Here is a 55595-nt window from a genome sequence, read left to right on the forward strand (position 1 = left end):
GCGAGGAGCCGGTTGGCGAGCTGGACGACGGCCTGCGGGACACGGAAGCCGATGGTCAGCGGCACGACGGCCGCGTCCGGTTTGCCGAGATGACGCAGGACGGTGTGCCACGAGCGGGCCGCCCAGGGCGTGGTCCCCTGCGCCAGGTCACCGAGCACGGTGATCGACCCGAAACGGGCCCGGCGGGCGATCGCCCGGCACTCCATGGGAGACAGGTCCTGTGCCTCGTCCACGACGAGATGGCCGTACCCCTCAGGATGCTCCACGAGCCCGGCGACCTCGTCGAGCAGCACCAGATCGGCCGCCGACCAGCGCGCCGACTTCCACGACCGCGGCGGCTTGGTCCACAGCAGGTTCTTCTGCTCCTCGGAGTCGAGAATCCCATCGGCTGCGGCCGCCAACTCCTCACGGTCAGAGAGAAGTTCGGCCACGACCTCCTCGGGCCGCACCTTGGGCCACACGGCGTCGAGGAACGCCCCGAGCACTCGGGACCGCGAGACCCGCTGCACCCACGCACCGCTCTGCGGCCCGGCCCGCCGCTCGGCCTGCAGCTGCACACTCCGCACCACCCGGCTGCGCACCCGCTCCCGTCCGATGGCGTACGGCGGCTCTTCCTGTCGTACGTCCGCCACGATCCGCGCGAGTTCACCGGCCCCGACCCGCCACTGGTACGAACCGTCCTTGATCTCCAGGGAGTCGACCTGTGCTGTCGACACCCGCGCGTACAGCGCCCGGCGCAGCACCTCCGCCATCCGGGGGTCGTGCTTGAGGACGGCGGTGGGGTGGGCGTCGGTGGCGGTGACCGGGTGGCGGGCGATCTCGTCATGGAGCGTGGACTGCCGTACGCCGGCCTCGCCGAGCGCGGGCAGCACCTGCGCGATGTAGGAGAGGAAAGTCCGGTTGGGCCCGAGGACGAGGAGCCCGCCGCGCCGCATCCGCTGCGGGTGGGTGTAGAGGAGATAGGCGGCCCGGTGCAGCCCGACGGCGGTCTTGCCGGTGCCCGGAGCTCCCTGCACACACACGGAAACGGCGAGGTCTCCCCGTACGAGATCGTCCTGCTCGGGCTGGATGGTGGCCGCGATGTCCCGCATGGGCCCGACCCGGGGTCGTTCGATCTCCCGGGCGACGATGTCGCTGACCTGCGGCGGCCCGCCGTCCCTGAGGTGCTCGTCCTCCAGCCCGGTGAGATCGGCGGACGCCCCCTTGCTCCCCGGCGCCCATCCGAACCGCCGCCGCACGGCGACACCCTGCGGATCGCGGGCGCTCGCCTGGTAGAAGGCGCGGGAGACGGGGGCGCGCCAGTCGACGACCAGGGGCGGAGCGGCGGGATGCTCGGTGATCCGCAGCCGGCCCAGGTGATACGCCTGCCCGGCATGGTCGCCGTGGTCGAACTCCAGCTTCCCGAAGAACAACGGCCCTTCGGGAAGCTCCCGCATCTCCTTGGCCTGACTGCGCAGCTGATATCCGAGCACCTCGGCGTCCGCCCCGGAGGCGGAGACGTCCTCACCGACGACGACCTGCTCCTGGGCTCCGTCGATCATGGCGGCGAGGGCGGTACGGCAACGGTCGTGGTGGATGCGCTCGCGGTGGAGGGCCTCTTTCAGGGCGGGATGCGGAGCGGGGCCGGCTGACGTCATGGGGACGAGCGTACGCGAGGAAATGAAACCGGGTTAAATCTTTTACTCGATCTTACTCAGCTGAGCCACGGAAGCCCGTCCGCCAGCACCCCGAAGGCCCGCTCGGCCGCGGCCACGGCATCCACGCGCACGTCCTCGACGGTCTCCCCCTTGGCGATCCGCCGCCAGTTCTCCATGGCGAGAATCCGCCGCACGGCGATGATCTGCCCGGCGGCCAGGCGGGCGTCGAGATCGCCCCCGAGCACCTCGGCCAGCGCGGCCTCCTGCCGCTCCAGGTGCCCGTGGGCGCGCGCGACAAGGGCGGGGGTGCCGTAGAGCAGCGAGTGAAAGGCGAGAACCTGGGGGTGATCATTGAGCCCGGTGACGGGGTCGTCCCGCTCCAGCCCTTCGAGGAAGTGCCGCCGGAGGGCGGCAAGGGGCGGCTCGTCGGATGCGGCCACGACCCGCGCCGCCTCGTCCTCATGATCGGCGATCCGGTGGAGGACGAGGTCCTCCTTGGCCGGAAAGTACCGGAAGAGGGTGGGCTTGGAGATCTCGGCGGCGGCGGCGATCTCGGCCACGGAGACGGCGTCGAAGCCCTTCTCCAGGAAGAGACGGATGGCGATCTCCGAGAGGGTCTCGTACATCCGCTGCTTCTTGCGCTGGCGCAGGCCGGGGGCGGTCATGGGGGTGAGCCTAGCGGGACGCCCAGGGCATGATCACGGCGTTGTGCCTTGATGCCAGCGGGGTACCTCGGCCAGATCCCACAGGTCGTCGAAGTGCTTGTTCCATGCCGCCAGGGCGGTCTTGGCCTCGTCAGTGCCGTCCGAAGACCAGAAGGTCAGATCGGTCTGGTAGCCCTTCGGGTCGTAGTACTCGGGCCCTGAACTGGACTCTATGGTCCGGGCTGCCAGGTCGTAGAGACCATGCAGCACCAGCTCACGGTTGAAGATGCAGATCTTGTCCCGCGGTATACCGGGGTAGAAACGGTACTCGCACTCGGCCGTCATCCGGCCTGCGCCGGTCAGCAGGTGAGCCAGCGCGGACAGCCTTCTTGCGTACCCCATGCATTGAATCTCCAGTCCTCTGCGGAACTCCTCGTCATCGACGGGATTTCCCTGAGGACCCACCCGGGAAGGGACCGACATGGGGAGGCGGAAGTCCGGCACCAGGAACCTGATCCGCACATGCCTGATGGGTCCGGGACTCCCGAGCATGGCTTCGAGACGGTGGTAGAGCTCGTTGTGCAGCGTCTCGCCGGTATAGCCGAGAAAACTGATCTCCACTGCCTGAGCTGCGAATGCCTCCGTCACGAATCTGCCCAGTTCTTGGGACTTGACCTGCGCTCGTGGGGCCAGGCGGAGGGATGCTGCGAGATCCTTCAGGGTGTCGTACAGGACGTAACCGACCAGGCTGAGCAGCGCACCGCCCAGAAAGGTCTTGCCCGCCATCGCGTCTCCCACGGGCTTCACGAACTGAGCCAGTAACCCTGTTCCGAAGATGCCCAGCAGCAGCGCTCGCGTGATCATCGGCTCGTAGCGTGCCTGGAACCTCTTCAACCGTTCGCCCATGGTGGCGCTGGGCACGCTGCTGCCGGACATCTGGAGCCCCTTCCCCCGTACCGGAGCGGCCGCTCCGCCTCGCGACGCACCAGTTGGGCCAACTGTGCGGCGACGATCCTCAATGGTCTCCGTGCGGCAGTGCGAGGACAAGATAGGGATTCGTGGTCAGATTGGCCCGCAGGCCGAGTGTCGCGGTCGCCGCGGTCAGGGTCATGGCATAGGTCCCCACCGCACGGCTCACATTGGGGGCATCGAGACTGTCGCGGGTCATCAGCCGGTCCAGGTCTACATAGGCGGAACGCACGGTCTCGATCCAGCGGTACACGCGCCAGTCGAGACGCCATCCCCTCGTGCACTCCTCTGGCAAGAGCTGCGACCACCTGTCGAACATGCGCGAGCGGATCTCGGGGAGAGTCGGCGTCAGATGCATGTGGCGGACGAGGTCGTAGAGGGGGTCGCCCACCATCGCCATCTCCCAGTCGATCAGGGTCAGGCCGGTGCCGTCCTCACGACGGATCATGTTCCACGGATTGAGGTCTCCGTGCAGAAGCACGGCACGTCGAGGGGCCACCGTATGCCGACGGAGGATCTGTTCGAGACGGAAGCCGCTGGCGGGAAGGCCGAGTTGGCCCGCGAGCTGAAGCGTCTCCTTCGGCAGTTCCGACACCATCCGGATCAGCTCATCGCACAGTTGTTCGTGAAACCCCGCGGCCGGCGCGTACGAGTCCTCCGTCAGCTTCGCGCAGTCGACCTGTGTGAGGGCGTGCAGCTGGTTCACGAGGTCGTCCGCCTCGTGCGGCAGGAGGCCACTTTCAGGGTGATCGGGAGCCCGGATCTCCCCTTCCGGCCCTTCAAAGGAATGGATGGTGAACTGGTCTCCGAGTTCACTGGTCCCCAGGGCCAGCACCCGCGGCGCCCGCACCGCCACGCCCGAGTCCTCGATCGCCCGCAGCACGACGTGCTCGTTCAGGAACCGACGTTCCCGGGAGTTGCCGGCTCCCACCTTGCGCCGCACCATCACCGGGTACGGCACGCCTTCCACCCGCACCGCCGTGCTGAGGTGTGCCGTCCCCTTGAACACCCGGTCGGCCAGCGCCGCCCCCTCCTCGAAGAGAGCCTCCTGCACCGCCGACTCGGAGAACGCCGGATGCTCGGGGAACCGCGGATCGCGCACCCAGGAGATGGACGACACCGCCCGGTCACGGCTGTGACGCTTGCCGTGCGAGACGTTCCAGCGGAAGAGAATGCGTTCGATGGCCTTCTCGTCCGGAACGTTCTTCAGACGCAACGGCTCTTCGGCGGCCTGCAAGGCCCAGTACACCGCCTCGGTTGCGGCGTCCAGATCCTTCTGGTCGAACGATTCGCCCAGAGAGGTCGCGGCGCGCATCACGTCCGGATAGACCGACTGGGCGCGCTCGAAGGCGACATAGTGCCGCAGGTCGCGCTCCAGGCCGTTGACCGCCTTGGGACGCCGCAACACCATCGCCGAGCGCCACGCCTCGACGGCCTCGTCCCACTGACCGTCCAGGTAGCCCATGCGCACCAGATGGGTGGCGAGATCGTGCAGCGGGTCGCCGTAGCTGGACAGTTCCCAGTCCACGCAGATCAAAGGGGGGCCGGCCTCGTACGAAACGATGACGTTGTCGCGGTGCAGATCCGTGTGGAGGAGGCTGAAAGGGCGGCTGATCATCGCGGGCACGCGCTCAGCGAACCGCACCATGGCGTCCTCGGGGATGCCAAGCATCGCGAACAGACCGCCGAACCTGTGCCAGTTGCGCTGACGGACCTGCGTCTCCGTGGCCAGGGCCAGCGTGCGCAGAAAGGCCCGGCTGTCCCGGCTGGACCGGGGCCAGAACTGCGGCAGGGGGGGCAGCTCCTTGCGGCCGACCTGTGTCATGTCCGCCAGCAGTTCGGCGAGGGCCCGGACCAGATGCTGGTCCACGGGCTTGCCGTTGGGGCAGACGCTCGACAGGGGGACACCGTCCACATAGCTCATGACCGCGATGTCGCCGTACTTCAACAGGCACCGCGGCACATGGGGGAGAACGCAGCCGATTGCCTCGAGGATCTCCGCTTCGTCCTGCCAGGTCCGGATCACCACCGGCAACGCGGAGCGCTGGCGCTCACGCACCATGATGAACTTGTGATCCGTCAGCTGATCAAGCCAGGGCGGTGGCGGAACAATGTAGTTCAGGTTGTGGTGACCGCGGGTCAGTCTCCCCGCGGACCTGGCGTGGGAGACCAGCTCACCGAGCGCCTCGCGGGCCGCCCGCCCCGCGAACGCGGCGGCGGGCCCGGATGGACCACCCACGGGCACTCCTGAGCAACTATGCAGCGCCTCCGATTTTCATGCGCAGCACGAGAGGACCACACTGTAGTGCTCAAGCATCCCTGACACGGGCGTTATTCAGAACTGGCTACCCAGTTGCAACACAGTTCACTCGTTGGCTTCACACCGCTCGACGGGATGGACGAACAGGGAACACAATCAAGGCTGGTCATAGCGGTGCCAACAGGAGTCGAACCACTCTTGCCAGCTCTGCATGAATACGGAACCGGTGGCGTTGGGATCGCCCTCGTCGTTGACGAGCCGTATCAACGTCGACCCCAGTCCCAGGACATCCCAGGCGTCGATCTCGGTGTCGTCGTCCATCAGAATCGTGCGCTCCACGATCTTGTACGGACCCAGCAGACCCTCCGCGCCGCGCCGCAGGTACAGCTTGTGGGTCGGAACGAGCGGCACCTCCCGGACCGGCACCACCACGTCGGGCACCAGTCCGTCCGTCTTGAGGTTGCGCAGGGCATTACGCAGCGAGGACGTGTGCCGTCGGATGATCTCGCGAGTCCGGAGTTGAAGAATCCGGTCCAGTTCCTTCACTTCGAGGGCGGGGTAGTCCTTCGACACCCTGGCCCGTGGATACGGGAGCTCGATCGTGTCGGACGGCAGCAGTATGCGGAGCGCGATGCGCTCGGGGGCGGGGATCTGGCCATTGCGGATCGCCTCGGCCTGCACCCGTATGTGGGTGTCGAGGCTCTCCGAGGTGAACGTGAAGACGTCGAGTTCCACGACGGGCTGAGCGAAGGCTCGGGCGATGAAAGGCCCGAGCGCAATCCGGCCGGGGGACACCTTCGACTGGGTCGTCACATGGACGGGGAGCGTCACTCGGACCTTCGAGCCGCTGCCCTGACGTGACTCGATCCAGCCTTCGGTCCTCAGCTCCTCCAGGACGCGCTGAATCGTGTCCCGTGAGACCGCGAACTCGTCGGCGAGAGCGCGCTGCGGGGGCAGGTTGGAACCCGGCCGGTACTCGCCGTCGGAGATACGGGACCGCAGCGTCGCCAGAATGGTGGCTCTCTTGCCGCGTTCTACGCTCACATCGCGACCGTACCTCCCTCACCGGCCATCCAAACCGCTTTCAGTCCACAAACAGTCAATCCCGTCCGGCCAACAGACCAATATTTGCAGGCCGGTTAGTCGATCAACCGGTCAGGGCACAACCACACTCGAGGCAACCAGTCCAATTGGACGGCTAGTTGATCAGCCTCATCAAAGTGGTAGGGGGCGGGCAGCACAGTGGACCGGTTACATGCACATCGTGGTACCGACAACTCAGGGAACAGGGCGCAGCACGTCCAGCACCTGCGCCAGCGAGCCCACGACCGCCTCGGCTCCCGCCTCCCTCAAGATCTGCTCCTTGTCCGCATTACGCGCGTAGCCAAGGAACTGCACCCCGGCTCGTTGCGCGGCCTGGAGGTCCGTTGCAGCGTCGCCGATCATCAGCGTGGCGGACGGAACGGCGCCCATGGCCTTGATGGCCTCTTCCAGGCAATGCGGGTTCGGTTTCATCAGATCGAGGTTCGCCGTGCGGCCGTAGACATAGGGGAAGCAGTCCGACAGTCCTCGGCTCGCGACGTACGCCGCTGCCGCGAGAGCGGCGTTGTTGGTGGTGATCGCGAATCTCACGCCGAGCGCCGACCACGTCCGGATCAGTGGGTCGGCGTGCGGGGTCGGCATCGCCTTGGGAACGGCCTGCAGTTCACGCCGGGTGAGCCACTCCTCCAGTTCGAGGACCAGATCGCTCCCGGGGCGTCGTTCGTGGACACCGCGCAAGGCATCGTGCGGGTCGTTGCCGGATCGTTCCTGCTCGGTAAGCAGTCCGCCCATCCCCAACTGATCGATCTTGTCGACCAGTTCACCCGCTATCTGGTGCGCCGGATACCCCGCGAACAACCGGCACATCGGCCCGTCCATGTCCCAGAGCACATACCGAGCGGAGGAGACCAGTGATGCGAGTCGTGCTGTCTCTGCTGTCACCGGTTCAGTGTGCGTCGTCTCAGGAGTCACTAGGAGAGTGTCAGGTCCGTGGTGATGGTTTCCCAGAGGGCGTCGAACCACTTCTGCGATTGAACGACGAACGCGGCGTCACGCTCGCCGGCGTTCTTCGCGAAGGAGAAGAGGAGCGATTCCGTGCCGAGGACGTCGTACATGTCGAGAATTCCCGTATCCGTGGCCTCCTCCCGGCGCGCGACCATGTAGTACGCGATCAGCGCCTCCGCCTGGTTGAGCAGGTACAGCTTCACGGGCGGGGTGAACGGCAGGGCGCGGAACCTGACCTTGACGTCGATCCCGTGGGAGGAGCGCAGGGAACGGAGATTGTGTCGCAGGACGTGACCCTGGGCGTTGCGCATCTCCAGCCAGCGCTGGTGGACCGGGTTGTCGTCGTCGGGGGCCTCCACCGGCACCGGGAAGGCCAGGTTGATGTCGCGGGAGGGCAACAGGATACGGACGTCGATGGACTCGGGGTGGATCCGGCCCTCGTGAATGAGGCGGACCGGCTCGCTCAGGGCCACCATGAGGGTCTCCGAGGTCAGGCAGGCCGCGTCGATGCGGACGTGCGGGCTGGAGAAGGCCTCCGTGAGGCGGGGGGCCAGGCCGACCATCGTCGGCTGCGGCTCTCCCGACAGCCCGGGCACCCGCTCCGCGATCCGCGGCGGACTCCCCTTGCTCACATTGCTGAGCAACCCGTCCTCCTGCAGCGCGCGCAGCGCCTGGCGGACAGCACCCCGCTCCACGCCGAACTCCTCCGCGAGTTCGGCCTGGGTGGGGAGGCGGTCGCCGGCCTTGAGGTCGCCCGTGCGGATGCGTTCCCGCAGGGTGTCGGCGATTTCCTGGGGCGAGAGCCTTCTGCTGCCGTTCACTGCCACGTTCTCCTGGGTCACGACCAAACGTTACAACTCCAATCCATCTATGGGGAGTTGTCTGGAAGTTGTTTATCAACCCCCACCAAGTGGGGACAACGTAGGCAGAGTTGGTTGCCAACTTGGATGAGTTGGCGGAAGTTTTACCTCCTCGCCCGCCTCGCCCGCCCGTAAGCCCGAAGGGGGAACCAACATGCCGGCCCTCGCTCTCCTCTCCGCCGTCTTCGTCGTCGGCGTCGAGCAGACCCTGCAGTGGAAGTACGGCGCCAGCGGCATCATCGGGATGCTCCTGCTCACCATCGGCATCAAAGCCAAGAACCCCGCGATCAGTTCAACCGGGGCCGTGGTTCTCGCTCTGCTGGTCGCGGGGCCCGCCCTATGACCCGAACGCGCCCGGATCCGCCACTGTGGGAGACGTCAGCCCGTGAGCGCCAGCTCCGAACTGATCGTCTCCCACAGTGCGTTGAACCACAGGTGGGACTGCTCCACGAAGGTCGTGTCCCGCAGGCCGGCACCCTGTTCGAAGGCGAACAGCATCGACTGGGTGCCCTCGGAGTCGTACAGCTCCAGGTGCTCGTGGTCGATCTCCTCCTTGCGGCGCGTCAGCGTGTAGTACGCGAACAGCGCCTCCGTGCCGTTGAGGAGGTAGAGCTTCACCGGTGGTGTGAAGGGCAGGGCGCGGAAGGAGACGTGGACGTCGATGCCGTGTGTGGCACGCAGGGCCAGGAGGTTGTGCCGGAGGACCTGCCCCTGCGCGTTGCGCTGGGCCAGCCAGCGCTCGTGGACCGGGTCGTCGTCGCGGTCCTCGACGGATACCGGGAAGGCGAGGTCGATGTCCCGGCCCGGCAGCAGGACGCGGACGTCGATCTTGGCCGGATTCAGTCGTCCGGCGTGGATCTGGCGCAATCCCTCGCCGATGGCGAGGTTGAGGGACACCGACGTCAGGCACAGGGCGTCTATCTCGACGTGCGGGGCCGCGAAGGCGGTGGCGATCCGGGGACCGAGGGCGACCATCGTGGGCTGCGGGGCGGCTCCGGGGCCGGTGAGCGCCCCGCTGAGCCCCAGGTCGGGGGCGACGGTCGCCGGGCTTCCCTTGGAGACGTTGGTGAGCAGGTGTTCCGTCTGCAGCAGGTGCAGCGCCTGCCGTACGACCCCGCGCTCGACGCCGAACTCGTCGGCCAACCGCGCCTGTGTGGGCATGCGCTGACCTGCCCGCAGCGTGCCGGACCGGATCCGGGCGCGGAGCTCGTCGGCCACCTCGCGAGGTGACGTGTGTGGCCGCTGTGACCTCTTCCGTCCATTGACGGAGGCGTGTTTCGGGTCCACGACCAAACACTACAACTTCCCGCCATCTTTGGGCAGTTCACTGGAAGGTGGTTATGAGCCGCATCCAAGCGGAGATAAGTACAGTGAAGTTGGTCGCCAACTTGAGCAACCTTGAGGAACATGGTCAAAACTTCACAAGGTTGGCCAACTCGGCGGCCGACAGGGGCCACCGTCCCGAAGGGGGGACCGTCATGCCGTTCATCGCAGTCGCCATCGCCGCCCTCGCCGTCGGCTTCGAGGCACTCGTGCAGTGGAAGTGGGGTGCGATGGGCATCGTCGCGTTCGTCGCGCTGACCATCGGCGTCAAGTCCAAGAACGTCGCGATCGGCGGCATCGGAGCGGTCATCCTCGTGATGCTGCTCGCCCAGTCCGGCTGACGCCCGCCCGCCGGGCCCAGGATCCGGCTGATCGGGCTCCCTTCCGGAGGGGAGCCGGGAGCCCGGTCGGTCTGCACAGTCACAACTGAACACCGACAACTGAACAGCAGCGGCAGCTGCACACACCGCACAGCCACAACTGAACAGGCACAACTGAACAGCCACAACTGAACAGCTCGCTACGGATGCGAGGCAACAGCCCAACCGTCCACACCAGAAGGGAGCGTCAGAACATGTCCGGGCACCAAGGACGCCTGGATGTATGCAGCAGGGCGTCGGCCCCCCGGCCGGCGCCCGCTTGTTCTTCCCGCACTCGCCCGAGCGCCACGAGCCGCTCCACCGACTCGTCACCGAGCCACAGCGTCGCCAACTCCCGTACGTCCAGCGTGAGATCGGCGCTCCGAGTCGTCGCCGTACAGGTGGCCCCGGCGGGCGAGGCCTCCAGCCGGTACCGGCCGCCCGCCATCCCGGACCCGTCCACGACCTCCAGCACCAGCGCGCCCTCACCCTCGTACGTCCGCGCCTCCAGGGCCCGTACGACATCCAGGATCCGCACCCACAGCCAGTCCGACTGCATGGTGATCCCGGCCGCCCGGGAGTTGGGCAGGAGGTGCGGGAGCAGGTCGTCTGGGGCCCGCCAGCCGCTCTTGACCCGCATGACCCAGTCGATCGAGCACAGGTAGTGCCACAGAGCACGCTCGGCGGCCGGGGTCGAGGCGATCAGGCTGCGCACGCTCGCCGTGTTCAACGGCTGCATGGTGTCGGCCCACTTGTCGTCCACCTCGTACGCCATCAACCCCTCGACCGTGCCGTCCGCCGCCCGGTACACGGCGAAGAACGGCTCGGTCCACTTCGGATCGGGGCGTACGGCCCCCGTATTGAGCTGCCAGAACCAGTCGTCCCGGCTGATCGCCCCCGGCAGGGCACGGCGCATCCGGTCGTGCAGTTCCGGACCGAGCTTGCGTACGTCGCCGGCCTCCACCAGCTCGATACGGCCGCCGGCCAGATCCGGGCCACGGGGGTCGAGGCCGGCGCGCGTGACGTCGATCGTCCACTCGGCGGCCGCGGTGGCGGGGCCGAAGCCGTAGCGGCCGTAGATCCCGTACTCGGCGGCGATCAGCGTCGCCAGGACGTCTCCGCGCTCCTTCGCGGCGGCGAGGTCCTGGTTCATCATGCGGGTCAGGAGCCCGCGCCGGCGGTGGGTGGCGGTCACGGTGACGGCGGTGATCGCGTCGGCGGCCACGAACTCACCACCGACGGCCGTCACCTCCTGCGCGAAGGACCGGAAGGTCGCCACGCAACGGTCCCCGTCGAAGGCCCCGAGCAGCCGACCCGGCTCGAACTGCCTTCTGCGGGCCTCCAGTTCCGCCTCCGACACGACCGGCTCCCGCAGAAACCCGGCATGCACGGCACGCAGCCATTCGGGATACTCGGCCTCGGTGACGGGACGGACGTCTAGGTCGGCTGGGGCGCTCATGGGGCCACGGTAGGCGGGCGGGGATGACGTGTCGCGTCGATTTTCCTGCCCGGGCCCGCCGAGAAGTTCCCTAGGTCAGCAGGTCCGCCACCTGCGCCTCGCCCTCCCGGTACCGCCGCGCGATCTCCCCGCTGCACTCGTCCGCCGTCCGCTGCAGCCGCTGCCGTCGCCCGGAGACCTGCTGCTCGTACCGCACGAGCCGGCCCATCGCGGTGCTCAGTTCCAGGTCGGTCCGCGCGGAGAGGTCCGACAGCTCGACCTCGGCGAGCGTCTCGGCGGCCAGCAGCCGGTACTCCTCGCTGTGCGGGGTGCCCAGCGTGACGTGGCGGGCAGAGGAGCGGTGGCGGGCCGGGGCGTCGGTGAGGATCTCCGGGAGCCGGTCGACCACCGAGGCCTCGGGGAGGTGCTCGAGCACCGAGCCCGCGCCCGTCGGTGACCGGCGCAGCAGTTCCGCGCGGAGGATGTCGATACGGCCCTGCAGCAGCCGTCGGACGTAGCTGAGGTCGGCCTCGTCCTGCTGGGCGTCCCGGCGCAGAGTGCGCAGTTCGGGCAGGCTCAGCCTGGCGAGATCGTGTTCGATCGGATCTGGGGGCAGCAGGTGGCTGTCCGTACGCTGCGCGGGCGGCCGGGGTGTCTCCGGCTCCGCCCTGTGGGCAACGCGGACGGGCCCCTGCTGCCCGGTACTCGGTGTGCTCATGCGCCTCTACCGTCCCCTCGACCGGCGTGTGGAAGCATCGTGCCACCCCAAGTGGCCGCTATGTGACCGAGTGCCCCCGAACGGCCCCGAACAGCCCCAGATGGGGGGTTAAGGATCAAAAATAAACCCGAACACGGGTACTTCCTGCGCGACCGGCATCATGGGCACATGCGTGCAGTGGTGCAGAGGGTGGACGGCGCGAGCGTCGTCGTCGACGGCGAGACGGTCGGGGAGATCAGCGGCGAGGGACTGTGCGTCCTCGTCGGGGTCACCCACGAGGACACCAAGGAAAAGGCGGCCCAACTCGCCCGCAAACTCTGGTCGGTGCGCATGCTGCACGACGAGAAGTCGTGCAGCGACATCGACGCCCCGCTGCTCGTGATCAGCCAGTTCACCCTGTACGGCGACGCCCGCAAGGGCCGCCGCCCCACCTGGAACGCCGCCGCCCCCGGGGACGTCGCCGAGCCTCTCGTCGACGAGGTCGTCGCCCAGCTCCGCGCCCTGGGAGCGACGGTGGCCACCGGCCGCTTCGGTGCGCGGATGCGGGTGTCCCTGACGAACGACGGCCCGTTCACGGTCCTGCTGGAGATCTGAAGCCCGCTCAGGACAGGTCCTACGGCTCCACGACGACTTCCTGGGCCGCGGCCGTCGTGTCGGCGACGAGGCGTGCGTCCAGGGGGACGTTCCGCTTGACCAGGGCGAGCGCCACCGGGCCGAGCTCGTGGTGGCGTACGGACGTGGTCACGAAACCGATCTTGCGGCCGTCGGGCCCCTCGTCCGCGAGCCGGATGTCGGTCCCGGCGGGCGGCAGGTGCACCTCGCTGCCGTCCAGGTGCAGGAAGACCAGGCGGCGCGGGGGCTTGCCCAGGTTCTGCACGCGGGCGACGGTCTCCTGGCCCCGGTAGCAGCCCTTCTGGAGGTGCACCGCGGTGCCGATCCAGCCGAGCTCGTGCGGGATGGTGCGGTGGTCGGTCTCGAAACCGAGGCGCGGACGGTGGTGCTCGACCCGCAGCGCCTCGTAGGCGAGCAGGCCGACCGCGGGGCCGGACTTCTCGGCGTACGACTCCAGGTCGGCGCGCGGCAGGAAGAGATCGCGGCCGTACGGCGTCTCGCGTACGACGACCCCCTCCGGCACCTCGGCGATGGAACCGGCGGGAAGGTGGACGACGGCGAACTCGTCCGTGCGGTCGGCGACCTCGACCCGGTTGAAGAACTTCATCGACTCCAGGTAGGCGACCAGCGCCTCCTGGGTTCCGGGTTCGACGTGCGCCCAGACGGTCGTGCCGTCGTCGACGAGGTACAGCGCGTGCTCGATGTGGCCGTGCGCGGAGAGGATGAGCGCCTCGGTGGCCTGGCCCGTCGGGAGGTCGCTGACGTGCTGGGTGAGCAGCAGGTGCAGCCAGCTGAGGCGGTCGTCGCCGGTGACGGACACGACCCCGCGGTGCGAGAGGTCGACGAATCCGGTTCCTTCGGCGAGGGCGCGCTGCTCGCGGAACAGGTCTCCGTAGTGCGCGGCGACGCCTTCGTCCACACCCTCGGCGGGGACGGCACCGGGCAGGGACAGCAGAGGGCTCTTCATATGACTAAGCCTACGACTCGGTAGTTGAAGCCTTGAGAGAACAGTCCTTGCAGCGGCCGAAGATCGCGAAGTGCTTCATGTCGGTCTCGAAGCCGAACTCCTGCCGGAGCTTCGCGGTGAAGTCGGCGGCCACCTTGATGTCCGCCTCGATGACGTTCTGGCAGTCGCGGCAGACCAGGTGGATGTGGTGGTGGCGGTCGGCGAGGTGATACGTCGGCGCCCCGTGCCCGAGATGGGCATGGCTGACCAGACCGAGCTCCTCCAGGAGCTCCAGGGTCCGGTAGACCGTGGAAATGTTGACCCCCGACGCCGTCTTCTTCACTTCCGTGAGGATGTCGTCGGGGGTCGCGTGCTCCAGGGTGTCCACAGCTTCGAGGACAAGCTGGCGCTGCGGGGTCAGCCGGTAGCCGCGCTGCCTGAGGTCGCTCTTCCAATCGGTGCTCACCACACCGGAAAGTCTAGGTCCCACTCGGCGGAAGGCTTACTTGAAGAAGGCGATCCCGTCGTCCGGAAGGTCATCGGGCAGGGCCTTGGCCCAGCGCTCGACCTCTTCCGGGGTGACGACCTTCTTCAGGTGGGCCGACATGTAGGGGCGCAGCTCGACCTCGGGGGTCTGCTTCTCACCGACCCACATGAGGTCGCTCTTGACGTAGCCGTACAGGCGCTTGCCGCCGGTGTACGGCCCCGAGGCGGCCGTACGCGCGACGGCGTCGGTCACCAGGTCGATCTGCGGCTTCTGGGCGGCCATCTCGCCGTACCAGATCTCGACGACGCCGTCGTCGCGGACCATCGTCACCTCGACCTTGCGGTCGGCGTCGATGCGCCAGAAGCCGTGCTCGGACTCCAGCGGGCGGACCTTGTTGCCGTCGTTGTCCAGCACCCAGGTGTGGGACGCGTACTCCAGGAAGTCCCGGCCGTCATGGCCGAAGGTCACCTCCTGGCCGAAGTTGCACTTCTCCGAACCGGGGAAGTCGTGCACGCCCGCGCCGGCCCAGTTGCCGAGCAGGAAGGCGAGCGGGACGAGGTCCTTGTGGAGGTCGGACGGGATCTCGATCATGAGTGGCGGTTCCTAGAGGGGGGTCAGCGCTGGCCCTGGTACAGCTTCTTCACGGTCAGCCCGGCGAAGGCGAGAACGCCGACGCAGACCAGGACCAGCAGGGCTTCGAAGAAGATCTCCACGGGGTGCTCCTCGGATGAGCGTGGTGCGGTGCATGTACACGGGCCGGGCCCCAGCTTACGCGGCCGGGGCCCGGGGAGCCGTAGGGGTCTCCTCAGCCGAGGAGCTGGGACTGGAGGGTCACGGTCTGCTGGAAGGGGACGGGGTTCGCGGCGCCCTTGCGGGACTGGACGACCAGGGCGAACACGTCGCCCACGGCCAGGTAGGCGTGCCGGGTCTGTTCGGTGCCGTACGGCTTGGACTCGGTGTAGACGACTTGCGTGACGTCCTCGATCCGGGCCTTGGCCGGGAAGCCGTCGTCGGAGACGGAGTCGACGGCACCACGCAGCTGGTAGCCGGGGCCGCCGTACGGGGCGATCTGGCCGGTGAGCTCGTCCACGACGGCCGCGGTGTCGAACTGGAGCAGATAGACGCGGGTGTGCGTCCCGTCGGGGGTGGTCCAGCCGCGGGCCGCGATGTGGCGCAGTCCGTGGTCGGTGAACTTCTGGGCCAGCTCCTCGCGGTCCGTCTTCTCCCCGTACTCGGCGAGGAGGTCCTTCGTCGGGAGCCACCCGTCGGTGCCGCGCAGCGCCGCGTCCGCCGTGGCTCCCTTTGGCGCGGGCAGCACCAGGTCGCGCAGATCGGCGTAGTGGGTCCCTGCCTTGTTCTCCGCGGCGAGGGGCCCGGAACTGCCGGAGGGCAGCGGCGGCTTCGCGAGCGTGGGGTACACCCACCGGCCGTCCGACGCGGTCTCGAGACCGGGCACGTCGGTCCGCTGCATGCCCGCGATCCCGTACGCCGTCCCGGCCCCGACCGTCGCGAAGACGAGGAGGGCGGCGGTCCAGCGGAGGGTGGCGCCCAGGATGCGACGGTTCCTCGGGGACGGGGTGAGGGAGCCGGCTTCGGGCACTGGAGCGGGCTCCGACACGGAACCGGCCGTAGCGGGGACCGTGGCCGTGGCCGCAGGCTCCGGCTGGGAAGCGGACACGGTCCCCCCGGCTCCGGCAGCGCGTGCGGGCGCGAGCGCAGGCACGCCCTCCACACCGCCGGGAGCGGGCGCGGACTCGGACGCAGGGACAGGGTCCGGCACAGGCGCAGGCGCGAGCTCGGAGGCACCCACGCCCTCCACACCACCAGCGAGCGCGGACCCGGCCACAGGAGCAGGCTCCACGCCGGGAGCCGGCGCGGACTCGGACGCAGGGACAAGGTCCGGCACAGGCGCAGGCGCGAGCTCGGAGGCACCCACGCCCTCCACACCACCAGCGAGCGCTGACCCGGCCACAGGCGCAGGCCCCACGGCCGGAGTAAGCGCGAGCTCGGACGCAGGGGCGGGATCCGGCGCGGGGAGTGGCAGGTCGACGCCATGCGGCTCGCCCTGACCGGGCCGGGCCGCCGATTCGGTCGCCTCGGCCTGGGCACCCCGCTCGGTCCCGTCGGGCGGTTCGGGCGCGGCGGTGCGTTCGGCTTCTTCCGTCCGGTCGGTCATACCGCTTCCCCCGGCTCCTCGATGCGGTCGAGCTGTTCGCGCAGAAGCATGGCTATTCCTGTTTTCTGGAGGGGCTTCGCGCTGCTCGCCCTGAGCGTGACCAGGACGTTGCCCTGCGGGGCGACGCAGTACATGGACTCGAGGTCCTCGTTCCCGGCCTTCTCGTCGGCCTTTGGCAGGTAGCACGCGGCGTCCTTGTGGCCCTCGATCTTCGGGCCCTCGTCGAAGAAGACGTCGAGAGCGTCGAGGAAACCCTGCTGGGAGCGGGCGAGGCTGCGGACGGCCGCCGAGCTCGCCATCTGGGCCAGTTGGACGGTCACGACGGAGGCCTGGTCCGTGTAGACCGAGGACAGTTCCTCGGTGCTGACATAACTGCGCATGGCGATCCCCGAGATGCGCTGCTTGTCGATCCGCCTCTCCAGCTCCTTGCGCTGGCTGCGCGGCAGCCCGGAGAGCGATTCCTTCGCCAGCGCCGTCGCCCGGTCCCCGCTGAGCTGCGCGTCGTACCCGTACTCCCCGATGTCCGGCCCCCGGCTCCACCCGTCGGCCCCGTAGGGCACGAGCATCCCGGCCAGCCCCTTCGCGGCCGCGGCCTTCGCCTTCTCGGCCCCGGTTCCCTTCGGGAACTTCCACACCGGCGCACCCGCGTCGCGGTCGGCGCCGTCCACGGTGACCACCGTGTAGCCGACCCCGGCCACGACGGCCCCGGCCAGCACGACCGACAGGGTGATCGCGGCGATACGGCCGCCACGGCGGGCCGGCTTCGCCACGGCCCTCTCGCTCACCGCGGCCTCGGCGTTCTCAGCGTTCTCGCTCACAGCCGCTCCATCTGCCGCTCGACCAGATCCATGATCGTCTTCTTGGGGACCGGCTTGGTGTCGTAGACCCAGATCATCACCGCGATGTCGCCGCGCCACGCGTACGCCTCCGCGTAGTACTGCGGCAGATAGCCGGCCCTGGTCTTCGGCTTGTCGTGGACGTACGCCATGCCGTCCCCCGTGCCGGGAACGGGCCAGCTCCGCGTGGAGCTCTCGTCGGCCGCCCAGGACTGGTTGCCCGACGTGACGGCGGCGGCCCCGAGGGCCTCTTCCTGCCGGAACTGGGTCAGCCGCACCTCGAAGTCCGCCTGGCCCCTGGTCCACCCCGTGGACACGGCCCTGCGGAACTCGTCGCTGATGGCGCTGCCGAAGGCCTGGCCGGGCTTGGCGTAGGTGTCCGCGTAGGCGGGCAGGTCCAGCCAGCCGTCGACGGAGGACAGCCACTTCGCCGTCTTCACCCCGGACGGCTTCGGCAGCAGCAGCTTGCGCAGGTCGCCGTCGGTCTTCACCCGGCGGTCCTGGGCGGCGGACAGCGGTTCGGGCGCCGGGCCCTTGGTCTGCGCCGGCGTCGGCTGGGAGAGCGAGGCCAGCTTCGTCGGCTCGCGCTCGGCCTGGATCAGGTACCCCGTGCACGTCCCGGCGACGACACCGAGTACGGCCGCGCCGGCGATCAGGAGTGTCGTACGGCCCCGGCGCCGCGCGCGGGGTCTCTCTTCGGGTATCTCGGGTGCTTCGGGCACCCCGGCCGTCCCGGCCATATCGGGTACTTCCACTGCGTCCCCCACAAGACGTGAAAGCGCGCATTCCATATGCGCGCTTCACAGGAGACGGCTGGTCAACACCCAGGGTTGCGCTCCGACTTGATCACGATCCGGACACGTGTGCAACGAACACGGACCAGGCCTCGTCGGAGAAGACCAGCGCCCGCCGACCGGGGTCCTTGCCGTCCCGGACGGGGACGCGGGAGGGAAGGGCGTCGGAGACTTCCAGGCACTCGCCGCCGTCCGGGTTGCTGTAGCTGCTCTTGCGCCACGTCACGCCGCTCAGGTCGAGCCGGCCGACTTCGCAGCCTCCCGAGGCCGCGAAGTCGGCGCCTCCCCCGGCCCTCCTCCCCCTCCCCTCGCCCCCGGTGCCGACGCCTGCGGCTGCGGCTGCCCTGGGTCCTGGTCGACGACGCCTTCTGGACCGGTGTGCTCACCGCGATCTGCATCGCGGGACTGCTGACGGTGATCGACGCGACGGCCTGACCGCCGTGCGCACTACGCTGCCCGCATGGCGAAGAAGCTCGTGATCAAGGTGACCGCCGGGGCCGATGCCCCCGAGCGCTGTTCGCAAGCGTTCACCGTGGCGGCAGTGGCCGTGGCCAGTGGGGTGGACGTCTCGCTGTGGCTGACCGGGGAGTCGGCGTGGTTCGCGCTGCCGGGGCGGGCCGCCGAGTTCGAGCTGCCGCACGCGGCCCCCCTGCCCGACCTGCTGGACTCGATCCTCGCGGGCGGACGGCTCACCCTGTGCACGCAGTGCGCGGCCCGCCGGGACATCACGGAGAAGGACGTCATCGAGGGCGTACGGATCGCGGGGGCGCAGGTGTTCGTCCAGGAGGCGCTCGCCGAGGAGACGCAGGCGCTCGTCTACTGAGCGGACACCGAGCCGGACCGCGGCCTGTCACAGGTGATCGACAATTTGCCGGGCGTCTTACCCGGCGGGGTTAGTCTCACGCTCGACGGCCACCCGTCCGTCGACAAGACCGCCGCCCCGGGGGGACCCACCGCATGCGCGCCCTGCGAATACTTCTGATCATCGCCGTGATTCTCGGCGGGCTGTTCGTCGCCGCCGATCGTCTGGCGGTCCATTTCGCGGAGGGCGAGGTCGCGGACCGGCTGAAGACGCAGGAGGGGCTGACCACGACGCCGAGCGTGGACATCAAGGGGTTCCCGTTCCTGACCCAGGTGGCCGGCGGTGAGCTCGACGACGTCGAGGTCGGGATGAAGGACTACGACGCGGACACCGGGACCAGCGGCGGCACGATCCGCATCGACGACCTGAACGCCGCCATGAAGGGCGTCGCGTTCTCCGGCGACTACAGCTCCGCCACCGCCTCCTCCGCCGCCGGCACGGCGACGATCGCCTACGACCAGCTGCTGAAGGCGGCCAAGTCGGAGGAGACCCAGCTCCCGCTGGGCGTCACCGCCAAGGTCGTCGGACTCTCCGACGGCGGCAACGGCAAGATCAAGGTCGACATCAAGGTCAGCGCCCTGGAGCAGCCCGTCTCGGTGCTCAGCACCGTCAGCGTCGTGGACGGGGACACCGTGCGGGTGCACGCCGACTCGATCCCCAGCTTCGGCAACATCACCCTCGCCGACTCCGACGTCCGTTCGATCGCCGACTTCGACCAGAAGATCGAGGGTCTGCCGGGCGGTATCAAGCTCGACAAGGTCGAAGCGGGTGCGGACGGTGTGGAGATCGCGGTGAAGGGTTCGGACGTCAAGCTCGCCGGGTAGGACGAGCGTCGGGCCGTACGCCATACGCTGACACGCCGGACGCCTTGCGTCCGACAGGCGAGACGGTGGCGTCCGTACCGTAGATGTGATGACGACTACAGCCGCCCGGGAACCGTGGGACCACGGCCCGGGCGGCTTTCTGGTCCCACATTCCGGACGATCGCATCTCAGCATGCGACACACCGGTGACATGCCGGTATGTCCGTCCCTACGATCGACGGCATGAAGCGACAGGCGGATCTCACGAAGCGGCGGGCAGTAGACCTGTGCCGCGTCGCCGCCATGCTCTGTCGCCCCTTCTGAGCGGACGGCATCGACCTCCGCATCCCCTTGCCCTGGCGCCCCAGGGCATCCGTGCGTCCCGCACACCCTTTCGCACGCCCCGCCGCAACTGCCCCGGAGGAGAAAGAGCATGAGCCGCAGCGACGTCCTGGTCGATGCCGACTGGGTCGAGGCCAACCTCGACAACCCCGACATCGCGATCGTGGAGGTGGACGAGGACACGTCCGCCTACGAGAAGAACCACATCCGCAACGCGATCCGCATCGACTGGACCAAGGACCTGCAGGACCCGGTCCGCCGCGACTTCGTCGACCAGGAGGGCTTCGAGAAGCTCCTTTCGGCGAAGGGCATCGCCAACGACACCCTGGTGATCCTCTACGGCGGCAACAACAACTGGTTCGCGTCCTACGCCTACTGGTACTTCAAGCTGTACGGCCACGAGAACGTCAAGCTTCTCGACGGCGGCCGCAAGAAGTGGGAGCTGGACGCCCGCGAGCTGGTCGAGGAGGTCCCGGAGCGGACCGAGACGGCCTACACGGCGAAGCCGCAGAACAAGTCCATCCGCGCCTTCCGCGACGACGTGGTGGCGGCCATCGGTTCGCAGAACCTGGTCGACGTCCGTTCCCCCGACGAGTTCTCCGGCAAGCTGCTCGCCCCGGCCCACCTGCCGCAGGAGCAGTCGCAGCGTCCGGGCCACGTCCCGTCCGCGCGCAACATCCCGTGGTCGAAGAACGCCAACGACGACGGCACCTTCAAGTCGGACGACGAGCTCAAGGAGCTCTACGCCGAGGAGCAGGTCGACCTCGCCAAGGACACCATCGCGTACTGCCGTATCGGTGAGCGCTCGGCCCTGACCTGGTTCGTGCTGCACGAGCTGCTGGGTGTCGAGAACGTCAAGAACTACGACGGCTCCTGGACCGAGTACGGCTCCCTGGTCGGCGTTCCGATCGAGCTCGGCGCCAACAAGTAAGACACCCGTCCAACCCGACCGGCCTTCCTTCCGGTCAGACCCCTTCTTTGGAGAAAGACATGTGTGGAGCGAAGGCCGGCGGCCCGGACGCCTCGACGATCAAGCCCGGTGAGACCACGATCCAGGGTCAGGTGACGCGTGACGGCGAGCCTGTGGTGGGTTACGTCCGCCTCCTGGACTCGACCGGCGAGTTCACGGCGGAGGTCCCGACCTCCGCGACGGGCCAGTTCCGCTTCTACGCGGCCGAGGGCACCTGGACCGTCCGCGCCCTCGTCCCCGGCGCCACCGCCGACCGCACGGTCGTCGCCCAGCAGGGCGGCCTGGCCGAGGTCGCGATCGCGGTCTGAGGCACCTGACCGACACCGGAGGGCCGTACCCGTGGGGTACGGCCCTCCGGCCTTTCCAGGCCTACGCTGGACCTATGTTGGCGCGACGACGGCATGTCTACTTCGCCATGATGGGCACGTGCATCGGGCTGTTCGTCCTGGCCTGGGGAGTCGTGCGGCTCTGGTCGGTGCCGGTGGCCGTGGGAATGTGCGTGGTGGCGATGCTGATCCCCCCGCTCGCCGCGGTCGTCGCGAACCGGCGCGGGCCCGACGACCGCTGGTGGGACGACCCCTCCGGCGACGCGAAGTCCGACGAGTGGTGGGACGAGCTGGACGGGAAGAAGCGGCGCCAGTAGGAAGGCCCGCATGTCTTCTTCCGCGAGGCTGTCGCTGTCCACCGTCGTCCTCGACACGCATGACGCCCACGAACTCGCCGCCTTCTACCAGCGCCTCCTCGGGTACGTGGTGCGCGCCGAGGAGCCGCACTGGGTCCTCCTCGGACCGCCGCCCGGCACCGGGGGCACCTCCCTCGCCTTCCAGACCGAAGCCGAGTACCTGCCGCCCGTGTGGCCCACCCGCGAGCCCGGCGAGCAGCAGATGATGCTGCATCTGGACATCGAGGTCGACGGCGGCCCGGACGCCTTGGCGGCCGAGACCGCGCGAGCGGTGGCGGAAGGGGCGCGGCTCGCCGAGTACCAGCCGCAGGACGACGTCCGGGTCCTGTTCGACCCGTCCGGGCACCCCTTCTGCCTGTGGACCGAGACGCCTGGGCCGACCTAGCCGATCGCCCGGCCCAGCACGTACACCGCCGGAGCCGCCGCGGCCAGCGGCAGGGCCACGCCCGCCGTGAAGTGCACGAAGCGGGACGGGTAGTCGTAGCTCGCGACCCGGTGGCCGATCAGCGCGCACACCGCCGCGCCCGCGCCGAGGAAGGCGCCCTTCGCGCCGAGCCCCGTCATCCCGCCGACCGCGATGCCCGCGCCCGCCGCGGCGAGCAGGGAGACGACCACCGAGGCCGGGGTCGGCAGGGGCAGCGCGCGAGCCAGGACCGCCACGGCCACGGCGGCCGCGCCGACCGTCACCGCGTCCGGGTCCGCCGCGAGGTGGCCGGTCGCCACGATCGCCAGTGCCGCCGAGGCGACGGTCGCCATCAGGCCGTACATCCGCTCGTCGGGGTCTGCGTGCGAGCGGAGCTGCATCACCAGGCTGAGCAGGACCCAGACGCCGAGGGTGCCGAGGATCGCGGCGGGCGCGTTCTCCCGGCCGGCCGTCAGGAGTGCCGCGTCGGCCACCAGCGCCCCGAGGAACGCCAGCGCGATGCCCTGCCGGGCGGGCCACATGCCGTTCAGCCGGAACCAGCCGGCCGCGGTGACGGCCTGGAGGACGACGAGGGGCACGAGGAGGGCGTACGACCCGACGGCCGCCGTTCCGGAGAGCAGCAGGCCGAGCAGCGCGGTGAGGGCGGCGGGCTGGATGCCGGGCTCGATGATCGGGGAGCGGCCCTCGAGACGGGCCCGCTGGGCGTCGGTGACGCGGGGGTTGCCGGCGACGGTGGCGGGGCCGTAGCCGGAGGCGTCGGACGCGGACCCGTGCCCGGCGGCACCGGGATGTGCCTGGGCGGACCCGTGGACGGGGCCCCCACCCCCCGGGGCGTAAGCATGACCGGCAGGACCGTGAGCCGTCGGCGCAGGTCCGTGACCGGCCGGGCCGGGTGCCATCTGGCCCGGCCCCTGCCCGGCGGGACCGGGAGCCGCCGAGGCACGACCATGACCCACGGGGTCGGAAGAAGTCGACGCGGAGCCATACTCGGCAGAACCGGCAGCCGGCGACGCATGACCATGACCCGCGGAGTCCGGAGAAGCCGGCACGGAGCCATACCCAGCAGGACCGGGAGCCGCCGAGGCACGACCATGACCGGCAGGGTCGGAAGAAGTCGACGCCGAGCCGTACGCCGCGGGGCCGGAAGTCGGCGCGGAGCCGTACGCCGGGTCGGGAGCCGCTGGGGAGCCGTACGCGCCGGCCCCCGGAGCTCCCTGCGGGGGTCCGTACCCCTGGGGCCCGCCCTCGTAGTCCTGCTGCGGGAGATACGACGTCTCCGGCGCGGACTGGACCGGTCGGTGCACCTGGGTGTCCCAGGTCTGGCCCTGCCACTGCTGGGTGTGCTGCTGGGCCGCCTGGGCGTCGTCGTCGTACGCCTGCTGGGCCGGCCAGCCCTGCTGCGGATACTGCTCGTAGTCCTCGTACGGCTGGTTCGTCATCGTCACCCTCCTGCGAACGGCGGGAGCACCTCGACCGTGCCGCCGTCGGCCAGCCGTACCGTCTCATGTCCGCGGGTGCCCACGGGGTCACCGTCGACGAGGAACGAGCATCGCCGCAGGACCCGCACCAGTTCACCGGGGTGTCGCTCGCGCGCCGCGTCCAGCGCCTCGGCGAGCGTGGCCGCGTCGAAGGGCTCCTCGGCGATCCCGGCCGCGGCCTTCGCGGCGGCCCAGTAGCGCACCGTGACCTTTGGCATCCGCTTCCTCAATCGATCGATGGTGTACGGGGCCAGGCTAGCCGCCCGCTGTGACAGCCCAGTCCCCGATACGGCCCAGCAGCTCGTCGTCGGCCGCGTGCTCGGCGTGGCCCATGGGCTCGATCCACAGCTCGCCGTGGTCGCCGGCGGCCTCCGCGAGCATCCGCGGGTGGTCGAGGGGGAAGTAGCCGTCGCGGTCGCCGTGGACGATCAGCAGCGGGGTGGGGGCGATCTCCCGGACCGCCTCGACGGGGGAGAGCGGGACGGGGTCCCAGTCGCGGTGATGGATCCTCGTACGGAATCCGTAGCGGCTCACCAGGCGGCCCTCGGGCCGGGTCACGAGCCAGTGGAGTCTTCGCATGGGGGCCGTGCCGCGGTAGTACCAGCGGGCCGGCGCACTCACCGAGACCACCGCGTCCGGGTACGCGTCCCTGCGCCCCTCCCGTCCCGTGCGCCCTTCGCGCACCGGCCCGTCCGGACCGCCGTCGGGCCGGTACAGCGCCGCGTGCCGCAGCGCCACCGAGCCGCCCATGGAGAAGCCGACGGTCGCCACGCGCGCGTGGCCGAGTTCGCGGGCCCAGGCCACCGCGGCGGCCAGATCCAGCACCTCGCGGTCGCCGACCGTCGAGCGCCCCCCGGAGGCTCCGTGGCCGCGGAAGGAGAAGGTGACCACGGCGCCGTACCGCGTGAACACGTTCACCACCCGGCGAACATGAGGACGATCCACATCGCCGGTGAAGCCGTGCGCGATCACGAACACCAGGTCACGCGCAGGTGGCCGGGAGGCGTCGTATACGAGGGAGGGCGGATCGTATACGGAATCGATCGTCACACCGTCGTCGGTGTGCAGAAACGTCCGTATAGGTGCATGTCTGCGCGTCTCAGAGTGCGGACTACCCGTGGAACGCGCCACACGACCTGCCGGATCAATGCTCATGTGGGCTATTCTCGTCGGAAGAGGACTCGGGCAACGCAGCCCCCGGGTCCTTTTGTGCTTTCGGATACCCCTGTATACGAAGGCCATGACCTCGCGGGACCGAGGAGGAACCAGACATATGAGTTCTCTGCTGCTCCTGACCAATGCCCTCCAGCCATCGACGGAGGTGCTGCCTGCCCTCGGCCTGCTCCTGCACAATGTGCGTGTGGCGCCGGCAGAAGGCCCCGCCCTCGTCGACACCCCGGGTGCCGACGTCATCCTCATCGACGGGCGCCGTGATCTGCCGCAGGTCCGCAGCCTGTGCCAGCTGCTGCGCTCCACGGGGCCCGGCTGTCCGCTCATCCTCGTCGTGACCGAGGGCGGCCTCGCCGCCGTCACCGCCGACTGGGGCATCGACGACGTCCTTCTCGACACCGCGGGACCGGCGGAGGTCGAGGCGCGTCTGCGGCTGGCCATGGGCCGCCAGCAGATCGTCAACGACGACTCCCCCATGGAGATCCGCAACGGCGACCTCTCGGTCGACGAGGCGACGTACTCCGCGAAGCTCAAGGGCCGGGTCCTCGACCTCACCTTCAAGGAGTTCGAGCTCCTCAAGTACCTCGCCCAGCACCCCGGCCGCGTCTTCACGCGCGCGCAGTTGCTGCAGGAGGTCTGGGGCTACGACTACTTCGGTGGCACCCGGACGGTCGACGTCCACGTACGACGGCTGCGCGCGAAGCTCGGACCCGAGCACGAGTCGCTGATCGGGACCGTCCGGAACGTCGGTTATCGATTCGTTACGCCGGAGAAGGGCAGCGTCGGCGCGAGCGACGAGGCCAAGGCCAAGGGCGCCGTGACCGGCGCTTCCGGCCAGGCAAACGCGGAGGATGCGGACGAGAGCGCCGCCCTGGACGCCTCCGAGGTACCGGCCGAGGCATAGCGGGTTCTCCGCCTGGGCATGGCTCCCGCACCGGCTACTTCCCGGTAGGCCTTTGCGGGGGCACAGTGCCTCCTTCACGCCCTGCCCAGAGCGGGTCCATCCGCGTAGACTCCGCGCGTGGCCAAGGTAACCAGGGATGATGTGGCGCGACTGGCGGGAACGTCCACCGCCGTAGTCAGTTATGTCATCAACAACGGACCCCGGCCGGTTGCCCCGGCCACGCGCGAGCGTGTCCTCGCCGCGATCAAGGAGCTGGGGTACCGGCCGGACCGGGTCGCCCAGGCGATGGCGTCCCGGCGTACGGATCTCATAGGCCTGATCGTCCCGGACGCGCGCCAGCCGTTCTTCGCGGAGATGGCGCACGCGGTCGAACAGGCCGCGTCCGAGCGCGGGAAGATGGTGCTCGTCGGGAACTCCGACTACATCGGCGAGCGCGAGGTCCACTACCTGCGGGCGTTCCTCGGGATGCGGGTGTCCGGGCTGATCCTGGTCTCCCATGCGCTGAACGACAACGCCGCCGCCGAGATCGATGCGTGGGACGCGCGGGTCGTGCTGCTGCACGAGCGGCCGGAGGCGATCGACGACGTCGCCGTCGTCCTCGACGACCTCTCCGGCGCGAAGACCGCCGTCGAGCATCTGCTCGGGCACGGATACCCCTACGTCGCCTGTATGGGCGGTACCGCCGACACTCCCGCCGTGGGCGACCCGGTCTCCGATCACGTCGAGGGCTGGCGACGGGCCATGGACGAGGCCGGGCTCCCCACCGAGGGACGGCTCTTCGAGGCGCCGTACAACCGCTACGACGCGTATCAGGTGGCGCTCGGCGTGCTCTCCGGGCCCGATCGCCCCCCGGCGATCTTCTGCTCCACCGACGACCAGGCGATCGGCCTGCTGCGGGCCGCGCGTGAGCTGCGCATCGACGTGCCGGGCGAGCTGGGGGTCATCGGGTTCGACGACATCAAGGAAGCCGCGCTCGCGGATCCGCCGATGACGACGATCGCGTCGGACCGGTCGGCGATGGCCCGGGCCGCGGTGGACCTGGTGCTGGACGACGGACTCCGGGTCGCGGGGTCCCGCCGGGAGCGGCTGAAGGTGTTCCCGTCGAAGCTGGTCGTGCGGCGGTCCTGCGGGTGCGAGTGAGTTCCCTTAAAGGCGCCTGAGAACGCGGCGCCGGAGGCCAGCGGCGGCTTTATATCGGGCATACGAGGTTCTGCCGGGCTTCTCAGGGAGCACTCAGGGAGCTCTCATGGTCGCGGGACAAGCTTCTTGTCATGACCGAGAGCTTCCGCCGCGACGGCGAGTACGAGCAGTACGAGACCCCCTACCAGGGCGCCCAGCAGCACGCTTCCTCGCCCGTGAACCCCGAGTGGCCGCCCCCGCCGGCCCAGCCGCCCGCGGCGCCGCTCCAGCAGCCGGTCGTCGAGCCGACGACCGTGTGGCAGGGCGGCCGGCAGGCCCAGCCCGCCGCCTACGCCTCCGCGGGCGCCGGTTCGTACGGCGGTGACGGCAACGGCGGCGGGACCGCTCTGCTCACCGCGCCCCCGGCCGAGCCCGCGCCCCCCGCGCCGAAGAAGCGCACCCGCGGCCCGCTCGCCCTCCTCGCCGCCGTCGCGATCGTCGCCGCGGCGATAGGAGGCGGCACCGCCTACGGCATCCAGGAGCTGACCGGCAACGACACGGTCGCCTCCAGCAGCAGCACCAGCACCAGCGTGGTGCCGTCCTCCGCCAAGGGCACGGTCTCCGGGGTCGCCAAGGCGGTCAGCCCGAGCATCGTCGAGATCAACGCCGCCTCGAACGCCGGCGAGTCCACCGGCTCCGGCGTGATCATCACCAGCGACGGCGAGATCATCACCAACAACCACGTCATCTCCGGCGCCACCTCCATCAAGGTGAGCACCAGCGACGGCAAGACCTACACCGCGAAGGTCGTCGGCACCGACAGCAAGAAGGACCTCGCCCTCATCAAGCTGGAGAACGCCTCCGGCCTGACCGTGGCCACCCTCGGCAACTCCGACGGCGTCCAGGTCGGCGACCAGGTCGTGGCGATCGGCTCCCCCGAGGGCCTCACCGGCACCGTCACCAGCGGCATCGTCTCCGCCCTCGACCGGGACGTCACCGTCTCGACGGACGAGGGCCAGAGCCAGGGGCAGGGCCAGGGCGGCGGCAGCGGTCAGTGGCCGTTCGAGTTCGGCGGCCAGCAGTTCAACGGCGACACCGGTTCGTCCACGACGACGTACAAGGCCATCCAGACGGACGCGTCCTTGAACCCGGGCAACTCCGGCGGCGCGCTCATCGACATGAACGGCAACATCATCGGCATCAACTCCGCGATGTACTCCGCCAGTTCGGACTCCTCGACGGCCGGCAGCGCTGGCCTCGGCTTCTCCATCCCGATCAACACCGTCAAGTCCGACCTGGCCACGCTGCGGGCCGGCGGCGCCGACAACTGACACCCCTGACCTTCGCGAGGAGTACGTCATGATCAAGCAGGTTTCACACCCGGTGGCCGGCACCGACCCGGCCGGATTCACCCTGGCCCTCGAGGTGGCGTACGCACTGCACCCGCCGGTGACGCGGGCGCCCGAGGTGGCGTCCGTGGCGGTGGCCCGCCGCGGGGTGAGCGCCGCCCGCAGCCGCCGCCGCAGCCCCGCACGCGGCTGAACCCCTGCCCATGACGCACCGACCGGGAACCGTGCGAGGCTGAAAGCGTTCACTGTTTCAGCCCCCTGCCGTCCCACCGCACCCGAGGAATCCCCAGCCATGAGCCCCGCCGAAGGCGACCGTGACCCCCAGCGCATCCTGATCGTCGACGACGAGCCGGCGGTGCGCGAAGCACTCCAGCGCAGCCTCGCCTTCGAGGGCTACGACACGGAGGTGGCCGTGGACGGCGCGGACGCGCTCGACAAGGCGACCGCGTACCGGCCCGACCTGGTCGTCCTCGACATCCAAATGCCCCGCATGGACGGACTCACCGCCGCCCGGCGCATCCGCGGCGCGGGCGACACGACCCCCATCCTGATGCTGACGGCCCGTGACACGGTCGGTGACCGGGTCACCGGGCTCGACGCGGGCGCCGACGACTATCTGGTCAAGCCGTTCGAGCTCGACGAGCTGTTCGCCCGGGTCCGTGCGCTGCTGCGGCGCAGCTCGTACGCCGCGGCGGCCGGTGCGGGGTCCGCCGAGGACGACGAGGCGCTCACCTTCGCCGATCTGCGGATGGATCTCGCGACCCGTGAGGTCACGCGTGCGGGGCGGCCGGTGGAGCTGACCCGTACCGAGTTCACCCTGCTCGAGATGTTCATGGCCCACCCGCGCCAGGTGCTGACCAGGGAACAGATCCTGAAGGCGGTGTGGGGCTTCGACTTCGAGCCGTCGTCCAACTCGCTGGACGTGTACGTGATGTACCTGCGCCGCAAGACGGAGGGGGGCGGTGAGCCGCGGCTCGTGCACACGGTTCGCGGCGTGGGGTATGTGCTGCGGCAGGGTGGCGCCGAGTGAAGAGGGTCGTACGGCGATATCGGTCCCTTCCGATCCGGTCGCGGTTGGCGCTGCTCGTGGCGGCAGCGGTGGCGTTCGCGGTGGCGGCGGTGTCGGTGACCTGCTGGTTCATCGTGCAGGGGAAGCTGTACGACCAGCTCGACGAGGATCTGCAGAATGCGGCGCGACCGCAGCAGGCTCAGGCGGTCGTGGCCACCCTCACCGAGTGCCCCCAGACACCGGTGGAGACCTTCGGCGATTTCCGGATCAGGGCCGAGGTCTACCTCCAGCTGGTGCAGGCGAACGGCAAGGCCTGCGTCTCGTCGAACTCCCTGGGCAGGGTCAAGACCACCGACGCCGACGAGAACGTGATCAAGGACGCGACCAGCAAGAGAGGGATCCTTCGCAACGGCACCGACTCTGACGGCAAAGCCGTACGAGTGCTGACGACACCCCTGTACGTCAGCCAGGGGCCGGGCTCACAGCCCCAGCTGTACACCGAGGCCGCGCTCACCGTGGCCGTTCCTCTGAAGACCACCCAGTCCACCCTCAACGAACTCGCCCTCATCCTCCTCCTCGTCTCCGGCATCGGAGTCCTCGGCGCCGGTGCCGCCGGCCTCTTCGTGGCCCGCGCCGGCCTCCGCCCCGTCGACGAGCTCACCGAGGCCGTCGAGCGGGTGGCACGCACCGAGGACCTGAACATCCGCATCCCCGTCGAGGACGACGCCGAGGACGAGGTCGCCCGCCTGTCGCGCTCCTTCAACTCGATGACGAGCTCCCTCGCCAGCTCCCGCGAGCTCCAGCAGCAGCTCATCGCCGACGCGGGGCACGAACTCCGCACCCCCCTCACCTCCCTGCGCACCAACATCGAGCTCCTCACCCGCAGTGAGGAGACCGGCCGCCCCCTCCCCGAGGCCGACCGCAAGGCGCTGCTCGCGTCCGTGAAGGCGCAGATGACCGAACTGGCGTCTTTGATCGGTGACTTGCAGGAGCTGTCCCGATCGGAGGGCCAGCGCGGAGAGCGGGTACAGGTCGTCTCGCTGGAGGACACCGTCGAGTCGGCGCTGCGCAGGGCACGGCTGCGGGGCCCGGACCTGACCATCGACGCCTCGCTGGAACCCTGGTACACCCGGGCCGAACCGGCCGCACTGGAGCGCGCCGTCGTCAACATCCTTGACAACGCAGTGAAGTTCAGCCCCGAGGGCGGCACGGTCGAGGTCCGGCTGAACGAGGGGGTCCTCACCGTCCGCGACCACGGCCCCGGTATCCCCGCCGAGGAACTCCCGTACGTATTCGACCGGTTCTGGCGCTCTCCGTCGGCCCGCGCGCTGCCCGGCTCCGGTCTCGGCCTCTCCATCGTGGCCCGCACGGTCCAGCAGGCCGGCGGCGAGGTCACCCTCGGCCACGCCGGAGGCGGCGGCACCATCGCGACCGTACGACTGCCGGGGGCGCCGACTCCGCCACCGGAGGCTCCCGCCGTCGTAGAGTGAACGCCAAGCTGTCGATGTCCTGTCAACCCTCACGCGTTCTCGACCCTACTCACGGGTTCTCTGCCAGCTTCCTGAGGTGTCGAACAGGTGCCCCACGCATCTGTCCTCAGCACTCAGGAGTGAAGAACCCCCCATGCGTTTGTTTCGTACATCGACTCTGCAGAAGAGCGCCCTCGCCGCCGCGTCCGCGGCCCTCGCCGTCGCCGGGCTGCTGGCCGGTGCGGGTACCGCCCAGGCGGCCGGTCCCGGCGGGGCCCAGAACGTCCGGGGCGTGGACCCCGGGGACACCGACGTCATGCTGGACCGGCTGTGCAGCCAGGAGACCAGCCTGACCGGGGTCTACGGTGCGCTCAACGTCGACACCGGCGAGTTCAAGACGCAGGACGAGTACCTGCGGGACGTGTTCGGGCTGTGGGTGCCCGCCGGACCGTGGGAGCTGTTCCGCGGCTGGTGCGGGTACGCGCAGTCCTCGACCTGGTCCGTGAAGGGCGAGCCCGTCCGCACCTCCGAGTGGACCGGCAACCACGGCACGACCGAGGACAAGGTGACCTTCGTCAGCGGGTACAGCACCAAGACCTTCGCCAAGAAGAGCGTCGGCGCCAGCATCAGCCTCTCCCTGGCCAAGAGCATCTTCTCCGGCACCGTGGGCGGCAGCGCCGGCTACGAATGGGGCTGGGAGAAGACCTCGTCCTTCGAGCGGCGCAGCGAGAAGTCCATACCGCCGTGCACCCAGGTGGCGACCACCTGGACGCCGTACCAGCGGGTGGTCCGCGTGAACCCGGTGTTCTACGTCGAGGACTACCAGTGGAACAAGGGCGACGGCGAGGTCACCACGCACACCTGGCGTGGCCGGGACGCGAGCTGGAAGACGATCTACTCGTACGGCTACTACATCGACGGCATCTCCGACAAGCTCCTGCCCAACGGCCAGCCCGACGGCCGTGAGGACAAGTGGCAGGAGAACCTCGACCCGAAGTCCTGCGCCAAGTAGGCGCGTTCACGCGGCAACCTTCCGTGCGGGGGGCGGCGACTGCTCTGCGGTCCCTACCCCCGCACGGAACGGATGCCCCCCATGGCCCAGCATCGCCGACGCCGGACAACCGCCCTCGCCCTCGGTGTTCCGCTCATCCTGACGGCCGCCGGAGGGCTGGCCTACGGTGGGCTCCCGGGCAGCCAGCCCCGGGCCTCCGCCGCCACCACCGCCGCTCCCGCCTGGGCCACCGCCACCGCGGACGGCTTCGCCTCCGTCAACGCGCTCGGCCAGAACGGGACGTACGGCGGCCGGGACGGTCAGATCGTCACCGTGAGGACGCTCGCCGACCTGGAGAAGTACGCGACGGCGAGCGAGCCGTACGTCATCGTCGTCGCCGCGACGATCACCATGGACCCGGTCGGGAAAGAGATCAAGGTCCAGAGCAACAAGACCATCGTCGGGTCCGGGACCTCCGGGCAGATCGTCGGCGGCGGCTTCTTCCTCGGCTCCGGCGTGCACAACGTGATCATCCGGAACCTCACCATCCGGGACGCCTACCAGGGCGTGTGGAACGACAAGGAACACGACTTCGACGCCATCCAGATGGACGGCGCCCACCACGTGTGGATCGACCACAACGACCTGCGGCACATGGCCGACGGACTCATCGACGTCCGCAAGGACAGCACCTATGTGACGGTCTCCTGGAACAAACTCAGCCAGGACAACAAGGCGTTCGGCATCGGCTGGACGGAGAACGTCGTCACCGACATCACCATCCACCACAACTGGATCCGCGAGACCGAGCAGCGCAACCCGTCCACGGACAACGCCGCCCACGCGCACCTCTACAACAACTTCCTGGAGGACGTGGCCGGGACGGACATCAACTCCTCCTACGGCAACTACTCGCGCGGCGCGACCAGGATGGTCCTGGAGAACTCCTACTTCCAGGGCTTCAAGAACCCCGTCATCAAGGACAGCACCGCGAGCATCGTCCAGAAGGGCAACACCTTCGTGGGGACGAGCGGGCGCAACGAGAGCGGGGGCACGGCCTTCGACCCGAAGACGTACTACGCCTACACGCTCGACAAGACGGCCGACGTACCGGCGCTTCTCAAGTCCGGCGTGGGACCGCGGAGTTCGATCGGTACGACGGCGACCGCCTCGACGAAGGCCGCCGCCGCGACCACGCTCACCGTCGCCAAGGACGGCAGCGGGCAGTACTCGACCGTGCAGGCAGCGGTGAACGCGGTACCGGCCAACAACCCCTCCCGTGTGGTGATCTCGGTGAAGCCGGGGACCTACCGCGAGCTGGTCAAGGTGCCGTCCAACAAACCGCACGTCACCATCCAGGGGTCGGGTGGCAGCCGCAACGACACGGTGATCGTCTACAACAACGCGTCCGGGACCCCCAAGCCCGACGGCTCGGGCACCTACGGCACCGGCGGCAGCGCCACCGTCACCGTCGAGGCCGACGACTTCCAGGCCCGCAACCTGACGATCTCCAACGACTTCGACGAGGCCAGTCACCAGGACATCGCGGGCCAGGCGGTCGCCCTGCGCACCGCCGCCGACAAGGTGTTCCTGGACGGGGTCATCGTCAGCGGCGACCAGGACACGCTCCTCGTGGACACCGCGGCCAAGGAGAAGCTGGGCCGGGTCTACATGACCAACTCCTACGTCATCGGCAACGTCGACTTCATCTTCGGGCGGGCCACCGCGGTGATCGACAAGTCCGTCATCACGCTGAAGAAGCGCTGGAACGGCACGTCGGCCGGTTACGTGACCGCGCCGAGCACCGCCGCGGGCCGCAAGGGCATCCTCATCGCCAACTCGACCGTGAACGGGGACGTCTCCTCCGCGAGCTTCTACCTGGGCCGCCCCTGGCACGCCGGTGGTGACGCGAGCCTCGACCCGCAGACCACGGTCCGCAACACGTCGTTGAGCGCCGCGATCAAGTCCACGCCGTGGACCGACATGAGCGGCTTCTCCTGGAAGGACGACCGGTTCGCGGAGTACAAGAACACCGGCGCGGGCTCGGGTGCGGCGAGCAGTGACCGGCCGCAGCTGACCGACGCGCAGGCCACCGGCCAGGAGGTCGCGGACTGGCTGGGCGACTGGACGCCGACCAGCTCCTGACCTGGCGTTTCACCGGCTTTCCGCTCCACTGTCAGACCCTCGATCTAGGCTGGTTTCCGTAGATCGAGGTGTCGGACGGGGGAGCGGAAAGTGGTACGTATCGAAAGGCATCGGGTCGGCGAGGCAGCCGTTTCGGCGGTGCGGAAGGACTTCGCGAACAGGATCGGTTCGCAGGTCCACTCCATGTCCAAGGCCGGCCCGGTGACGGCATGGGAGTGGTGGCTGATCGCCCAGGAGTTCGTCGAGTATCTCGGCGCGCTCTCGGTGGAGACCCCCGGTCTGCACTCCCCCGAGGCGAAGGCGGTCCTGGAGGACGCCGCCGAGGCGGCCGCCGGCGCGGTGGCGTACGCGGCGTACTTCCCCCGCGACCACTTCGAGGTCTTCCTCACCTACCCGAACTGGGGCCTGGTCTACGACCGCGAGCCCGGCGGCACCCCGGAGCCGGTCTCGGCCGCCAAGTGGCTGGACGCCTTCTGCCTGGCGATCCTCGCCGAGAAGACCCAATGGCACGGCGAGGCCTTCCACTTCGCGCGCGAGACCCCCCAGCAGGACCGCTCCGGCCACCCCGACGCCGAACTGATCAACGGCTTCATGGCCTTCGTCATCGGCGACACCGGCGACGACGACGTCACCTACCCGCCTTCCCGCCAGGAGAAGCTCACCGCGCTCGACGCGGCACTCGACCGGGTCCGGGCCCGGGAGGCGGAGACCGGCGAGCACCTTGCCGACCAGCCGTACGGCATCGGGCTGCGGGCGCTGCGCGCGCTGACCGCGGGTGACCGGGAGGGGTTCGACGAGGCGGTCGTACGACTGCTGAGGCCGCTGACCGGCACTCCCGGGCCGGGAGCGCGTCCGGGCAGTCTTCTCCCGCTCCTGCCGATCGCCCTGACGGCACTGGCGTACCGCGAGGAGGGCTGGCCGCCGGCCGCCGACAGCGACTATCTGCCGGACGCGCTGGTCACCGGTTTCAAGGCCACGCCGCCGCGGGTGGGGCCCTACGGCCGGGCCCGCCGCCCGGACGCGGTGGCCGAACTCGCCGCGGGGGTGGTGGAGTTCGGGCGGATCCTGGAGCCGCGTCCTCTGGACCCGGACAGCGAGGAGCAGTTCGAGCGGTACACCCGGGACGCCATCACCCCGATGCCCGGCAAGTCGCTCACCACCTTCGAGCTGGCCTACGCCGTCACCTACCAGGAGCTCCTCTTCCGGACCCGTGCCGCGCACACGCCCGACGCGAGCGACGCCCAGCTGGAGAACCTGCGGCTGGCCGCGGAGCTGGGGGCCGCCTTGTTCCGTACCACGCTGGCGGAGCCCGGCACCGACGTGCCGGTGACGATCGACGGCAGGACCGTGACCTACCCCGCCTGCCGGGACGAGGACGCCGGGCCGGGGGCCTGGCACCGGGCGGTGCACCTCGCGCTGGTCACGGGCCGGCGGGAGCATCTGGCGCCGCTGGTCCTGGCGGGGCCCGAGCGTGTCGGCCCCGACCGTTCGGTGCCGGCCTCCTACCGGCGGGCCCTGCACGCCTATCTGCGGGGCGAGGACCCCGAGCCCGCCACGGACCTGGCGCTGCGGGACGCCGGGAAGGCCCGCGACCAGGGTGTCCTGCCGCCGCCCGCGGTGCTCTTCTCCCAGCTCGTCGAGGGCGACGAGGAGAGCTTCAACCTGGCCCTCCTGGACGCCCTCACGGCCCACCGCGACCACTACGCCGTCGCCGACCGCCCCACCGACCCCGACGCCGCGCTGAGCCTCGACATCCTGGCCCTCGTCTGCCACGCGCGGAGGCGGGGCTGGGAGATCAGGGTGAGGTCGCCGTATCTGCCGCCGCGGATCGTGGCGGCCGCGGAGCCGTTCTGACGGCCTGCGGGACGCCGTCGAGGGCCGGGCCCACCGGTCGTCGTGGCCCACGGGCGAAGGCCCCGCGGAGGGCTCCGTGATCGGTGGGGTGATCACGGGGTCCTGGCGGGGCCGATGGGTACGGGGTGCGGTCAGCGGCGCAGGGGCACGGTGTCGTCCGGCAGTTTCCGCAGGACCATCGTGTCCTCGGGGAGCGGGCCCAGCAGACGGGCGTAGGCGCCTCGGCCGGCGACCAGTTCCGCGTGGGTGCCCGCTTCCACCAGGCGCCCGCCGTCGACGACCAGGATGCGGTCCGCGTCCGGGGCCAGGCTCAGATCGTGGGTGATCATGATGGTCGTCCGGCCGGACACCAGCCGGCGCAGGGGGTGCACGACCTGGCGCGCGGCGACCGAGTCGAGGCCGGCGGTGGGCTCGTCGAGGATCAGGACGGGCGCGGCCCGGAGCATCGCGCGGGCGATGGTGATCCGCTTGAGCTGGCCGCCGGACAGTGCCGCCGTGCCGGGGGCGATCTCGGTGTCGTAGCCCTCGGGGAGCGAGGAGATGAAGTCGTGGGCCGCCGCCGACCGGGCCGCCTGCTCGATCTCCTCGTCGCTCGCGCCCGGCCGGCCCGTCCCGATGTTCTCGCGGATCGTTCCGTTGAGGATCAGAGTCTCCTGCGGGAGCAACGCGACCTGCTCCCGCAGGAACTCCAGGCCCATGTGGGTGAGCGGGACGCCGTCCAGGGTGATCACGCCCGCGGAGGGGTCGTAGAAACGGGTGAGGAGCTTGGACAGGGTGGACTTGCCGGCGCCGCTCGGGCCCGTGATGATCACCAGTTCGCCGGGCGCGGCCGAGAAGGACACGTCGGTGAGGGAGTCGCGGCGGGCGGTGGGGTAGCGGAAGTGCACGCCGTGGAAGCCGACCCAGCCGCGGACCGGCCAGACGGGGACGGGGTCGGCCGGGTCGCCCACCGACGGTTTCGCGTCCAGTATCTCGTTCAGGCGCTGGGCGCCCGCGGTGGCGGCGGTGAGGGTCAGACCCAGCTGGCCGAGGTTGCGGACCGGCGGGTACAGATAGCCGATGAAGGCGGCGAAGGCGAGGAGCTGACCGAGGGTCATACGGCCGGCCGAGATCTCCCAGACGCCCAGACCGATCACGGCCAGCACACACAGCGTCTCGACGACCTCGACGAACTGCTCGTACATCTCGCTCAGCCGGGCCCCGCGCACGGAGGCTTTCATCCAGGCGCGGGCCTCGCGGTCGAGGCGCCTCTCCTCGTCGCGGCGGCGGTTGTAGGCCTGCGTGAGGACCACGTTGCCGAGCGACTCCTCCACCACGGAGGTGATCGCGCCGTCCGCGACCCGCTCCTCCTGCGAGGCCTCCTTGATCCGGCCGGAGAAGCGGCGGGCGGCGAACAGGAACAGGGGCGCGAGGACGAAGGTGGCCAGAGCGAGGTCCCAGCGCAGGTACAGGGCGGCGGCCGAGTAGAAGACGGCCGAGAAGGCGGCGGCGACGGTGCCGACGACGCCGGACACGACCATCTGCTCGATGGCCTCGACGTCACCGGTGAGGCGTTCGACCAAATCGCCCTGACGGTGCTTCTGGAAGAAGTGCGGGGGCAGGTCCTGGATGTGCCGGAAGACCTTCGCGCGCAGGCGCAGCACGAATCTCTCCGCGGTCCAGGTCGCGAGCGAGTTGCCGAAGTAGCCGACGAGCGCGCCGAGCGCGGCGACACCGAGCCAGGCGCCGGCCGGGCCCCAGAAGGCGGAGAGCGAACCGGCTTTCAGGGCGCTGTCGGTGAGTTCCGCGAACAGCAGGATCGCGGCGGTCTCGGCGAGCGCGGACACCACCACGCACGCGACGATCGCCGCCAGCCACTTGCGGTCGCCGCGGGTCAGCGGCCAGAAACGGCGGAAGGCCTCGCGGACTTCCCTCATGACGACTCCCTTTCGTGGAGACGGCCGAGGCGGGGCCCCCGACGCGAGACGCGCTCGCTGCCGGTGGCCCCGCCTCGCGGCGTGCTCCCTCAGCCCTTGTGGGCGATGGGACGGCGCTTCGGCGCGTGCTTCTTCGGCGCCTTCTTCTTCGGGGCCGGAGCGGGCTTGGCGGCCTTCTTGACGGGGGCGATCTTGTGGAAGCTCATGTCTGCGTCCTTCTCTGCCTATGAATGAATTTGATTTACTTGGCGAATTCCGTTTGCGTCGTTCGCTTTCTACATGGAAAACACTACGGCATTCCCGCGGCCGAAAAAGCCATTCCGCCTTAGACCTCAATAAGACTGGTTGTGTATCGCCTGAGAATTGAAAGGCTGACACAGAATTTAAAGGCGGACATCTATGGACCGACCGCCAGTCCGGAGCCCTCGACGCTCACCCTGATGCCGTCCTTCGCCACGCGTACGTCCCGCAGGCGCAGGTCACCGCTCGGCGGCTCGGGCAGCCGGAAGCCGAGGGAGAGGCGGTCGGCGAGGACCGGGCGGGTCAGGTGGGAGAGGGCGTCGAGCAGCGCCGGGTCCAGGCCCAGGCGGTCCAGGAGCTCGGGGTGGGCCAGGGCCAGGTCGAGGAGGTTCAGACGCATGGCCTGCCGTACGAACTCCGGGCGGCCGGTCAGACGGGACAGCGCGGTGTCGGAGCGCTGCGCCTCACGCACGGTGGCATCGGGCACGCCCAGCGCGCGCACCACGGACGGTACCGCCAGCACGGCACGGGCCTTGCGCGTCTCCCGGGCCAGGGCCGCCGCGGACGCACGGGTCAGATGCAGGCCCTGCGAGGCGCGCGTACCCGGCCGGTAGGTCGCCAGCTCCCCGATGTCCAGGCGCATCCCGCCGATCCGGGTGTCGACGCCCCGCTCCCCGTCGCGCGCCACGCGCACGTCGGCCCGCAGCCGCAGGTCGTGTCCGGCGACCGGAAGAGTGCCGCGCACGGCGACCCGGTCCCGGCCCGCCCCGGTGAACGTCACCTGGGACGCGCCGAGTTCACGGTTCATGTCGGCGAAGGAGAGCAGCACGTCGCCGTCGAGCCGGGGAACTCGCGCCCCGCGCACGGAGGTCGGACCGTCCCCGTCGAGCCGTATGTCATGGGCCGTCGCCGACACCGCGGCCAGCGTGACCCGGTCGGCCGCCACATCCGGGACGGTCACCTTGACCGAGTCCAGGCGCCTGCCCACGAGTTGCGGCAGGAAGGGGAAGCCGTCGATCTCCACCTCGGGCGCCGCGGTCAGCCGCAGCCGGTCCTTGAGGGTGTCCGCGGCCCTGTGCTCGGCGTACAGGACGGCCCAGCGGTCGGCGAGGGTGAGGAAGGCGGCCAGCACCAGCAGCGAGGCGACCGTCTTCAGCGCGAACGGCAGGCCTGCGAAACGGCCCCGCCGACGCCTCCGCCCGGTGCGGCGGTGGGTGGTCGGCGGGGCCGGGGGTTCTTCGTCAGGGACGTCATACGGGTGGGGGTGCGTGGGTACGGGGTGGGGGGAACGCATCGATCCATCCGATCATGCGAACGCCCCCCACCCGCAACCCGCTCCGGGCCCGTGCGACTCAGCTCACGATCTACTGAACGACCGTGATCCGGTTCGCGGCCGGCGGTGCGATCGGGCTGCTCGCCGACGAGTTGGCCGTCAGGTACTCCACGAGAGCGGCGAGGTCGTCGCCGCCGACGAGGTCGTTCGTGCCCTGGCCCAGCGTGGTGAAGCCGTCGCCGCCGCCCGCCAGGAAGCTGTTGGTCGCGACGCGATAGGTGGCCGCCGGGTCGACGGCCGTGCCGTTCAGCTTCACGGAGCCGAGGACGATCCGATCCGCGCCGGTCTTCGTCAGGTCCAGCGTGTACGTGAGGTTCGCCGACGGCTGCAGGACCTTCGGCGAGGCCGTGTTCGACCCGCTCACCTGCTCCTGGAGGACCTTGATCAGCTGGGCCCCGGTGAAGTCCTGGAGGTTCACGGTGTTGGAGAAGGGCTGCACGGTGAAGCCCTCGGCGTACGTCACCACTCCGTCGCCCTCGGTCCCCTTGGCCGCGTAGGTCAGGCCCGCCCGGACACCGCCCGGGTTCATCAGCGCGAGGTCGGTTTCGGGGTCGAGCCCCTTGCCGTACGCGAGTTGCGCGTCGGCGATCAGGTCACCCATCGGCGACTCGGTGCCGGTGCTGGGGACGTCGGCGGAGATCCAGCCGATCGCACGGTTGCCGATGGGCGCCGCGAGGGTGTTCCACTTGCTGATCAGCTGGGTCATGTCGGGCGCCTTGGCGACGGTCCGGGTGACCACGTGGTTCGCCGACTTCACGGCCGTACGGGCGATGTCGCCGGTGAAGCGGTCGTACGTCAGCGTCGTGTCCGTGTAGAGCCGGCCGAAGGAGGCGGCCGAGGTGACCATGCGGGGCTTGCCCGACGGGTCGGGGATCGTGCAGACGTACGCGGCGTGCGTGTGGCCGGTGACCAGGGCGTCCACGGACGGCGAGATGTTCTTGGCGATGTCGACGATCGGGCCGGAGATGCCGTCACCGGCGCCCGGGGAGTCACAGTTGTAGTTGTACGAGCCCGAGGCCGGCAGCCCGCCCTCGTGGATGAGGGCCACGATCGACTTGACGCCCTGCTTCTGCAGCACCTTGGCGTACTTGTTGATCGTCTCGACCTCGTCCTTGAACTTCAGGCCTTTGACGCCCTCGGCGGAGACGACACCCGGGGTGTCCTCCAGGGTGACGCCGATGAAGCCGACCTTGACGTCCTTCTTCTTCCACACCCAGTACGGCTTGAGGATCGGCCTGCCGGTCTTCTCGTCCAGGACGTTCGCCGCGAGGTAGGGGAAGTCGGCGCCCTGGAACTTCTCGTCGGTGTAGCAGCCGGCGGTGGGGTGACAGCCGCCGTTCTGCAGACGGGCCAGTTCCTTGGCGCCCTCGTCGAACTCGTGGTTGCCGACGGACGTGACGTCCAGGTCGAGCTTGTTCAGCGCCTCGATGGTGGGCTCGTCGTGGAAGAGACCCGAGATCAGCGGAGACGCGCCGACCATGTCACCACCGGCGGCGGTGATGGAGTACCCGTTCGCCTTGCGCGCCTCGCGCAGATGGGTGGCGAGGTACTCGACACCACCGGCGTCGATCGTCTTGGTGGTCCCGTCCGCCTGGAGCTCGGTGACCCGGCCGGAGGAGCCGGACGGCGGCTCCAGGTTGCCGTGCAGGTCGTTGAAGGACAGCAGCTGGACGTCCTGGTAGCGGCTCGGCAGCGGCTTGCCGTGCTTGTTGTCGTGCGCGCCCGCGGGCAGTGCGGCGGCGAGGGCGCCGACGGTGGCGAGACCGGCGGCTGCGGCGACCAGACGGTACGTACGACGTCTGCGACGACCGGCGTCCGACTGGTGCGACTGGGATATGGCTGGCATACGCCCCCCTGAGCTTCTGCTGAATCCGGTGGTTCCGGTGATTCCGGATGAGGAAGTGCCCCCGTCCCGGCGCAGCCTAGGGTCAACGCGCGTAGCGCGACAGAGGTTTCGTGGTTACATCCTGGTTGCTTCTTTGCCGCCGCTTTGCCCGTACCTCCCCTTACCCTCGTAGCCATGACCAGCGACGACATCGGACGCCCCGGCATCTCCCGCTCCATCGAGACCCTTTCGGCGCTCTCGCCGGAACAGACCGAGGCGGTCCTCGGACTCCTCGCCGAGGCCGCGCACGACGACGGCCAGCAAGCGGTGTCCGAACAGGGCAGGTTGCAGCTGCGGGGCGGTGCCCGCGAGGGCGTGTCCCATCTGCTGCTGCACGTCGGTGACGAACTGGTCGGCTACGCCCAGCTGGAGGACACCGATCCGGTGGAGGCCCCGGCCGCGGAGCTGGTCGTCCACCCGGCCCACCGCGGCCACGGCCACGGCCGCGCCCTGGGCTCGGCCCTGCTCGCCGCCTCCGGCAAGCGGCTGCGGGTGTGGGCGCACGGCGGCCACAGCGCCGCCCGCCATCTCGCCCAGGTCCTCGGCCTGACCCTGTTCCGTGAACTACGGCAGATGCGACGCCCCCTGACCGGCCTGGAGCTGCCCGACCCGGTGCTCCCGACGGACGTGACGGTCCGTGCCTTCGTCCCCGGCGAGGACGACGCCGCCTGGCTCGCGGTGAACGCGGCCGCCTTCGCCCACCACCCCGAACAGGGCTCCCTCACCCAGCGCGACCTCGACGACCGCAAGGCCCAGCCCTGGTTCGACCCCGAGGGCTTCTTCCTGGCCTTCCGCGACGGCGAACTGGTCGGCTTCCACTGGACCAAGGTGCACGCGGCCGAACAGCTCGGCGAGGTCTACGTCCTTGGCGTCCGCCCCGGCACCCAGGGCGGCGGCCTCGGCAAGGCCCTCACCACGATCGGCCTGCGCCACCTCGCCGCCCAGGGCCTGCCGACGGCGATGCTGTACGTCGACGCCGACAACAAGGCGGCGGTGTCGGTCTACGAACGGCTCGGCTTCACGACGTACGAGACCGACCTGATGTACCGCACGGAGACGTGACGAGTCGGACCTGCGGCTGATTGCACGGGGAGTCAGCCGGCAGCACCTTGGGCCTCACGCCAGGCCGGCAGGAGCTTGTCGAGCAGCGCCTCGGTGCGGGGAGGGAGGCCGCGAGCGCCGCCACTGAGCTCGTGATGGCGGGCGACGAGCGCTGCTGCCGTCGATTCGAGCCGGGCCGTGTCCCCCGTGGCGTGCGCGGCGCGTAGGAGTTCGTTCCAGAGTCGCTCGTCTGCCGGTGCGTGCGTCAAGGCCGTGTCGAGGGCGTCGAGCGCCGGTGCGGGGTTGCCGGCCTCCAGGTGGTGACCGGACAGGGCCAGTGCCACGTCTGCCACCAGCAGGAGCAGCTGAGTCTCCACGACCTCGTGGGAGAGCCAGGTGTAGCGGCCCTTCGGACGGTCGGCCAGCAGGGGGCCGCGGGCCAGTGCCAGGGCGTCGTCGAGCAGGCGCTGCCGTATCCGGGGGTTGCCCGATCCGCTGCCCGCGGTGGCCTCGTGGTGGAGCGTGCGCAGCACGTCGAGGTCGCAGACGACGGAGGGCGCGAGGGTCAGCCGCCCGGTGGTGCCGATACCGAGCCGCGGGCTTCCGTCGGGATCGGTTCCCAGCCAGGTGCGCAGGCGTGCGAGGAAGACGTCACGGACGTCATCGGTCACGCCACGGGGCCACAGGCCGGAGGCCAGCACCCGCGGGTGCACTCCCTCGCGGTGGAGCAGGAGCATGGCCAGGGCTTCGTGGAGCAGCGGGCCGTGCTCGGCGTCGGGTGTGTCGAGGCCGATGACCTCGTAGGTGCCGACCAGCCGTGCGTACACCGCGGGTTGTCCGCTGGGGGTGAGGTCGACCCGGAACGGCGGGGGGCCTGGGTCCGGGGAGCGGTCGGCGTCGGCGAAGAGCCGGATCACGGCCTCGTACTGGTCCTGCGGCAGGAGCTGTGCCTGGAGGTCCAGACCGAGCGGTGGGGCGAGGAGGCGTCCGTCGGAGGTGGCTTCGAGTTCCCAGGAGGTGCCCGGCAGGCCCTTGTCCCCGGTGGCGGCCAGGTAGCCGATGCCCAGTCGGCCGGAGTCCGCGGCGAGTTCGGCGAGTTTCGCTGCCTGGTCCTTACTCGGCCGGGCGGCGAGCAGAACCAGGTGGGGTGCCCATGAGGTGTCCCGGGACAGGCCGGTACGCCCGGTGAGCACCGAGTCGTGGCCCACCATGGCGAGGGCATCGCGTCGTCGGCCGGTCTCGGCCGCCATGTCTTCCAGCAGTTCGTCGATGTCGTCGACCTGTCGGACCCGGGTGGGGGCCGGCTCGGCGAGTTCCGCGCCGTGGCCCACGAGGGTGAGGGTCATCCGGTCCGCCCAGCCGCTGGTGGCGAGTTCCGCGGCGACCGATGCGAGGACTGCCGTCCGGTCCGCCTGCGCGCCGGTCAGCGAGACGAGTCCGGGCAGGGCTTCGAGGTTCAGCAGCAGCCGCGCACGGCCGCGGGTGCCGAGGCTGACCAGGCCGGGGTAGGGGGCGGCTGCGCCGGTGTCCGTTTCGTGTGCCGGGACGTCGGCCAGGTGGATTCGCCAGAACGTGTCGTTCCGGCCGGGCTGCCACGGCGCCGGGGGCTGCTTCGCCGGCTGAGCGAGCTGGAGGTTGAGCTCGCTGTCGGTGAGCCAGGCGGCGTGGACGGTCGGCAGGCTGCGGGATTCCGCGGTCAGAGCGGCCGTCAGTCCCCGCAGGGCACGGTCGAGATCGCGTACGGCCTGCGGGGCGGCGGCGACGAGCAGCGCATCCTGGGTGTCGGCGGCAGCACCCGTCGGCTGGGGAGGCTCCGGGGTGCGGTGGCCCTCGGCGCTCATCGCGGACTCCCACAGGGCCGTACGGCGTCGGCGGCCGAGTGCCGCGAGCAGACCGGCGGCGAGCAGCGGCGCGCCCACGAAGGCCTCGGGGAGACCGGGGGACGAAGTGGAAGACGACGGTGTGGGAGACGACGAGCTGGGGCCCGTGTTCTCCGCACCGGCTCCGTTCCCGGCCTCGGCCGGGATGGTCAGGCTGATGTGGTGTCCGGGGTTGAGTCTGACGGGGAGGCCGGCGGCCGCGAGGAAGTGGCCGGTGGCCTGCCGCCACTGGTGCCAGGCGTCGGGGGTGTGGTCGGGGTGGGTGAAGGCCGGGATGTAGCGGCTGCCGTCGTCGTCGGCCACCGTGTAGAGCCCGTCCTGCCCCTCCTGGGCGAACAGGATGAGCGTGGCGTCGCGGAAGGCCGCGAGCAGTTCCGCCTCGCTGCCGTATCCGGTGACCGCTCGCTGCACGGCGGCGTCCAGGGCGGTGAGCGGAGCGGGGAACTCCAGCGCGACCGGAGACGGGCGGTACTTCGGGTTGTGCGTGAAGGAGACGAGCTGCCCGGAGTGGTCGACGGACCAGCCGCCGACGATGCCGTACGGGGGAACCGCGCCGGCGGGGTCGAAGTACGGGTCGATCGCGTACACGTAGCCGCCGCGCTGCCGGGCGGCCTGGGCACGCAGGGCCGGGGTGACCGGAGGGACGGCGGGCGCGGAGCCGGTCGGGGCGGTCACGGGGACGGGCTCCACTCCTTCTCGAAGGCGATCTGCTCGGCGATGGTGGCCAGCGTCTCGCGGGGGGCGGGATCGAAGGTCAGGATGCGATCGGCGTTGGTGAGAGGCGTGAACGGGGTGAGGTGGTACACCTGGAAACCGCCCATGCCACGGCACATCCCGGAAGCCCAGGTGTCGCGTCGGGAGCCGTTGACGCCCAGGAGCCATCCCTGGGGTTCGAGCTGCTCGCGGACGCGGAAGAGCGCCTCGAAGCAGTCACCCGCTCTGCCGGAGACCTGCCCCCAGGGGCCCTCGACGGTCACGGTGTAGTCGTGGTCGCGGTCGTCGCCCTCCCAGCGCAGGACGGCGTCGGCTTGCCGGTCACCGTTGAAGGCGAGGATCTCGAAGCGGTCGGGAAGGAGACTGCGACTCATCGGGTCCATCCTTGGGGCAGTTGGCCGGCGGGCGGTGGTTCAGGGCTGGGAGCGGCGGGAGTTCGGGGGACGTGCGGCTCGTAGTGGGGGTTCGGTATCCACTCTCCCTTGGTCCCGTCACGAGAGAGCTCCCAGGCTCCCTTGATGTGCTTGCGGTCGATGCCGCCGGGGAAGGCGACCTCTTCATCGACCTCGGCGTACTTGTTGTTCGGCAGGGTCTGGTTGACGTCGATCCCGCCGGGGGCGTCGATCTCGTACCGGTAGCCCTTCACCCAGTTCGCGTCCGCGTCCCTGGTGGTGCCCACGAAGGCCGACTTGTGGTTGCCCTCCACATAGCCGAACAGGTCGTTGTTGGACGAGTCCCATGGGTGGAAGCCCTGCTCGAAGATCTCCCCGGGGTGACGGTTGTCGTTGCGGTACAGCGGCTCGTGGCTCTCGCGCCACACCGGCTGGTGCCTCATGCCGTCGATGTCGATGTTCTTGTCGACGGCCGCGGGAAGGCTGCGCGGATCGTCCGGGTCCAGCTTCCCGGCCGCCTCGGAGGCGTCGTCGACGTGCTTGACGGCTCCGGCGGCGTCCTCGGCGAGGCTCTGGCCGACGGTCTTGGCCGTGTCCTTGGCGACCGCGCCCTCCACGCTGTGGGCGACCGACCTGGCGCCGATCTTGCCCGCGGCGCCTCCGCCGCCGATGAAGTTGGTCGCGAAGGCGCCCATGGCCTGGTTGCGGTCGGTGCTCCAGCCCTCGCCGACAAGGCCCTTGACCAGCTCGGTGGGATGGTTGGCGGTGTGCACCAGGCCGCGGGCGACGCCGGTGAGGTTGGTGGTGTAGTCGGCCGGGTGGGTCAGGTTGTAGGGGTCCAGGGGGTTGACCGTGCGGGCCAGGCGCAGCATCGAGGTGCCGGTCTTGAGGACGCCGCCCAGCTGGTGCTCGGCCCCGACCAGCTGGTTCTTCAGCGTGTTACCGAGTTCGCGCTTGAGGCGGTCCAGGCCCTCAGGCTCGGCGGGGGCCTGGTCGGTGCCGCGGGCGAGCTTCTCGGCCAGCTGGGCGCCCGAACTGTCGCGCTCGCCGCGGGCCGTCTTGAGCAGGTGCTCCGCCGACTTGCGTCCCTCGGCCCCGGGGTCCTGGAACGGGCCCGGCTCCTGCGGAGGTCGCTGCCCGACCTCGGTGCCGGACAGGTCCGCCACCTGGAACGCGAGGGCCCGCCGGGTGTAGTCGTCGACCTCGCGCCGGTACTGCTCCGAGGCGGCCTCGGTCCGCTGCCGGGCCTGCTTCCACTGCTCGACCGCCTCACGGGCCTGCTTGCGCGCCCACTCGACGGCGTGGGCGTACTGGTCCATCGCGGCGGCCGCGTCCTGGAACGAGTCGGCGGCCTTCAGCCAGCGCCTGGGATGGGTCTGCACCTTCTCGCGAAAGCGGTCGGCGGCCTGTCCGTGCCAGTCCGCGGGGTCCATCTTCCGCAGCGCCAGGCCGGTCCGTTCGAAGGCCGCGCCCAGCTTCCTCAACTGCGCCGCCGACTCACGGATTGCGCTCGCGTCCCCGTGCACCAGCAGGGCCGGGTCGTCGGTCTCGTCCAGCTCCAGCTCGCGGGTGCGGGCACCCAGTTGGTCGGCCACCCAGGAGCCGGCTCCGTCGGCCTTGTCCGCCCAGCCGTGTGCGCCGGCCGCGTCGAGCAGCTCCGACGTGCCGTGGGTGACGGTCTGCACCCCGTCGGCGAAGGTGTCGCGCAGGCCCTGGGTGGCGCCGTCCAGGTCGTCGAGGAAGCCCATCACTTCCCCTTCGCCGCGACGCCGGAGTCCTGCCCGTCGTCGTCACCGCCGAAGGCCATGGAACCGGCGGCCTTCACCACCCCGATCTCGCTTCCGGCATAGCCGGTCCGGGTGACGTCGGTCCAGGTGGCGGAGAGGTTCTTCCGGCTTTCCTCGGAAGCGTCGTCGAAACTGGCCATGGAGTAGTCGGGGCGGTAGGTGTCCCCGGCCTTGTCCCCCACCTGGCTCCAGGACATCTTCTCCGCGTCCTGCGAGGTCAGCGTCGGGTCGGCGGTCGCGGACAGCGCAACGTCCTTGAGGACGCCCATGCCGTACTCCTCCGCCTCGTGGTAGTAGCCGGCGTTCAGATCCAGCGTCCCGGCCACCTCGTTGCCCTCGTCCAGGAGCGCCTGGACCTCCCAGCCCCAGCGCTCGGCGAAGTCGTCCAGCCTCTGGGAGGCGGCGGAGTGGCCCATCGCGTTCGGGGACACGGACAGATCGGAGAAGCCCTGACCCGTGGTCGCACCGGTCGCGTCGGTGATCTTCTTCAGCTCGTCCAGCGCGTCGTTGATGCCTTGGGACACCTGCTTCAGGATCTGCGGGTCGACCCCGTAACCACCACCGCTCACCTCGCGACAACCTCCCCATCGGTGACAGGCTGCTTGTCGAGCGCGATCCTGTCCGGCACGATCCCGGACACCGGTGGCAGGAAGGCGCGCGATTCGGAGGACACATCCACCACGACCCCCATCGGGACCCGGTCCCGCCCCACCCAGGCGGGAAGCAGCTCGTGCAGCAGTTCCTCACCGTTCACGGCGACGTAGCGTGCGTACCGGGCCAGTTCGGCGGGCAGCTCGCCGGGTTCGGCGGCCTCCCACTTCTGCTGCAGGAAGGTGTGCATCTCGCGGGTGCCGGTGAACGCGAACAGCCAGCGGATGTCATCCGAATCCGCAGTCCACACGGCACCCTCACCGAGCAGGGGAAGCAGAAGCTCCGCGCCCCGCACGGCCTCGACCAGGGCCCGCGAATCCCCTTCACCGCGCAGGAACGCACCCATCTGCGCCCGAAGTTCCGCCGTCCCTGACGACGGCTTCCCGCCTCCGCCCATCCGGCTGCGCACCCCGTTCGCCTCGACCTGTCACGACTTCAGCGCATACCAGGCCTCGGCATGACAGCAGCCCCACGGCATGAGCAGGAAAAGCCTAGCCCGGCAACTGCGGCACCAGTGAAGGGGGACCTCACCCGCCTTGCAGTCGGCGACACTTGAACCGGACGCCGGGGTCCCCCGACCAGGACGAACAAGTCCCAGCGGATCGGTGGGACGGTACGCCGACGCCGTACGGTCAAGACGCAAGCCGTGACCTGAGCCCGCGCAACGGCTCCACCGCACAGGCCGCACCCAGCAGGACCGCCCCCACCGACACCACGGCCCACCGCACATGCGCCGCATCCCAGCCGGGGTCCCCCACCAGGACGAACAGGTCCCAGCGGGACGGGAGCAGGTGGGGGGCGAGGAGGGCGAGGGTCAGCAGGCCCGCCGCCACCGATGGGCCGGGGCGGGGCTCGTCGGTGAAGCGGATGGCGACCGCCGCCGCGGCCAGGGCGAGGGCGGCGGTTGCCGCGGCCTCCAGGGTCACCGCGCCGACCGGGGGGCGGGCATGTGCCGGCAGGAGGCCCAGTGCGGCCGTCCACCACAGCGCGGCGACCGGCACCACCAGCGCGATCCGCAGCCCCGTCCGGACCCAACGCCGGGTGGGACGGGGGTGGTGAGCTCCCGGGACGGATCGTCCAGGAGGAAGGTCAGCCCCAGGGCGAAGACGAGCGCGGCCGCCCGGAGGAGGGCGAGACCGAGCCACGCGTCGAGCGACCCGGACAGCAGCCGCGGCAGACCGGCCACCAACAGCCCCACGACCGCCCCGGCACCGACCGCCCGCCACGGCACGGTTCGCGCCACGGCCACCACCAGCGCCGAGCTCACACCTCTCCCCGGCCCGACACCCGCGTCACTCCTCCGCACAGTCCTTCGCCCCCTTCGGCACCTCGGCCCCCAGCACCCGCGCCACCTGGGCCGTCGAGACCCCGGACGCGGTCAGCTCGGTCCAGTGCTGCTTCACGGAAGCCGTCACCTCACCGCGCGGGCGTTCCAGCAACTCCCGCAGGACATCGGTCTGTCCGGCCGTCATGGACAGCCCGCTGGTCGGGGCGAGGACGTACGCCGACCCGGTGACACTGTCGTCGAGGCGGACGTTCGCGAGGTCGGTCATCGGGTGGGAGGCTCCGCCCAGCGCCAGCCACATCGTCGTGACCACCCGCCCGTCGCACACCTCGCCGCCCTTCGACTCGTCACCGGCGACCAGCACGGACGCGACGGCGACCGCGAACTCGGGGACCCGGTTGCCGCCCCAGCGCGTGCCGACGGTCACCTGGCCCGGCGCGGTGAGCGGATCGATCGCCCCGTCGCCGGTCAGTCCGTAACGGGCCTCGACCCGCTGCCGTACGACAAGGGGCTGCCGGGCGGCCGTACCGCCGGCCAGCGACTGGACGCGGTCCACGACCCCCGCCCAGGTGCCCGCGCGGCCGGTCCACTCGGGGAAGGCGCAGTACGTCGTGTCGCCGCGCTTCACGCACGTCTGGTCCCGCTGCGGGGACACCGTGGCCTGTTCGCGGGCGGCGGCCAACTCCGCCGACACGCCCCCGGACTGGCCCACCGCACCGGCCAGCGTCAGCGCGAGCGCGCCCGCCGCACCGGCCTTCAGATACACCGTGCGCCCGCCGCTCGCCAGGACCGCGCCGAGGGCCAGGAGCAGGACCAGTCCGGTCAGATACAGGGCGTGCCAGGCGGCGGGACGGCCGACGAGGTCCGAGGGGAGGACCGTGTTGCCGCTGTTCTCGCCCACGATCGGGGACAGCCATCGCGACCACTCCGCGCCGCCGGTGCCCGCGGAGATGAACACGCTGAAGACGAAGAGTCCGACCACGCCGACCGGCGCCGCGAACGTGGAGGGGACCAGCCGGGCGAGCAGCACTCCGAGCGCGCCGCACAGCAGCACGTACAGGGGGCCGACGGCCAGTTCGGCGAGTGAGCCGTGGCCCACCGCGCCCGGCCGCAGGGCCTGCCGGGTGAACTCGCCGAGCACGACCAGCGCGGTGACGGCGGCGAAGGGCACCACCGACAGCACATGCGCGACCGTCCGCCGCCACGGTTCCATGACCAGCACGTCGAACTGCCGGTCGGTGCCGCGCCTGCGGGAGCGCAGCGTGCACCGGTTGACGCACACGAACAGGGCGATCCCGAGCAGCAGGGGCCCGGTCTGGGTGGCGCGGTCGGCGTCCTGGAGGGCCGGGAAGGCGTCCATGCCCTCCTTCTCGTCGAACAGCGTCCAGGCGGTGTAGCCGACGTACAGCAGGAGCGTCGCCACCACCGGGATGTACCGCAGCAGGTCGCGTGATTCGAAGCGGGCGAGGGCGAACACGGCCGCCCAGGAGCGCCGCGGGGCGTCCTCGTGCACGGCGGCGGACTCGGCCGCCGTCTCGGTCGCCAGGCTCATGCGGCCGCCACCTCCGCGTCCGTGCCCGCGTCGTCCAGGGTGAGCAGGTAGCCGTCCTCCAGGGTGGGTTCGAGGAGGTCGGCGCCGGTGGGCGGATCGCCTACGTTGCGGAAGGAGCCGGTGCCGGTGCGCCAGCCCGCCTTCGCGTCCGGAGCGCGTTCCGTGCTGCTCCACACCCGGCCGGCGGCGCGGGCGGTCAGGTCGGCGGGGGTGCCCTCGAAGAGGATGCGGCCGCGGGCCATGACGAGGACGCGGTGGCAGAGCATCGCCACGTCCTCGGTCTGATGGGTGGACAGGAGCACGGTCCGGCCCTCTCCGGCCTGGGCGATCAACTCCCGGAACCGCATGCGCTGTTCGGGGTCGAGGCCGACGGTCGGCTCGTCGAGGACGAGGAAGCCGGGGTCGCCGACGAGGGCGGCGGCCAGTGCGACCCGCTGCCGCATCCCGCCGGACAGCTTCTTGATGCGCTTCGCGCGTACGTCCCCGAGGTCGACCTCCTCCAGTACGCGTCGCACCTCGCGGTGGCGTGTGGTGCGGTCGGTGAGTTCCTTGAGGATGGCCACGTAGTCGACGAACTCGAAGGCGCTGAAGTCCGGGTGGAACCCCGGCGTCTGCGGCAGATAGCCGAGCGAGCGGCGCACCTCCTGACGGCCGCGCGAGGTGCCGGGGTCGTGGCCGAGGACGGTGAAGGAGCCCCGGTCGGCGGGCACGGCGGTGGCGAGCACCCTCAACAGGGTTGTCTTTCCGGCCCCGTTGGGCCCGAGCAGCCCGGTCACGCCCGGCGTCAGCCGCAGTGACACGTCGTCGAGCGCGCGGGTGCCGCCGTAGCGGAGATGGAGCCCGGAGGCGGAGACGGCGGTGGTCATTCGGCGCTCCCGTTGAAGAGGTCGAAGCGGTCACGGAGGAGGAAGAGCAGCCCGGCGGCGAGCGCGGCGACGGTCCCGGCCACGCCCTGCCCGGCGGCGGTGAAGGGTGCGAGCGGGTCGGCGGCCGTCTGCTGCGCGGCCTGCGCGGCGAGGAGTACGGCGACCCAGGCGCCGCCCACCAGGGACGGTGCGAGTACCGGGCCGAGCCGCGGGGTGAGCGCGAGGCCGGTCGCGGTGAGGGCGAGGGCGGGCAGCAGCCAGGTGAGGGCACGCAGGCCGTAGCCGGGCAGGGCGAGGGTGGCGAGCCCGTTGAGGCCGAGGCCCGCGACCAGTACGGCGAGCGTGCGGATCATCAGCAGCCGGAAGCCGTGGGTGGGTGCGACGACCGTCATCTCGTAGGTCGGGTCGAGCGCCGGGCCGTAGGACAGGGCCACGCCGGCCAGCGGCAGCAGCGGGGCGAGGGCGAGGAACAGGGTCGGCGACTCGGTCGTGCGTACCGCGCCGACGGTGGTCAGCAGCAGGAACACGACGGCCGACAGCCAGGAGCGCCTGAGCACCGGCGTGGCCGCGAGCAGCCGCGCGGTGTGGTCGGCGATCCCGGCCCGGGTCAGCAACGACTCGAACCATCCCGGCCGGGGCGCGTCCAACTCGGCGTCCAGCCGCTCCCACCCGGCGTCCAGCGCCACCGGGTCGGTGACGTCGGCGAGCAACCCCCGGCACTCGGCGCATGCCGCCAGGTGGGTGTCGGCGGACCAGAGCAGGGGGGCGGCCAACTCGCCCTGGGCATAAGCCCGCAGATCACCTTCGGCCACATGCCAACTCATGCCGCCACCTCCTTCACTCGTCCCGACACGGGGCCCTGCGCTCCGGCCCCGGTCATCGTCTGCGGTCCCGGGCCCCTCGCTCCGGCCCTCGTCATCGGTTGCCGTACCGGACCCCTCGCTCCGGCCCTCGTCATCGGTTGCCGTACCGGACCCCTCGCTCCGGACCCAGCAACCGCCCGCCGTCCCAGAACCGGCACCCCGGCCCCCGTCATTGCCTGCCGTCCCGGAACCCACGCTCCGGCCCCCGTCTTCGTCTGCCGTCCCGGAACCCACGCTCCGGCCCCCGTCTTCGTCTGCCGTCCCGAAACCCGCGCTCCAGCCCCAGCAACCGCCCGCCGTCCCAGAACCGGCACCCCGGCGCCGGCCCAGGTCACCGTCCGCGGTCCCGGACCTTGCACTCCGGACCCGGTCACAGTCCGCCATCCCGGACACCGCACTCCGACTCCAGCCACCATCCACCGCCCCAGAACCCGCACTCCGACCCCAGGCACCGTCCGCCGCCCCAGGCCCCGCGCAGCGGCCCGCGCAGCGGCCCCCGTTCGTTCGTCCGTCTTCACGTCAGCGCCTCCCTCAGCTGCTTGCGGGCCCGCATCGCGCGGGTCTTGACCGTGCCGGGTGGGATGCCCAGCAGGACGGCGGCCTCGCGGGTGGTCAGGCCGTCGATGACCGTGGCCTGGAGGACCGCCCGCAGCTCCGGTGACAGCCGGACGAGGGCACCCGCGAGGTCCCCGTGCTCCACCCCCGCGAGCACGCGCTCCTCCGCGGACGCCTCGTCCCGGTGCCGCAGGCGGGACAGGGCCTGCCTGAGCCGCCCCCGCGCCCCGTCACCGCGCAGCGCGTCGATCAGCCGGCGCGAGCCGATCCGCCACAGCCACCCGGCCACATCGCCTTCCTCGCGATAGCGCGCGGTCCCCCGCCACACCGCGAGGAACGTCTCCTGCACGACGTCGTCGACCAGGGCCGCGTCCGCGCACCGCCCCCGCAGCCGCGCGAGCAGCCAGGGCGCGTACCGCCGGTACAGCTCCTCGAAGGCACGCCGGTCCCCGTCCGCCGCGATGGCCCGCAGCAGATCCCCGTCGCTTTTCGTTTCCCTCACGCCCCTTCATCGGACGACCCCCGCCGACCGGTTCACACCATCACGCTTGACTTTCACGACCACCTTCCACCACCCTTTCACTACTCAATTAGTGAAAGGGTGGTTGTCCGCGTGGTCGAGTACCGCATCGACCGGCGCTCCGGCGTCGCCACCTACGTGCAGATCGTCCAGCAGACCAAGCAGGCCCTACGACTGGGCCTCCTCGAACCCGGCGACAAGCTCCCCACCGCCCGCGAGGTCGTGGAGGCCACCGCCATCAATCCGAACACCGTGCTCAAGGCGTACCGCGAACTCGAGCGCGAGGGCCTGGTCGAGGCCCGCCGAGGCCTCGGCACCTTCGTCCGCAGGACGCTCGGCGCCCACACGGCCGACACGCCCCTGCGCGCCGAGCTCGACGACTGGGCGAAGCGCGCCCGGTCCGCGGGCCTCGGCCGCGAGGACGTCGACGCGTTCTTCACCGCCGTACTCGATGAGCACTTCCCGAAGGGGGACCAGTGAGTTCCACCAGCTCCACCCCGGCCGTCGCCATGGAGGCGTCCGGCCTGGGCAAGCGGTACGGCAGGCGGGCCGCCGCCCTCGACGGCTGCTCCTTCCGGCTGCCCACGGGCCGCATCAGCGCGCTGGTCGGCCCCAACGGCGCCGGAAAGTCCACCCTCCTCGCGATAGCCGCCGGTCTGCTGCACCCCACCGCCGGCACGCTCACCGTCCTCGGCGGGGCGCCCGGCGAGGCCCGCGACCGGGTCGCCTACCTCGCCCAGAACAAGCCGCTCTACCCCCAGCTGACCATCGCCGAGACCCTGCGCATGGGCGCCGAGCTCAACCCGGCCCGCTGGGACGCCGCCCGCGCCGCCCGGATCGTCGAACAGGGCGACCTGGACCCGAAGTCCCGGATCCGCGGGCTCTCCGGCGGCCAGCGCACCCGGGTCGCGCTCGCCCTCGCCCTCGGCAAACGGCCCGACCTGATGCTCCTCGACGAGCCGATGGCCGACCTCGACCCGCTCGCCCGGCACGAGCTGATGGGCACCCTGATGGCGGACGCCGCCGAGCGCGGCACCACCGTGCTGATGTCCTCGCACATCGTCGCCGAGCTCGCCGACGCCTGCGACCACCTGCTGCTCCTGGGCGGCGGCCGGGTCCGGCTCGGCGGCGGCATCGACGACCTGCTCGCCGCCCACACCCTGGTCACGGGCCGCGGCACACCCGCCGACCTGGCCGCACACACGGTGATCGAGTCCCGTACCGCCGGCCGCGGTCTGACCGCCCTGATCCGCCGCGACGGCCCGGTCGGCGAGGGCTGGGCGACCGAGGAGCCCTCGCTGGAGGAACTGTTGCTGGCCCATCTCCGCGCCCCCGAGGCCCCGGCCCTGCTCACCCCGGGCACCACGGCACCCGAGGCGGTGACCGCATGAGCGCCGCCGCCGTCCTCGAAGCGACCCCCACTTCGGCGCGCACACCACGCGGTCTGATCCACACCGTCCTGCGCCTGCACCGCGGCGCCCTGTGGATCTGGCTCGCCTTCGTGACCGCCACCGCGGGCTTCCTGCTCTGGCTCCTCGGCCCCGGCGCCGACACCGCGCAGCGCGCGCTCGAGAGCTACGGCTACTCCGGGCTCATCATGGCCAACGGCTCGGCGGACGAGTACAGCAGCCTGTTCTACTACCCCGACACCCTGATCACCCTGGCCTCCTTCGCCGTCGCCCTGTTCGCCGGCGGCCCGCTGATCGCCCGCGAACTGGAGAGCGGCACCGCACAGCTCGCCTGGACCCAGTCGGTCTCCCCGGCACGCTGGCTCACCGCCAAGCTCGCCGTGCCCGCGGCCTTCATCGTCCTCGGCACCACCCTGCTGACCGTGCTGTACCACCAGCTGTGGGCCGCCCACAGCGACCTGCTCATCGCCGGCATCGGCCCCCGCTCCCTGTACTTCTCCCTCGGCCCGGCCACCGTCGCCGCACCACTGCTCGGTCTCGCCCTCGGCGCCCTGATCGGCCTCACCGCCCGCCGCACCCTGCCTGCCCTCGCCTTCAGCGGGTTCGCGTACTTCCTGGTCTACGCCTTCCGCGGCAACCACTGGCCCTTCCAGGGCCGCTACCAGCAGCCCGAGCTCAGCTCGCGCAGCCGGGCGTTCACCTCCGCCGGCACCGAGATCCGCGACCCGGGCTGCTACGACGACAAGGCCTGCCTCGCACAGCACGACGTCGTCCGCTTCACCCGCGAGTACCTGCCGTCCTCCGACTACTGGCCCCGCCAGCTCCTGGAGACCGGCGTCCTGCTCGCCCTCACCGCCGTGGCCGTCGCCCTCGCGTTCGGCCTCCTGCGCAGGCGGGCAGCGACCGGATGAGCGCGCCGGCCCTCCCCCGGCAGGGGCTCACCCGGACCGTGCTGCGGCTGCACCGCACGGCCCTGGTGGTGTGGGGCGTCTTCGTCCTCGCCTGCGTCGGCTACCTGGTCTGGCTGACC

Annotated in this window: 56 protein-coding genes and 1 pseudogene (2 of these 57 running past the window's edge); 24 read left to right on the forward strand and 33 right to left on the reverse strand. The window is 70.4% G+C overall.

Features of this window, described 5'->3' with window-relative positions; translation table 11 throughout:
• From AQJ46_RS19480 to AQJ46_RS19510, 7 genes are all read right to left on the reverse strand, one after another.
• On the reverse strand, positions 1–1637 hold the 5' portion of the coding sequence (locus tag AQJ46_RS19480; protein ID WP_059206777.1) for a HelD family protein. Its footprint begins 409 nt before the window's first position; the window shows 1637 of its 2046 coding nt (coding positions 1–1637); the start codon lies at positions 1635–1637; the stop codon falls past the left edge of the window.
• Positions 1638–1693: 56 nt separating this feature from the next.
• Positions 1694–2302 (reverse strand): TetR family transcriptional regulator, encoded by a 609-nt coding sequence (locus AQJ46_RS19485; protein WP_059206778.1) that lies wholly within the window; start codon positions 2300–2302, stop codon positions 1694–1696.
• 33 nt (positions 2303–2335) lie between these two features.
• Entirely contained in the window at positions 2336–3217 is an 882-nt protein-coding gene (locus AQJ46_RS19490) for a hypothetical protein (RefSeq protein WP_059206779.1), read from the reverse strand.
• A 79-nt stretch (positions 3218–3296) separates the two neighbouring features.
• On the reverse strand, positions 3297–5489 hold the full coding sequence (locus tag AQJ46_RS19495; protein ID WP_059206780.1) for an aminoglycoside phosphotransferase family protein: 2193 nt from the start codon (positions 5487–5489) through the stop codon (positions 3297–3299).
• A 177-nt stretch (positions 5490–5666) separates the two neighbouring features.
• The gene (locus AQJ46_RS19500; RefSeq protein WP_059206781.1) at positions 5667–6554 is read right to left on the reverse strand and encodes a GntR family transcriptional regulator; all 888 of its coding nucleotides are present in this window, start codon (positions 6552–6554) and stop codon (positions 5667–5669) included.
• A gap of 234 nt (positions 6555–6788) precedes the next feature.
• On the reverse strand, positions 6789–7574 hold the full coding sequence (locus tag AQJ46_RS19505; RefSeq protein ID WP_063803823.1) for an HAD family hydrolase: 786 nt from the start codon (positions 7572–7574) through the stop codon (positions 6789–6791).
• Positions 7523–8404, reverse strand: a complete 882-nt coding sequence (locus AQJ46_RS19510; RefSeq protein WP_059206782.1) for a winged helix-turn-helix domain-containing protein — start codon at positions 8402–8404, stop codon at positions 7523–7525. The genes AQJ46_RS19505 and AQJ46_RS19510 overlap by 52 nt, the downstream gene beginning before the upstream one ends.
• A 166-nt stretch (positions 8405–8570) precedes the next feature.
• Between AQJ46_RS19510 and AQJ46_RS19515 the strand changes: the two genes are divergently transcribed.
• Complete coding sequence (locus AQJ46_RS19515; RefSeq protein ID WP_053851924.1) at positions 8571–8759, forward strand: hypothetical protein; 189 nt, start codon at positions 8571–8573, stop codon at positions 8757–8759.
• Between the two features lie 35 nt (positions 8760–8794).
• On the opposite strand, the gene AQJ46_RS19520 is transcribed toward AQJ46_RS19515, so the two are convergent.
• On the reverse strand, positions 8795–9709 hold the full coding sequence (locus tag AQJ46_RS19520) for a winged helix-turn-helix domain-containing protein (RefSeq protein ID WP_079072349.1): 915 nt from the start codon (positions 9707–9709) through the stop codon (positions 8795–8797).
• A gap of 185 nt (positions 9710–9894) precedes the next feature.
• Here AQJ46_RS19520 and AQJ46_RS19525 point away from each other — a divergent pair, with 185 nt between their 5' ends.
• Complete coding sequence (locus tag AQJ46_RS19525) at positions 9895–10080, forward strand: hypothetical protein (RefSeq protein ID WP_057608742.1); 186 nt, start codon at positions 9895–9897, stop codon at positions 10078–10080.
• Positions 10081–10306: 226 nt separating this feature from the next.
• Here AQJ46_RS19525 and AQJ46_RS19530 read toward each other — a convergent pair whose 3' ends face one another.
• A complete protein-coding gene (locus AQJ46_RS19530) occupies positions 10307–11557 on the reverse strand; it encodes a GNAT family N-acetyltransferase (protein ID WP_059206784.1) in 1251 nt (416 codons plus the stop codon).
• Between the two features lie 70 nt (positions 11558–11627).
• Positions 11628–12254 (reverse strand): RsiG family protein, encoded by a 627-nt coding sequence (locus AQJ46_RS19535; protein ID WP_059206785.1) that lies wholly within the window; start codon positions 12252–12254, stop codon positions 11628–11630.
• A gap of 168 nt (positions 12255–12422) precedes the next feature.
• Here AQJ46_RS19535 and dtd point away from each other — a divergent pair, with 168 nt between their 5' ends.
• Entirely contained in the window at positions 12423–12848 is a 426-nt protein-coding gene (gene dtd / locus AQJ46_RS19540) for a D-aminoacyl-tRNA deacylase (protein WP_059206786.1), read from the forward strand.
• Between the two features lie 19 nt (positions 12849–12867).
• Here dtd and ygfZ read toward each other — a convergent pair whose 3' ends face one another.
• The 7 genes from ygfZ to AQJ46_RS19575 all read right to left on the reverse strand — a co-directional run bounded on the left by ygfZ (position 12868) and on the right by AQJ46_RS19575 (position 18331).
• On the reverse strand, positions 12868–13833 hold the full coding sequence (ygfZ, locus tag AQJ46_RS19545) for a CAF17-like 4Fe-4S cluster assembly/insertion protein YgfZ (protein ID WP_057608746.1): 966 nt from the start codon (positions 13831–13833) through the stop codon (positions 12868–12870).
• Between the two features lie 10 nt (positions 13834–13843).
• Positions 13844–14281 carry a Fur family transcriptional regulator gene (locus AQJ46_RS19550; protein WP_057608747.1) on the reverse strand — a complete coding sequence of 146 codons (438 nt, stop codon included), beginning with the start codon at positions 14279–14281 and terminating at the stop codon, positions 13844–13846.
• Between the two features lie 33 nt (positions 14282–14314).
• Complete coding sequence (locus AQJ46_RS19555) at positions 14315–14890, reverse strand: FABP family protein (protein WP_059206787.1); 576 nt, start codon at positions 14888–14890, stop codon at positions 14315–14317.
• Positions 14891–15104: 214 nt separating this feature from the next.
• Positions 15105–15977 (reverse strand): hypothetical protein, encoded by an 873-nt coding sequence (locus AQJ46_RS19560; RefSeq protein WP_404828456.1) that lies wholly within the window; start codon positions 15975–15977, stop codon positions 15105–15107.
• A 494-nt stretch (positions 15978–16471) separates the two neighbouring features.
• Positions 16472–17293, reverse strand: a complete 822-nt coding sequence (locus AQJ46_RS19565; protein ID WP_059206788.1) for a hypothetical protein — start codon at positions 17291–17293, stop codon at positions 16472–16474.
• Positions 17290–18051: a hypothetical protein gene (locus AQJ46_RS19570; RefSeq protein WP_059206789.1), complete on the reverse strand. Its 762-nt coding sequence runs from the start codon at positions 18049–18051 to the stop codon at positions 17290–17292. Before AQJ46_RS19570 ends, AQJ46_RS19565 begins: the two co-directional genes overlap by 4 nt.
• 106 nt (positions 18052–18157) lie before the next feature.
• A complete protein-coding gene (locus tag AQJ46_RS19575; RefSeq protein WP_318656720.1) occupies positions 18158–18331 on the reverse strand; it encodes a DUF397 domain-containing protein in 174 nt (57 codons plus the stop codon).
• Positions 18332–18565: 234 nt separating this feature from the next.
• Between AQJ46_RS19575 and AQJ46_RS19580 the strand changes: the two genes are divergently transcribed.
• The 7 genes from AQJ46_RS19580 to AQJ46_RS19605 all read left to right on the forward strand — a co-directional run bounded on the left by AQJ46_RS19580 (position 18566) and on the right by AQJ46_RS19605 (position 22149).
• Entirely contained in the window at positions 18566–18928 is a 363-nt protein-coding gene (locus tag AQJ46_RS19580; protein ID WP_037711040.1) for a DsrE family protein, read from the forward strand.
• 134 nt (positions 18929–19062) lie between these two features.
• On the forward strand, positions 19063–19791 hold the full coding sequence (locus AQJ46_RS19585) for an LmeA family phospholipid-binding protein (protein WP_059206791.1): 729 nt from the start codon (positions 19063–19065) through the stop codon (positions 19789–19791).
• Positions 19792–20013: 222 nt separating this feature from the next.
• A complete protein-coding gene (locus tag AQJ46_RS59050; RefSeq protein WP_350751515.1) occupies positions 20014–20094 on the forward strand; it encodes an Ms5788A family Cys-rich leader peptide in 81 nt (26 codons plus the stop codon).
• 109 nt (positions 20095–20203) lie between these two features.
• On the forward strand, positions 20204–21043 hold the full coding sequence (locus tag AQJ46_RS19590; protein ID WP_059206792.1) for a sulfurtransferase: 840 nt from the start codon (positions 20204–20206) through the stop codon (positions 21041–21043).
• A 59-nt stretch (positions 21044–21102) separates the two neighbouring features.
• On the forward strand, positions 21103–21390 hold the full coding sequence (locus tag AQJ46_RS19595) for a DUF1416 domain-containing protein (protein WP_020122955.1): 288 nt from the start codon (positions 21103–21105) through the stop codon (positions 21388–21390).
• Positions 21391–21464: 74 nt separating this feature from the next.
• Positions 21465–21725, forward strand: coding sequence for a DUF3099 domain-containing protein (locus tag AQJ46_RS19600; RefSeq protein WP_059206793.1), 261 nt, complete (start codon positions 21465–21467; stop codon positions 21723–21725).
• Positions 21726–21735: 10 nt separating this feature from the next.
• A complete protein-coding gene (locus AQJ46_RS19605) occupies positions 21736–22149 on the forward strand; it encodes a VOC family protein (RefSeq protein WP_107117288.1) in 414 nt (137 codons plus the stop codon).
• Here AQJ46_RS19605 and AQJ46_RS19610 read toward each other — a convergent pair.
• Genes AQJ46_RS19610 through AQJ46_RS19620 form a run of 3 tightly spaced genes read right to left on the reverse strand, consistent with a single transcriptional unit; the run spans position 22146 to position 24821 of the window.
• A complete protein-coding gene (locus AQJ46_RS19610; RefSeq protein ID WP_059206794.1) occupies positions 22146–23627 on the reverse strand; it encodes a hypothetical protein in 1482 nt (493 codons plus the stop codon). The two genes, AQJ46_RS19605 and AQJ46_RS19610, sit on opposite strands and share 4 nt — an antisense overlap.
• Before the next feature lie 2 nt (positions 23628–23629).
• Entirely contained in the window at positions 23630–23884 is a 255-nt protein-coding gene (locus AQJ46_RS19615) for a MoaD/ThiS family protein (protein ID WP_007382997.1), read from the reverse strand.
• A gap of 37 nt (positions 23885–23921) precedes the next feature.
• Positions 23922–24821: an alpha/beta hydrolase gene (locus AQJ46_RS19620; protein ID WP_079072351.1), complete on the reverse strand. Its 900-nt coding sequence runs from the start codon at positions 24819–24821 to the stop codon at positions 23922–23924.
• A gap of 118 nt (positions 24822–24939) precedes the next feature.
• Here AQJ46_RS19620 and AQJ46_RS19625 point away from each other — a divergent pair, with 118 nt between their 5' ends.
• The 9 genes from AQJ46_RS19625 (at position 24940) to AQJ46_RS19665 (ending at position 35676) form a co-directional block, all read left to right on the forward strand.
• Positions 24940–25740, forward strand: a complete 801-nt coding sequence (locus AQJ46_RS19625) for a response regulator transcription factor (protein ID WP_059206795.1) — start codon at positions 24940–24942, stop codon at positions 25738–25740.
• Positions 25741–25857: 117 nt separating this feature from the next.
• Positions 25858–26880: a LacI family DNA-binding transcriptional regulator gene (locus tag AQJ46_RS19630; protein WP_079072352.1), complete on the forward strand. Its 1023-nt coding sequence runs from the start codon at positions 25858–25860 to the stop codon at positions 26878–26880.
• Positions 26881–27011: 131 nt separating this feature from the next.
• The gene (locus AQJ46_RS19635) at positions 27012–28190 is read left to right on the forward strand and encodes a S1C family serine protease (RefSeq protein WP_059206797.1); all 1179 of its coding nucleotides are present in this window, start codon (positions 27012–27014) and stop codon (positions 28188–28190) included.
• 28 nt (positions 28191–28218) lie between these two features.
• Positions 28219–28401 carry a hypothetical protein gene (locus AQJ46_RS19640; RefSeq protein WP_059206798.1) on the forward strand — a complete coding sequence of 61 codons (183 nt, stop codon included), beginning with the start codon at positions 28219–28221 and terminating at the stop codon, positions 28399–28401.
• Between the two features lie 99 nt (positions 28402–28500).
• Positions 28501–29238, forward strand: coding sequence for a response regulator transcription factor (locus AQJ46_RS19645; RefSeq protein WP_059206799.1), 738 nt, complete (start codon positions 28501–28503; stop codon positions 29236–29238).
• Entirely contained in the window at positions 29235–30707 is a 1473-nt protein-coding gene (locus AQJ46_RS19650) for a sensor histidine kinase (protein WP_059206800.1), read from the forward strand. Before AQJ46_RS19645 ends, AQJ46_RS19650 begins: the two co-directional genes overlap by 4 nt.
• 133 nt (positions 30708–30840) lie before the next feature.
• The gene (locus AQJ46_RS19655; protein WP_059206801.1) at positions 30841–31698 is read left to right on the forward strand and encodes a hypothetical protein; all 858 of its coding nucleotides are present in this window, start codon (positions 30841–30843) and stop codon (positions 31696–31698) included.
• Between the two features lie 81 nt (positions 31699–31779).
• The gene (locus AQJ46_RS19660) at positions 31780–33822 is read left to right on the forward strand and encodes a pectinesterase family protein (RefSeq protein ID WP_059206802.1); all 2043 of its coding nucleotides are present in this window, start codon (positions 31780–31782) and stop codon (positions 33820–33822) included.
• A gap of 90 nt (positions 33823–33912) precedes the next feature.
• Positions 33913–35676, forward strand: coding sequence for an immunity 49 family protein (locus tag AQJ46_RS19665; protein WP_059206803.1), 1764 nt, complete (start codon positions 33913–33915; stop codon positions 35674–35676).
• 131 nt (positions 35677–35807) lie between these two features.
• Here the strand turns inward: AQJ46_RS19665 and AQJ46_RS19670 are convergent, their stop codons facing one another.
• The 3 genes from AQJ46_RS19670 to AQJ46_RS19680 all read right to left on the reverse strand — a co-directional run bounded on the left by AQJ46_RS19670 (position 35808) and on the right by AQJ46_RS19680 (position 41011).
• Complete coding sequence (locus AQJ46_RS19670) at positions 35808–37592, reverse strand: ABC transporter ATP-binding protein (RefSeq protein WP_059206804.1); 1785 nt, start codon at positions 37590–37592, stop codon at positions 35808–35810.
• A gap of 397 nt (positions 37593–37989) precedes the next feature.
• Positions 37990–39126, reverse strand: coding sequence for an LmeA family phospholipid-binding protein (locus AQJ46_RS19675; RefSeq protein ID WP_059206805.1), 1137 nt, complete (start codon positions 39124–39126; stop codon positions 37990–37992).
• A gap of 70 nt (positions 39127–39196) precedes the next feature.
• On the reverse strand, positions 39197–41011 hold the full coding sequence (locus AQJ46_RS19680; protein ID WP_059206806.1) for a bifunctional metallophosphatase/5'-nucleotidase: 1815 nt from the start codon (positions 41009–41011) through the stop codon (positions 39197–39199).
• 174 nt (positions 41012–41185) lie between these two features.
• Here AQJ46_RS19680 and mshD point away from each other — a divergent pair, with 174 nt between their 5' ends.
• On the forward strand, positions 41186–42112 hold the full coding sequence (mshD, locus tag AQJ46_RS19685; protein ID WP_059206807.1) for a mycothiol synthase: 927 nt from the start codon (positions 41186–41188) through the stop codon (positions 42110–42112).
• Between the two features lie 32 nt (positions 42113–42144).
• Here the strand turns inward: mshD and AQJ46_RS19690 are convergent, their stop codons facing one another.
• The 10 genes and pseudogenes from AQJ46_RS19690 to AQJ46_RS19735 form a co-directional block, all read right to left on the reverse strand.
• Positions 42145–44646 (reverse strand): type VII secretion system-associated protein, encoded by a 2502-nt coding sequence (locus AQJ46_RS19690; RefSeq protein WP_059206808.1) that lies wholly within the window; start codon positions 44644–44646, stop codon positions 42145–42147.
• Entirely contained in the window at positions 44643–45059 is a 417-nt protein-coding gene (locus tag AQJ46_RS55475; protein ID WP_059206809.1) for a hypothetical protein, read from the reverse strand. The genes AQJ46_RS19690 and AQJ46_RS55475 overlap by 4 nt, the downstream gene beginning before the upstream one ends.
• Entirely contained in the window at positions 45056–46825 is a 1770-nt protein-coding gene (locus AQJ46_RS19700) for a putative T7SS-secreted protein (RefSeq protein WP_059206810.1), read from the reverse strand. Before AQJ46_RS19700 ends, AQJ46_RS55475 begins: the two co-directional genes overlap by 4 nt.
• The gene (locus tag AQJ46_RS19705) at positions 46825–47433 is read right to left on the reverse strand and encodes a hypothetical protein (protein WP_059206811.1); all 609 of its coding nucleotides are present in this window, start codon (positions 47431–47433) and stop codon (positions 46825–46827) included. The genes AQJ46_RS19700 and AQJ46_RS19705 overlap by 1 nt, the downstream gene beginning before the upstream one ends.
• Positions 47430–47861, reverse strand: coding sequence for a hypothetical protein (locus AQJ46_RS19710; protein WP_059206812.1), 432 nt, complete (start codon positions 47859–47861; stop codon positions 47430–47432). The genes AQJ46_RS19705 and AQJ46_RS19710 overlap by 4 nt, the downstream gene beginning before the upstream one ends.
• Before the next feature lie 286 nt (positions 47862–48147).
• Positions 48148–48821, reverse strand: a pseudogene (locus AQJ46_RS19715) (ABC transporter).
• On the reverse strand, positions 48808–50352 hold the full coding sequence (locus AQJ46_RS19720; protein ID WP_059206813.1) for a hypothetical protein: 1545 nt from the start codon (positions 50350–50352) through the stop codon (positions 48808–48810). The pseudogene AQJ46_RS19715 and the gene AQJ46_RS19720 overlap by 14 nt, the downstream one beginning before the upstream one ends.
• The gene (locus AQJ46_RS19725) at positions 50349–51218 is read right to left on the reverse strand and encodes an ABC transporter ATP-binding protein (protein ID WP_059206814.1); all 870 of its coding nucleotides are present in this window, start codon (positions 51216–51218) and stop codon (positions 50349–50351) included. The genes AQJ46_RS19720 and AQJ46_RS19725 overlap by 4 nt, the downstream gene beginning before the upstream one ends.
• Complete coding sequence (locus tag AQJ46_RS19730; protein ID WP_059206815.1) at positions 51215–52042, reverse strand: cupin domain-containing protein; 828 nt, start codon at positions 52040–52042, stop codon at positions 51215–51217. The genes AQJ46_RS19725 and AQJ46_RS19730 overlap by 4 nt, the downstream gene beginning before the upstream one ends.
• A gap of 553 nt (positions 52043–52595) precedes the next feature.
• On the reverse strand, positions 52596–53138 hold the full coding sequence (locus AQJ46_RS19735; protein WP_057608779.1) for an RNA polymerase sigma factor: 543 nt from the start codon (positions 53136–53138) through the stop codon (positions 52596–52598).
• Positions 53139–53249: 111 nt separating this feature from the next.
• On the opposite strand from AQJ46_RS19735, the gene AQJ46_RS19740 reads away from it, so the two are divergent.
• The 4 genes in view from AQJ46_RS19740 to AQJ46_RS19755 are tightly spaced (each overlapping or abutting the next) and all read left to right on the forward strand, a layout consistent with a single transcriptional unit that may run on beyond the window.
• The gene (locus tag AQJ46_RS19740) at positions 53250–53636 is read left to right on the forward strand and encodes a GntR family transcriptional regulator (protein WP_059206816.1); all 387 of its coding nucleotides are present in this window, start codon (positions 53250–53252) and stop codon (positions 53634–53636) included.
• Positions 53633–54547 (forward strand): ABC transporter ATP-binding protein, encoded by a 915-nt coding sequence (locus AQJ46_RS19745; RefSeq protein WP_059206817.1) that lies wholly within the window; start codon positions 53633–53635, stop codon positions 54545–54547. The genes AQJ46_RS19740 and AQJ46_RS19745 overlap by 4 nt, the downstream gene beginning before the upstream one ends.
• On the forward strand, positions 54544–55476 hold the full coding sequence (locus tag AQJ46_RS19750) for a hypothetical protein (RefSeq protein WP_059206818.1): 933 nt from the start codon (positions 54544–54546) through the stop codon (positions 55474–55476). The genes AQJ46_RS19745 and AQJ46_RS19750 overlap by 4 nt, the downstream gene beginning before the upstream one ends.
• Positions 55473–55595, forward strand: partial view of a hypothetical protein gene (locus AQJ46_RS19755; RefSeq protein WP_059206819.1) — the 5' end (the start) only. It continues 705 nt past the right edge of the window; only the first 123 of its 828 coding nucleotides appear in the window; it begins with the start codon at positions 55473–55475; its stop codon lies beyond the right edge, outside the window. Before AQJ46_RS19750 ends, AQJ46_RS19755 begins: the two co-directional genes overlap by 4 nt.

This window comes from Streptomyces canus (genome assembly GCF_001514145.1).
Taxonomy (GTDB): Bacteria; Actinomycetota; Actinomycetes; order Streptomycetales; family Streptomycetaceae; genus Streptomyces; species Streptomyces canus.

Excerpts from the sequence above, each read along its gene's own strand:
- AQJ46_RS19675 (WP_059206805.1), bottom strand. The coding sequence starts at position 39,126 with ATGCGTTCCCCCCACCCCGTACCCACGCACCCCCACCCGTATGACGTC.
- AQJ46_RS59050 (WP_350751515.1), top strand. The coding sequence starts at position 20,014 with ATGAAGCGACAGGCGGATCTCACGAAGCGGCGGGCAGTAGACCTGTGC.
- AQJ46_RS19750 (WP_059206818.1), top strand. The coding sequence starts at position 54,544 with ATGAGCGCCGCCGCCGTCCTCGAAGCGACCCCCACTTCGGCGCGCACA.
- AQJ46_RS19640 (WP_059206798.1), top strand. The coding sequence starts at position 28,219 with ATGATCAAGCAGGTTTCACACCCGGTGGCCGGCACCGACCCGGCCGGA.
- AQJ46_RS19625 (WP_059206795.1), top strand. The coding sequence starts at position 24,940 with ATGAGTTCTCTGCTGCTCCTGACCAATGCCCTCCAGCCATCGACGGAG.
- AQJ46_RS19580 (WP_037711040.1), top strand. The coding sequence starts at position 18,566 with ATGGCGAAGAAGCTCGTGATCAAGGTGACCGCCGGGGCCGATGCCCCC.
- AQJ46_RS55475 (WP_059206809.1), bottom strand. The coding sequence starts at position 45,059 with ATGAGTCGCAGTCTCCTTCCCGACCGCTTCGAGATCCTCGCCTTCAAC.
- AQJ46_RS19730 (WP_059206815.1), bottom strand. The coding sequence starts at position 52,042 with ATGAGTTGGCATGTGGCCGAAGGTGATCTGCGGGCTTATGCCCAGGGC.
- AQJ46_RS19670 (WP_059206804.1), bottom strand. The coding sequence starts at position 37,592 with ATGAGGGAAGTCCGCGAGGCCTTCCGCCGTTTCTGGCCGCTGACCCGC.
- ygfZ (WP_057608746.1), bottom strand. The coding sequence starts at position 13,833 with ATGAAGAGCCCTCTGCTGTCCCTGCCCGGTGCCGTCCCCGCCGAGGGT.
- mshD (WP_059206807.1), top strand. The coding sequence starts at position 41,186 with ATGACCAGCGACGACATCGGACGCCCCGGCATCTCCCGCTCCATCGAG.
- AQJ46_RS19710 (WP_059206812.1), bottom strand. The coding sequence starts at position 47,861 with ATGGGTGCGTTCCTGCGCGGTGAAGGGGATTCGCGGGCCCTGGTCGAG.
- AQJ46_RS19605 (WP_107117288.1), top strand. The coding sequence starts at position 21,736 with ATGTCTTCTTCCGCGAGGCTGTCGCTGTCCACCGTCGTCCTCGACACG.
- AQJ46_RS19535 (WP_059206785.1), bottom strand. The coding sequence starts at position 12,254 with ATGAGCACACCGAGTACCGGGCAGCAGGGGCCCGTCCGCGTTGCCCAC.
- AQJ46_RS19515 (WP_053851924.1), top strand. The coding sequence starts at position 8,571 with ATGCCGGCCCTCGCTCTCCTCTCCGCCGTCTTCGTCGTCGGCGTCGAG.
- AQJ46_RS19635 (WP_059206797.1), top strand. The coding sequence starts at position 27,012 with ATGACCGAGAGCTTCCGCCGCGACGGCGAGTACGAGCAGTACGAGACC.
- AQJ46_RS19645 (WP_059206799.1), top strand. The coding sequence starts at position 28,501 with ATGAGCCCCGCCGAAGGCGACCGTGACCCCCAGCGCATCCTGATCGTC.
- AQJ46_RS19490 (WP_059206779.1), bottom strand. The coding sequence starts at position 3,217 with ATGTCCGGCAGCAGCGTGCCCAGCGCCACCATGGGCGAACGGTTGAAG.
- AQJ46_RS19615 (WP_007382997.1), bottom strand. The coding sequence starts at position 23,884 with ATGCCAAAGGTCACGGTGCGCTACTGGGCCGCCGCGAAGGCCGCGGCC.
- AQJ46_RS19660 (WP_059206802.1), top strand. The coding sequence starts at position 31,780 with ATGGCCCAGCATCGCCGACGCCGGACAACCGCCCTCGCCCTCGGTGTT.
- AQJ46_RS19485 (WP_059206778.1), bottom strand. The coding sequence starts at position 2,302 with ATGACCGCCCCCGGCCTGCGCCAGCGCAAGAAGCAGCGGATGTACGAG.
- AQJ46_RS19570 (WP_059206789.1), bottom strand. The coding sequence starts at position 18,051 with ATGGCCGGGACGGCCGGGGTGCCCGAAGCACCCGAGATACCCGAAGAG.
- AQJ46_RS19530 (WP_059206784.1), bottom strand. The coding sequence starts at position 11,557 with ATGAGCGCCCCAGCCGACCTAGACGTCCGTCCCGTCACCGAGGCCGAG.
- AQJ46_RS19610 (WP_059206794.1), bottom strand. The coding sequence starts at position 23,627 with ATGACGAACCAGCCGTACGAGGACTACGAGCAGTATCCGCAGCAGGGC.
- AQJ46_RS19720 (WP_059206813.1), bottom strand. The coding sequence starts at position 50,352 with ATGAGCCTGGCGACCGAGACGGCGGCCGAGTCCGCCGCCGTGCACGAG.
- AQJ46_RS19595 (WP_020122955.1), top strand. The coding sequence starts at position 21,103 with ATGTGTGGAGCGAAGGCCGGCGGCCCGGACGCCTCGACGATCAAGCCC.
- AQJ46_RS19600 (WP_059206793.1), top strand. The coding sequence starts at position 21,465 with ATGTTGGCGCGACGACGGCATGTCTACTTCGCCATGATGGGCACGTGC.
- dtd (WP_059206786.1), top strand. The coding sequence starts at position 12,423 with ATGCGTGCAGTGGTGCAGAGGGTGGACGGCGCGAGCGTCGTCGTCGAC.
- AQJ46_RS19525 (WP_057608742.1), top strand. The coding sequence starts at position 9,895 with ATGCCGTTCATCGCAGTCGCCATCGCCGCCCTCGCCGTCGGCTTCGAG.
- AQJ46_RS19555 (WP_059206787.1), bottom strand. The coding sequence starts at position 14,890 with ATGATCGAGATCCCGTCCGACCTCCACAAGGACCTCGTCCCGCTCGCC.
- AQJ46_RS19620 (WP_079072351.1), bottom strand. The coding sequence starts at position 24,821 with ATGAGCATTGATCCGGCAGGTCGTGTGGCGCGTTCCACGGGTAGTCCG.
- AQJ46_RS19680 (WP_059206806.1), bottom strand. The coding sequence starts at position 41,011 with ATGCCAGCCATATCCCAGTCGCACCAGTCGGACGCCGGTCGTCGCAGA.
- AQJ46_RS19700 (WP_059206810.1), bottom strand. The coding sequence starts at position 46,825 with ATGGGCTTCCTCGACGACCTGGACGGCGCCACCCAGGGCCTGCGCGAC.
- AQJ46_RS19585 (WP_059206791.1), top strand. The coding sequence starts at position 19,063 with ATGCGCGCCCTGCGAATACTTCTGATCATCGCCGTGATTCTCGGCGGG.
- AQJ46_RS19725 (WP_059206814.1), bottom strand. The coding sequence starts at position 51,218 with ATGACCACCGCCGTCTCCGCCTCCGGGCTCCATCTCCGCTACGGCGGC.
- AQJ46_RS19590 (WP_059206792.1), top strand. The coding sequence starts at position 20,204 with ATGAGCCGCAGCGACGTCCTGGTCGATGCCGACTGGGTCGAGGCCAAC.
- AQJ46_RS19655 (WP_059206801.1), top strand. The coding sequence starts at position 30,841 with ATGCGTTTGTTTCGTACATCGACTCTGCAGAAGAGCGCCCTCGCCGCC.